The sequence below is a fragment of the Shewanella sp. 10N.286.52.E4 genome (assembly GCF_041468785.1).
In the GTDB taxonomy this organism is placed as follows: Bacteria; Pseudomonadota; Gammaproteobacteria; order Enterobacterales; family Shewanellaceae; genus Shewanella; species Shewanella electrodiphila.
In genome coordinates this window covers 57,672-111,712 of record NZ_JBFRJJ010000007.1, presented here as the reverse complement: position 1 = coordinate 111,712, position 54,041 = coordinate 57,672, and the positions used below count along the sequence as shown (strand labels likewise).

The window sequence follows — 54,041 nt, the reverse complement described above, 5'->3', positions numbered from 1 at the left end:
CAAAAAGTTCAGGCAAAAAGCTCATGAAAAAGACGCATAAAAAAGGCACTTTGATAAAAGTGCCTTTTGTTTCATGAACAAGCGAATTAGTCTCTGACTAACTCTAACTCATCCATTAAGTTTTGTGCGTTATCAACCTTATCCATCATCCAAAGGATATAGCGGAAGTCGACATGGACTGCGCGGGTTATCGTTGGATTGAAGAACCAATCTTTAGTAATTGCTTCGTAAGTTGAATCAAAGTTCAAACCAACTAACTCACCTTTACTGTTGAATACCGGCGAACCTGAGTTGCCACCTGTAGTATCAACACTTGATAAGAAGTTAACCGGCACAGAGTTAAACTCTTCTGGTTTATCAAGACACGAGAACAAGCTGCAAATCCATGAGCGAGGATCTTGATAGACAGACGCAATAGTATGGTTGCCATAGTCATTAGTCGCGATTGCATCTAATAACTTCTTCGGCGCGTTATAAGGCGCTTCACCAGTGTGCTTACCTACAATGCCTTCTAAGCGCGTAAACGGCTGCTTGTAAAGGGCATCTCTTGATTGGTAACCATCTACCATGCCGTATGTGATACGTAAGGTACGGTTTGCATCTGGATACACAGGCCAATCATTGGCTTTGTAGTAAGCAATAATGGCTTCCATATATTCTGGGCGTGCAGTAGACAACTCACCTTTTAATGTGTTTTCTGCTTTCTCTTGCGCCATATTGGTGTCGTGCAGTGCAACAGCTAAACGGATAAATGGATCAGAGCTGGTTTCAAATGCTTGTGCATCTTGTTCCATCCAAGCAAGTCGTTGCTCTTTATCAGTAAGATCTGTTAAAGCGTAGTAGCCATCTAACTTCGCTGATAGTGCCTCTGCATCAGAGATTTTATTCAGTGCATCATCTAAAATTGCCACGCGCTGGCTTTGTGCCATGTATGCATTTAAATCTTGAAGCCAAAGCGTTTTATCAACAGATACATCAAAACTGCGTTCTAAGCGTGTTAAGTTAGCGGCGAACATTTTCATGTCTCGCTCTTGAAAGCCTTGTTCACGTTTTGCGTCAGGGAGCTGTTTTTCTTTCGCTAAACGATACAGTTTTTTCGCTGCTGACAATAACGAACTTGATTGCGCATTATTGAAAAAGTAATCCGTTTGAACTTGAGTTTGCTGCTTGGCAAGCAGAGCTTCTAATTCAGTGATTAAGTTCTGGTTTGCTTGAGTGTCTTTTTTCAACCAAGCTAAGAAATCATTCTCACGATCTTGCTTAATGCCGACAATATCAGTGGCTTTAAAGCCATCTAACAAGCCGTTAAGTTTCTTCATACGGTTAGCCATTGACGCAAGGCTGCCAGCATATTTTATCGCGATAGTATTATTATCTGCCGCCATTTGATTAATGGTGTCGATTTGTAGCTGATAGCGCTTGGCGTATGTTGGATACATCCAATCACTGGCAAACTCTAATTCACTGGTTAGGCGATAACGACTGGTAGAACCTGGGTAACCTGCAGCAAAGACCCCGTCACCTGCTTTAACGCCGTCAGCATTAATTTTTAAAAAGCTCTTAGGCTCAAACGGTACGTTGTCTTCAGCATAGCTTGCTGGTTTACCGTCTTTGCCAACGTAAGCACGTAAGAAAGTAAAGTCGCCTGAGTGGCGAGGGTATTCGTAATTATCGATGTCACCGCCAAAAGCGCCGACGCTTTCTGGTGGTGCATAGACTAGGCGAACATCCCGAATAATCAGCTGTTTAATTAAGTAGTACTCTAAACCGTTATGGAAACTACTAACCGAACAGCGGTAGTTTTCATCGGTTTCACATTCTTTAATGAGTGCTTTGCGGTTTGACTGAATATCTTCGTAACGTGCTAGCGGCTCGCTACTTAAATTGGCATTTACTTGTTTAGTGACATCCGTTACGGCTTCAGTAATGTATAATCGCTCGTTTGGACCAGCTGAAGGTTCTTCGGCTTTAGTATTGGCAAGAAAGCCATCGGCCAAGTAATTATGTTCTGTTTTACTGTTATATTGTATTGCTCGGTAGGCACAATGATGATTGGTAACAACTAGACCTTGGGGCGAAACGAAACTGGCGGTACAATAGCCGAGGCCGACAACCGCATTCATTGGGTATTGGGTTAGATCTGCAAGTTGTTTTGCAGGAATTTCGATGCCACGTTGTGCTAATTTATCTGCGATAGAAGGCATTTGATAGGGTTGCCATTGGCCTTCATCGGCATGGGCTAGCCCGGAAGACAGCACAAGGGCTGCAACGAGTGCAATACGCATGTTCTTTCCTTAAATATTATTATTGTTAGTCCGCATGAGCGGTAATGTTGCACATTTTAAGGTGCAACATGTTTGCATGACCTCGGTGTTATACCATATTTTACAAACAGGTTGGGAATTGGGAGTTTTAATGTCACAAAAAGGTCCTTTTAAGGCTAAAGAAAGGTTAAGAGATGCACAAGTTGATGCGCTCAAATTACCGCCTCACTCTATTGAAGCTGAACAGTCTGTTTTAGGTGGCTTGATGCTCGATGCTGAAGCTTGGGACAGAGTCTCAGAGGCTATCGTGGCAGATGATTTCTACTCTCGCTCTCACCGAATGATTTATGCGGCGATGAGCCGTCTTGTTGAAACCGGCCAACCTATCGATTTGATTACGGTATCTGAGCGACTTGAAGTTGAAGATCAACTTGAAGATGCCGGTGGTTTTGCCTATTTAGGTGAGATTGCTAAAAACACCCCGAGTGCAGGTAATATTTTATCGTATGCCGATATCGTACGTGAGCGCGCGGTTGTGCGTGACATGATCGGTGTCGCCCATGAGATTGCCGACGCAGGTTATAACCCAGAAGGACGTAATTCAGGTGACTTACTCGATTTAGCTGAAACTAAAGTCTTTAAAATTGCAGAATCGCGAGCGAATGCCAATGAAGGCCCTGAAGGGATTAAATCGATTCTTGAAAAGACTGTCGATAAAATTGAGCAGTTATACAATAACCCACATAACGGTGTAACTGGGGTTTCGAGTGGCTTTAGTGACCTAGATAAAATGACCGCTGGTTTTCAGTCTGGCGATTTGGTCATTGTGGCAGCGCGTCCATCGATGGGTAAAACTACCTTTGCGATGAACCTGTGTGAACAAGCTGCGATGAATGAGGATAAGCCGGTGCTTATTTTCAGTTTAGAGATGCCGTCAGAACAAATTATGATGCGTATGTTGGCGTCTTTAGGCCGAGTGGATCAAACTAAAATTCGTACCGGTCAGCTCGATGATGAAGATTGGGCTCGTGTGTCATCGACCATGGGTATCATGCTCGAGCAAGGCAAGATGTACATTGATGATGGCTCTGGTTTAACCCCAACAGAAGTACGCAGTCGTGCTCGACGGATTGCCCGTGAGTATGGCGGTTTATCGATGATCATGATCGATTACCTGCAGTTAATGCAAGTGCCTTCATTAAAAGATAACCGTACCTTAGAAATTGCAGAAATTTCTCGCTCACTGAAGTCTCTGGCCAAAGAACTCGAGATTCCAGTTATTGCACTTTCACAGCTTAACCGCTCGCTAGAGCAACGTGCTGATAAGCGACCTGTTAACTCGGATTTACGTGAATCTGGTTCGATTGAGCAAGATGCGGATTTGATCATGTTTATTTATCGTGATGAAGTGTATAACGATGATTCTGAACAAAAAGGTGTCGCGGAAATTATTATTGGTAAACAGCGTAACGGCCCGATTGGTCGAGTGCCTTTGACCTTCCAAGGCCAGTTCTCGCGCTTTGATAATTACTCAGGAACGCAAATATTTGATGAAGATTAATCCTGTTTCATAAATCAGTATTGTGTCTATAAATTGCTATTATCAAACAAGCCTCTGTTAATGAAACAGAGGCTCAATTTTTTGTTTTCATGGTGAAGAACACCTGAATATATTCGTCATTTAAGGTTAATTATTTGAAACCGTTTCCCCGTGCTGAAATTAGTCGCCAGGCTTTGCAGGATAACCTTGTCAGGCTGAGAGAGATTGCTCCTAACAGTAAAGTCATGGCAGTGGTTAAAGCCAATGGTTACGGTCATGGCTTATTGAATGTTGCACAGTGTGTGGATAATGCCGATGGATTTGGTTTAGCAAGGCTTGAGGAGGCGCTGCAATTGCGTGAAGGTGGGGTGAAAGCGAAACTGCTATTACTTGAAGGTTGCTTTCGTCAGACAGATCTCCCGTTATTAGTACAGCATCAAATCGACACAGTAGTTCATCATGAATCTCAGCTTGAGATGCTAGAGAACTCGACATTATCAGCTCCTATCACTGTGTGGCTCAAAGTGGATTCAGGTATGCATCGACTGGGTTTTGGCTTAGGACAGTTCGATGATGTATACCAGCGTTTAATTGATTGCCCAAACGTGAAAAAACCGGTTCATTTAATGACACACTTTGCCTGTGCTGATGAGCCTGACAATAATCTCACTCAGCAACAAATGGATGCGTTTACTCAACTCATATCTGACCTTCCTGGTGACCGCACTTTAGCAAACTCAGCGGGTACCTTATTTTGGCCTCAAAGCCAATGTGATTGGATAAGACCTGGTATTGCTTTATATGGGGTTTCTCCTGTATTTGGGGACAAGGGGACCCATCACGGTTTGCAACCTGCGATGGAGTTAGTATCTAATTTGATTGCTGTACGTGAGCATAAAGCGGGTCAAAGTGTGGGTTATGGTGCGCATTGGACTGCCGATAAAGACACTAAATTAGGTGTGGTCGCGATTGGTTATGGTGATGGTTATCCCCGTAATGCACCTGAAGGAACGCCTGTTTGGTTAAATGGTCGTAGAGTGCCGATTGTTGGCCGCGTATCGATGGACATGCTAACGGTTGATTTAGGCGCAGAAGCGACAGATCAAGTTGGTGATCTTGTACAGTTATGGGGACAAGCACTAGCCGTTGAAGAGGTCGCTGAACATATTGGTACCATCGCTTACGAACTCGTGACCAAACTCACCCCACGAGTGGTTGTCGATTTACAAGAATAAAGCCCTTAGGGGCATCTAGATGTTGCAAGGCTACACACGTTTAACAGTGCCTTGTATTAGAAGGAAGATTGAGTGCAGTTGTATAAAACCGCGCTAGTGACTTACTGCGTTATTTATAGTGGTTGGGCCTTTGCTCAAACACAGCCCATTCAAAGCCTTATGTCAGAAGATACTATTGTATCTGTTGACATTGCGGGCGACGATAAGCAAACAACATCAACGTCAGTTGAGTTAGAAAAGAATAAACAAGCCAAGAATTCAGCCGACAGTTATGATGCTGAATTTGTTGCTGTGCCCATTATATTTTCAACTGAAACGTTGAGTACAACAATTGGTGGTGCAGGTGTCATAAAGCATGCTGGACAAGCTCAAGCCGTTGCACTGGGTATAGGTTTATATTCAGCCAATGACAGCTGGCTAAGTTATGCTGGATTCTACAATTATCAAATTCCCAAACTCGATCAATGGTTATTCAGCGCGGAGTTATTTCGTGGCCATTATGAGCAAGGCATATACTATCTCCCGCAAGCAAACACCGAGACTGAAACTGAACGCATAATCAGTGTAGGCGATGAAGGCTTTTCAAAATTACATATTAAATATGTTTTGTCGATGGCTGGCGGGGCAAACGGCGCTGCAGCGTCTCTAGCCAGAAAGAAAAATGCAATAAGCTGGAATCCACTAGAGTCAGGTGTCACATCGATAAGTTTGACGCCCTTTAATAAGTATCGCGAACTTGAAACGCTGGAATATTTACCTGATGAAGCAAATGGCATAGAGCTGGCTTTAGATTGGGATAATCGTGACTCAATGAATAACAGTTCAGAGGGCGGACAAACCAATCTGACATTAACGTTTGGCAGTGAAGTAAGCGATAACCCAAGTTGGTTTATGTGGGAATTTGAACAAAGTGCTTTTATGTCACTGGGAAGTAATGACTGGTTTGAAGAACAAGTACTCGCCGCCAACGTCTATATTGCCGATACACCAAGTTGGAATAGCTTTGATGGCGATAGCCAAAGTTACCAGCGTCCCCCAACCTTTGCAGGCGTTTCACTCGGTGGGTTTGATAGGTTAAGAGGTTATGACTCGAAGCAGTTTACTGGACGAAGTGCGGTCAATTATGCGCTAGAATATCGTATGACTCCTCGTTGGCAGCCACTACAAAATTTACCAGTGTTTAATTTATATGATGTGCCTTGGTGGCAGTGGGCATTATTGATTGAAGCGGGAAATGTGACCGACGAGTTTAGCCTTGATGACTTACACAAAGACATGAAAACCTCTTATGGTGTGAGTGTCCGTTTTGAAGTTGAAGATATTGTTATCAGAAGTGATTTTGTCACTGGTGGTGATGAAAGTCAGTTTTGGGTAATGGTTAATCAGCCTTTTTAATGTAAAGGCTATTTATTACTGCGCTCAGATAGCAGATTAGATATTCATCATTAACAATATTAATTGAAAGCCGCATAGTGATATAATGTGCGGCTGAAATTTTGACTGGTATTAGATTGCACTATGCCGCTTAAACTCAAAATCAATAAGTCGCTGATATTCATCTAAAAGGTACATCTCTTGGCTGCAACAACACTTAACAGATCGCTTTCAATCGCTCCAATGCTTGATTGGACAGATAGACATTACCGTTATTTTGCAAGACTGATGTCGGCACATACTGTGCTGTATACCGAGATGGTGACGACTGGTGCGATTATTCATGGTCAAGGTGATTACTTAGCTTATAACCAAGAAGAACATCCTGTTGCATTGCAGTTAGGTGGCTCGAATCCAAAAGATTTAGCGACGTGTGCCAAATTGGCATTTGAGCGTGGCTATGATGAGATTAACCTTAATGTCGGTTGTCCGTCTGATCGAGTGCAGAATGGGCGTTTTGGTGCCTGTTTAATGGGTGAGCCTGCGTTAGTGGCTGAATGTGTTGATGCGATGAAACAAGCGGCCGATATTCCCGTAACAGTTAAAACACGAATCGGTATTGATGAGCAAGACAGCTACGAGTTTTTGACTGATTTTGTTGATACTGTTAAGGCTGTTGGTTGCGATACGTTCATTGTGCATGCCCGTAAGGCATGGCTACAGGGCTTAAGCCCGAAAGAAAACCGCGAAATACCTGAACTTAACTATGAGCGCGTTTATCAATTAAAGCGTGATTATGCTGATTTGAACATTAGTATTAATGGCGGTGTTAAAACCTTAGAGGACTCACTGAGTCATTTACAACAACTTGATGGTGTGATGATCGGTCGTGAGGCTTATCAGAACCCGTATTTATTGGCTAAAGTGGATCAGTTGATATACGGCGAAGAAAAGCCGGTTATCACCCGTGAACAAGTGATTGAGCAAATGATGCCTTACATTGAGCAGCATTTAAAAGACGGTGGCAGGTTAAACCATATTACTCGTCACATGATTGGCTTATTCCAGGGGTTACCTGGTTCAAGAGGCTGGCGCAGACATTTAAGTGAGAACGCCCATAAAGCGGGCGCGGGTGTTTCAGTTATATGGGATGCCGTAGCAAGAATGGAGCAGAGTCGTCCGCCAGCGGATGTGACTTTTTACCCTAATAATAATGTGTAAAAGCATCGCAAGATAATTGTTTAAGAAGACCCTTAAACGAGATTTAAAGCGCCAATCATTGGCGCTTTTTTTATGCCGTTAATTTGGCTAATTAAGTTTTAGCTAATTTCACTATTATAGTGGTGAGAATTACTAATTGTTTAATTGTTGCTCACTTTTATTTTTGGCTAAAAATAGCAATTATAATAAAAGCTCTTTAAATTCAGGTGTTAATGAATAATTTAAAACTTGGCACGTAGCTTGTAATAACCATGGTGTACCCAACAATTGAAAAGGAAGACATCATGTTTAACTCAACTACTAATACAAATGGTTTAATCTCTACAACTAATACTAACGCAAACTCATCAGCAAAAAGTGTATTGAAAAAAGTCGCTTTAGTCGCGTTAATTGCAACTGCAAGTATGAGCGCTCAGGCTAACGATTTAAACAGTCAAGATATGATTGATGTGTTAGAAACGCGTTTAAGTGAAACGGCTTCTGAAATGTTGCAATCAGCAAAACAAGAAATCGTACTTTCGCTTCATAGTCAAATTGCAGAGCAAGCATTTGAGTTAAACAGTTCACTAGAATTAGCTGAAACAGCATCGGATACAGTATCAGAAACAACTACAGATTCTGTATTAGCGAGCAATGAGGATTAATTCATGGATTTAATGATGATTTTTCATTTAGCAGATCCATTAATTTCATTACTTCTGCTTCCCGTGATTAGTTTTATTATTTGTTCGTTACTGATATGTGGGTTGCAGTGGTATCAATTTAAAAGTGTCGATGCAATTTCTGAAGAAATAATCAATTTAGAATTTGCTGGAGAAACAAAATGAACATGTCCGATGTAGAAACGTTTTTAAAGTCAGATAAAAGCATTATATGCGGTGCAGTAAACTCGCTTTCAAAGCAGTTTGGTTGGTCTGTAATGTGGTCTCGTGTGTTAACATTGATTGCTATATTTTTAAGCCCAACGATGGGACTGATTGCTTACTTTGTTACCGCTATTGTCGTAAGCCAGCAAAAAACAAAATATTAATGTTAGGGATGAATTTACCATAACATCAATTTGCGCTAGTCACGCAGCACAGGAAGAGGTCGTTTTATCACTATCGTACCATCACGATAAAAGTGTTCTTTATTCCTTCCAAGTGCCGCAGTCACCATTTTCAAACAGCGCTTACGAGTCTTGTAAAAGTATTCAACTAACGTTAGCAAATAGCTGTCTGGCTCATTAGCGAGTGACACTTAACTCTATCTTTTTAAGAAAGCTTGGAAGCGTGCTTTTGCTTCATCACTTTTTAGTCTTTCGCTAAATACTTCTAACTCAGCTAGCATTTGCTGCTTAACGTCAGCTTGGTTATAGCGCAGAAGCTTTTTAGATGCTTGCAGTGATAATGGCGGTTGATTCGCGAGTTTTTTGGCTTGTTCAAAAACAAAATCGTTTAATTCTGATGACTCAATCACCCGATTGATAATATTTAGTTCGCAAGCCGTTTCTGCCGTAAAGCTTTCGCCTAATAGAATTAATTCAGCTGCTTTTTGTTGGCCAACAATAAGTGGTAACAATAAACTTGAAGCTGCTTCAGGCACCAGGGCTAGATTTACGAAAGGTAATTGAAACTTGGAGCTGTTGTCAGCATAAACTAGGTCGCAATGGAGTAGCATTGTTGTGCCGATGCCTACAGCTGCACCAGATACTGCTGCTACGATGGGCTTTTTAAGATTAAGCAGACAATGTAAGAATTGTACTGTCGGATGAGACTCGTTAAGTTCGCCACTGGCGAGGAAATCAGCAATATCATTACCTGAGGTGAAGCAGTTCCCTTCACCGCGTAACATAAAGGTACGAATGTCGTTGTCGCTCTCACCTTGGATCAGGTATTCTGTAAGCTGTTGGTACATTTTAAGATTAAATGCATTACGTTTCTCAGGGCGATTGAAACTGATAATACGTACGCCTTGATCATCCTTAACCTGAATCTGACTCATTCGTTGTTTTCCTTATGGACACGAGTAGGGTGTAAATGGAGTTTATGACATTGAAAGCAATATTCAAACAACTGTTTAGTTTTTTAGCGTTAACCGTATTTTCTTTCTCAGCATCAGCAGGGATAATGCTCAGTGAAGGACATGTAAGAGCGATGCCCGCCAGTGTGCCTAATACAGCAGCATATTTGACATTAATGAACCACTCAGATGATGCTGTAACATTAGTTTCTGTGACAACACCAGTGGCTAAAGAAGCGCAATTACACACTTTGGTTGAAGAGAATGGCATGGTAAAAATGCGTCAAGTTGACGGCTTTGACATTCCATCTCATGGCACCTTAACGCTACAACCATCGGGTGACCATATTATGCTGCTATCATTAACGACGCCGCTAGCGATAGGGGATACAGTTCCTTTAGTGCTGACGTTTAAGGATGGCAAAACATTGGCAATCGAACTGGCGGTAGAAAAAAGGGCGAGTAATGATAAGCAAGAAAGCCATCACCACCATCATCACTAAGGAGTTGTATTGATGCAAATGACAAGGAATAAAGTATTTGGCGTTGTAGGAATAATCTTATTAATTGGTTATTTCATTGCGGTTTGGTGGAGTGTTGAGCCTGATATTCTTGAGCCAGAAGTACTGCAAAATGAACGTGGTGAAGACATTGTTGGTTATGCGACAACTTCTTCGTTAATTTCTACCATGGAAACCCTATTGGACAAACCAGGTGGCTGGCTATCAAATGATATTATGCCTCCCTCTGTGATCATGGATAACATGCCAGCATTCGAGTTTGGGGCACTAGAGCAATCACGTGATCTAGCATTGATTATGCGTAAAGAGTTCAGTCGTTCTCAGTCGCAATCAACAGCTGATGCAGACTTACTTGCCGCGCACTCAAAGCTCAATATTGAGCACACTAGCTGGTTAGTGCCAAGTGCAGAAGGCGAATATCGTGAAGCAATCAAATTACTGAAACTTTATCGCGCTAAAATTAGTGATACAGAAAACAGTAATGCACAGTTTTATGCTCGTGCAGATAACCTAAATGAATGGCTAAAAGAAGTGCAGAAACGTTTAGGCAGTATGTCGCAACGCTTATCTGCCAGTGTTGGTCAAGATCGTTTAAATACCGATTTAGCAGGCGACAGCACAGCAAGACAGTCAACACCGTCTTTAGCCAGTAACGAAATTAAAACAAGCTGGTGGAAAATTGATGATGTGCTTTATGAAAGCCGAGGTTCAGCTTGGGCATTATTAAATTTCATGAAAGCTATCGAAGTTGATTTTGCCGATGTGCTAGAAAAGAAAAATGCTGAAGTGAGTTTACGTCAAATTATTCGTGAACTTGAAGCAACTCAGCAAACTGTTTGGAGCCCAATGGTTTTAAATGGTGATGGTTTTGGATTAGTGGCTAACCACTCGTTAGTGATGGCCAACTATATATCGCGTGCAAATGCCGCGGTAATTGATTTAACTAACTTACTCTCTCAGGGATAATGATGAAAAAGACACTTCTTGCTACGGCCGCTGTAGGCATGTTAAGCATATCTTCTGCACAAGCTTCAACGCTTGTGGGCTTCAAAGTTGGTGGTGATTACTGGGATGCTGATACCAGTGGCTCATTTAACAGTGATGATGGTGTGGCGCAAACCTATAATTATGAGTCTAAAGCTCAAGGTAGCGTTTGGATTGCCATTGAGCATCCAATTCCATTAGTACCTAATATCAAAATTCGTGAGAACCGTTTAGAAGGTAAAGGCAGCCAAGTTGGCTCTAACTTTATGTTCAATGGTCATCAATTTGATAGTGATACCACGGTATACAACGATTTAAGTAACACTGATTTTGTTCTTTATTATGAAATCTTAGACAATGATTTAGTCGCCTTAGATTTAGGTGCTGCTTACAAGCAAATGCATGGCTCACTACGCGTTCAAGATCCTGGACATCCAGAAGAAGTGGACGTAGATAGCGGCATCGTTATGGTTTATGCGAACGCTGAAGTGGGCATTCCTGGACTTGGCTTATATGCTTTTGCTGATGTCATGTTAGGTGTTGATGAAACCAGTGTGTACGATTACAACGCAGGTCTAGGTTGGAAGTTTGATGGTGTTGCACTAGATACTGCCATTCGCGTTGGTTACCGTGAGTTTAACTTCGACGTTGATGACTTTTCTGACACTACGCAGAATATGACGTTTAAAGGCGCATTTGCAGGTGTTGAATTGACGTTCTAATCGACTCAGTTTACAGACATTAAAAAACCGCCAATTGGCGGTTTTTTTGTCTCTTATTTTCAATCGTTTGTTTTGAATAACAGCGGTAAGTGTTTTAGCTTACCGCCAGCTAATCATTATTGTGCGATTAAACCATTGTTAATAGAGATAATGTCGTCTTCACTCAATGTACCAGCGGCTTGCTTAAGCGCCAAGATAGAGTTGATGTAACCATAACGAGCATCAGATAGTTGACGCTTTGAATCATATAAATCACGGGTACGGTTTAATACGTCAACGATAGTACGTGTACCTACTTCAAAACCGGCTTGAGTGGCTTTTAGTGCACTTTCAGATGAAATCACTGATTGCTCATAAGCGCGGATTGAACTGATTGATGCACCGACGTTGTTAAAGTTATTACGTACATCTTTAACGACACCACGATGAACTTGTTCCAGTTTTTCGCTAGCTTCAACATATTGGAACTGCGCTTGCTTAACTTGCGAAGTCACTTTAAAACCTTCAAAAATCGGTACACTCAAAGTCAATGCAATGTTGGCATTATCATAATCAGCTGAACCGGTTTGCTTTACACCTTTAGTGTAACCAGCGCCAAAGTTAAGTGAAGGCATGTGACCAGCTTTATAAAGCGAAATGGTTTCACTAGCGATATCACGACCGATACGCTGAGTCATTAAATCAATACTGTTAGTTTCAGCAATTTTTAACCACTCAGATGACGTTGTTGGGTTTGCTGCACCAGCTGAGAAACGATTAGTATCAAGTGTATTGATTGACTTGTGATCAATTCCGGTGATTTCACGTAATGCTTCATAACTGTTTGCTAGCGTATTTTCTGCCAGAATTTCGGTTGCCGAAGCTAAATCGTATTGTGCTTGTGCTTCATGCACGTCAGTAATCGCAGTAAGACCGACAGCAAAACGTTGTTTAGTTTGCTCTAGTTGACGCTCAATCGCGCGTTTTTCTGCACCTTGGAATTCAAAGTTGTCTTTTGCAGTCAATACATCAAAATATGCTGTGGTTACACGAATGATTAATGCTTGAAGCGCAGAGGCATAAGCTGAATCAGCTTGTGATGCTGCCATTTCGGCTAAGTCTAAGCCAACCCATGCACTGTGGTCATAAATAACTTGGTTTAATGACAAGCCGCCAGTGAAACCATCAGGTTTAGAAGTAGCAGAGCCGTCATCAATGTCATTCCATGCTTTAGCATATCCAACATTCGCGCTGATAGTAGGTAGTAAGGGAGCACGATTTTCTTCAATTGTCTCATACAGTGCATCACGCTGAGATTGTGCTTGAAGTACGATAGTATCGCTAGTTAGCGCTTGCTGATAGATTTGCAGTAAATCATCAGCATTTGCTGCAGGTGCAGCAACGGCTAGTGTTAGCGCTGCGTATAAAGAACGTATTTTAAATTTCATTTGCTGCCCTTTTAGACATAGTCTCCACTTGGGAGGTAAGATAATCTCGTTTGTTCACATTTTATATTGATAAGCAAGATTGCTTTAGCATATTGTGAACTCGCTAAAACTTTGTGCAATCCCGCTATGTATCTAGTGTGTATGATAAAAAGACTATCATCTTTAAGCTAAATATCAACTTTCAAGTTGTAACAGACTTTTTTAAACTCACATGCTTAAATGCTTAACTAACATAATAGTGCATTAAATATTTCAAAGGGCTTACAAACTGTAAGAAAAAATATGAAAGATAGTGAATTAATAGAACAATTTAACGCAAAAAGCGATATTGAAGTCATTTCCACTAAAACCTTGTACAAAGGCTTCTTCCAATTAGATGAATATAAATTCAAACATAAATTGTTTTCAGGTGGTTGGAGCGAGGTCGTCACCAGGGAAGTTTTTGAACGTGGTAATGCCGTGGTTGTTTTGCCTTATGATCCCATCACTCATCAAGTCGTATTAATTGAACAAATCAGGTTACCTGCATTAGCAACGACTAATTCAGTTTGGCTTCTTGAGCTTGTGGCAGGTATGATTGCAGCCGATGAAATTCCAGCTGAAGTCGCGGAGCGTGAATTAATGGAAGAAACCGGCTTAAAAGCCAGCGAAGTCCATTTAGTGAATAGTTATTTAGCAACACCAGGCGGTTCATCGGAACGTTTTCATTTTTATTGGGCCAAAGTCGATGCAAGCAAAGCCGAAGGCATCCATGGTCTCGATTATGAGCATGAAGATATCAAAGTCCATGTTGTAGACTTTGATGCGGCTATGGCTATGGTTAATTCAGGTCGAATAGATAATGCATCTACTGTTATTGGCTTACAATGGTTAGCGTTAAACCTAGATTCAGTAAGACAAGCATAGCTTAATGGATTTATCGTCCAAGATTTGAAATAAAGAAGCAAAAAGTAAGTGAGTTAATTTTGAAGCAACAAACTGCGAAAGATAAATATCAGCCTAACGTGAGTGCTTTTCTAGCACTGTGCGGGCGAAATTATGCGTTGATTTTAAAGTGGTTGCCAGATGTTGCAGAAGTCAATGAGTCTTGGACTGTTGAAGGGCAGTTTGGATTATTAGATGTCACAATTATTGAGAACACAAAGTATACTCAATTAATTGAAATAACACGCCATTTACCCAATAACGATTTCCTTATCACACCTAAAGCCTGTGTGCGAGTCTATCATGATGCCCAATTGGCAGAAGTGTTAACTAGTCAACAGATCTACCGGTTAAAAGCAGTGTATGATTATCCAAATGTACATATGCATCAAACGGATGAGAAGTATCAAGTTAATGCATTTCTTGAAGAGCTGTTAAAGATTGGATGTCGCCCTGCGAAAATCTGTTCTTCTTCAGTCTAAACATTGAATTAATTTATTTTGGGATTAATTAGTGCTTAAAGAGCCTGTGTCTTATTCAATTGCTGATACGGATGTCGTGCGACTTATTCAAGTTACTGACCCGCATTTGTTTGCTGATCCTGAAGCGAAGCTATTAGGTGTGAATACGGCTGCCAGTTTTCAGGCCGTTTTAGATACATTCCTTGCAACTGAATATCCTGCCGACATGGCTCTAGCTACGGGTGATATCAGCCAAGATTATTCACCGCAGTCTTATCAACACTTTTCATCGACCATTGCCAAACTAGACCTTCCATGCCATTACTTACCGGGTAATCATGATGACCCTCGGTTAATGAGTTTGCATATGCAGGGTCATCATTTATTTGGTCAGCAGCGCATCATAGCGGGTGAGTGGCAAATTTTGATGTTGGACTCTACAGTGCGTGGTAAGCCAGGTGGTTATATGGCTGAACAACAAATGGCACTTATTGACGCAGCAATTGCTGCTGAGCCCAATAAGCATGTTCTACTTGTTATGCATCATAACCCTATATTAGTTGAATGTAGTTGGCTTGATCAGCATTGCATGGCTAATGGTGAAGATTTCTTAAAGCGTGTAAGTCGGTACCCACAAGTAAAAGGTGCGCTATGGGGACACGTTCATCAAACCATTGATAGCCAGTATTCTACTGCAGAAGGTGGGATTCATTTAATGGCGACGCCATCTACTTGTATACAATTTAAGCCAAAATCATCCTATTTTGCGTTAGATGGACTTCAACCTGGCTATCGTTTGCTGGAGTTAGCTAGCAATGGTAGCATTCAAACTAATGTTTATCGGGTGCCTGGTGAAAAATTCTCTCCAGACAATGATGCCAGCGGTTATTAAACGCTAACTATTCATGTGTAGGCCTGATTATAATCGCTGTTTAAGCATTCAGGTTAATTAACGCGAGAGGAAGTATGCTTCTCTATATACATGGATTTAATAGTTCCCCTCAGTCAGATAAAGCAACCGAAACGGCGCAGTATATTCAACACCGTTTTCCGAATTTACCCTTCATTCAACCTCAATTACCCTCATCGCCTAAAGAAGCGATGGCATTATTATGTGGTATTGTAGAGCGCGCTAAAGTGCAAGGTGAGCCTTTAACATACATAGGCTCCTCGTTAGGTGGGTATTTTGCAAGTTATCTCGCTGAAACTTATGGTGGAAAAGCCGTTTTAGTTAACCCAGCGGTAAAACCATTTGAATTGTTTGATGAATTTTTAGGGCCTCAACATAACCCTTATACTGACGAGCATTACCAAGTGTTGCCACAACATAAGTTTGATGTGGCTGAATTCAACACTGAGGTGATATATCGTCCCGACCGTTTCTTAGTATTTTTGCAAACTGGCGATGAAGTGTTAGATTATCGTCAAGCGTTATCCAAATATCACTGTTGTGAGCTTCATTTAGAACCCAATGGTGACCACAGTTTTATTGGCTATAAAAATCAGCTAGATAAGATTTGTGAGTTTTTACAGCTTTCTTAATCAGTTTTCATAATGGCCCAATAATGTGGGCTAACAATTGACCAAATGTGTGGACTATGACCAATCAATACACTTCTGACGCCATCGAGGTTCTCAACGGACTCGACCCTGTAAAACGCCGTCCAGGTATGTACACCGATACCACTCGACCTAACCATTTAGGTCAAGAGGTCATCGATAACAGTGTCGATGAAGCTTTAGCCGGTCATGCGACTAAAATTGATGTCGTTCTTCATACGGATAACTCACTAGAAGTGACCGATGATGGTCGTGGTATGCCTGTGGATATTCACCCTGAAGAAGGGATCCCAGGTGTCGAATTAATCCTGACCAAACTACATGCTGGTGGTAAGTTTTCAAATGATAGTTACCAATTTTCTGGTGGTTTACATGGTGTAGGGATTTCGGTCGTCAACGCCTTGTCGAAGCGGGTTGAGATCAGCGTTCGTCGTGATGCGCAAGTTTACGAGATAGCATTTGAGAATGGCGATAAAGTTGAAGACCTAAAAGTAACAGGCACCTGTGGCAGACGTAATACAGGTACTCGTGTGCATTTCTGGCCAGATGCGAGCTACTTTGACTCTGGCAATTTCTCAATCACTAAGCTGTTGTATCAATTACGCGCTAAAGCCGTGTTGTGTCCAGGTTTACGTATTAAGTTCACTAATAAGCAAAATGGTGAGGTTAATGAATGGTTTTACGAAAGTGGTTTAACAGATTATTTGAAAGAAGCAGTGAAGGGATCCGTTCTATTACCAGAAGAACCTTTCATTGGTGAGTTTTCGGGTAAAACCGATGCTGCCGAATGGGCCATTACTTGGCTGCCAGAAGGCGGAAACAGTATTTATGAAAGCTACGTAAACTTGATCCCAACGCCACTAGGTGGAACCCATGTAAATGGTTTCAGACAAGGCTTGTTGGAATCAATGCGTGAGTTTTGTGAATTCAGGAATTTGGTTCCACGAGGCATTAAATTATCTCCTGAAGATATTTGGGATAAAGCATCGTTTATTTTATCAATTAAAATGCAAGACCCTCAGTTCTCTGGTCAAACTAAAGAGAAACTATCAAGCCGTCAAAGTTCTGCGTTTGTTTCTGGCATTGTCCGTGATGCATTTTCACTTTGGTTAAACTCAAATACTGAGCAGGCTGAACAACTTGCAGAACTGTGCATTAGTAATGCGCAGCGCCGCCTAAAAGCAGCGAAAAAAGTCGCCCGTAAAAAAGTCACTTCAGGTCCCGCTTTACCGGGTAAATTAACTGACTGTAGCGGGCAAGACCCTATGCGAGGCGAGTTATTTTTAGTGGAAGGTGACTCTGCTGGTGGCAGTGCAAAACAGGCTCGAGACCGAGAGTTTCAAGCGATTATGCCGCTACGTGGTAAAATCTTAAACACCTGGGAAGTCGATGCATCTCAAGTGCTAGCATCGCAAGAAGTCCATGATATTTCAGTCGCAATAGGCTGTGATCCTGATAGCGAAGACATTTCAGAGTTACGTTACGGTAAAGTCTGTATTTTAGCCGATGCCGATTCTGATGGTCTTCACATTGCTACACTGTTGTGCGCCTTGTTTATGAAGCACTATCGCATTTTAGTTGAGAAAGGCCATGTTTATATCGCGATGCCGCCTTTATTCCGTATCGATTTAGGCAAAGAAGTATTTTATGCCTTAGATGAAGGTGAAAAAAACGGTATATTAGATAGAATTGTTGCAGAAAAGAAAAAAGGCAAAGTGCAGGTCACTCGATTCAAAGGATTGGGTGAGATGAACCCACTGCAGTTACGTGAAACCACTATGGATCCTAATACTCGTCGATTGGTACAACTTACCATTGATGATAATGACGATACGATGGCATTGATGGATATGTTATTAGCTAAAAAGCGCTCACCAGACCGAAAAGTTTGGTTAGAGTCGAAAGGCGACTTAGCAGAGATCTAACACGTTACTAGGGTACGTATTAAGCAGTTGCGCATTGCCACAAAAGATAAAGGCAAAGAATAAATATAATGTCGAGAATAATAATTAAAATGGATATCAAGCAAATTTCAACAGCGTTAAAAACACTGTCTGTCATCGCTTTAGCTCAGTTCGCTGTAGTTAAAGCATTTGCTGCTGATCCTATGATGATTACTGTTACAAAAGGATTTGGACTCACTTTATATGCTTCTGATTTGGGCGACTCCAAGCAGATGGCTATAGGCAGTAAAGGCACCTTGTTTGTTGGTTCAAGAAAGAGTGGCACCATATACGCTTTGGTTGATTCCGATAATGATGGTCAAGTAAATAAACGATATTTGATTGGCAAAGGTTTAGATTATCCAGAGGCGATTGCGTTTCATAATGGTGATTTATACGTTGCTGAAGATGACCGAATCTTACGATATCAAGATATTGAAAATCGTCTTCGCCGTCCGGGTAGGCCCAAAGAGGTGTATTCAGGTTTACCCAGCATAGAGCGAAAACACGCTCGAGGTATGGAGTTTGGTCCTGATGGCCGTTTATATTTATCAATAGGCTCACCTTGTAATGTCTGTGAGGCACCTGCGCCTTTTGGTAGCTTGCTGGCCATTGATATTGAATCAGGAGATACCGAACAAGTCGCTTCAGGGCTTCGCCGTGTGATTGGTTTTGATTGGTCACCGACCACAGATAAGCTCTGGTTTGCAGATCAAGGTCGAAACTGGATGGGTGATAATATGCCCGCTGATGAAATCAATCGGATTGACATCAAAGGCAGTCATTTTGGCTTCCCATATATTCATGGCACTGATGTTGCTGAGCCCGCATTTAAAAAGCCTGATACCCTCAATATTACCGCTCCAGCATTTGAGCTTCCTGCTCACGTGAAGCCGACAAGTTTACTGTTCTATGAAGGTAAATTATTTCCCGAGCGTTACCATAATCAACTCTTTGTTGCCGAAAATGGCTCTTGGAACCGTTCTAGTAAGATTGGATACCAGGTTGTCATGCTAAGTCTTGACGATGGCCAAGTTACTAAACGTGAAAGAGTGGTAAGCTTTTTAGACGGCGAGTTTCCCGTCGCTAGACCTTATGACCTGATAAATGCACCTGATGGGGCAATGTTCATCTCTGATGACTTAAAAGGCAATATATACCGCTTGTATTACAAAGCGACAGAACAATCACAGGATATTAAATAATGAGTGATGCGATTGAATTAAGCCTTGATGGTGTTGAGCAAATGCCTCTGCGCCGTTTTACTGAAGAGGCTTATTTAAACTATTCAATGTACGTGATTATGGACCGTGCATTGCCACATATTGGCGATGGTTTAAAACCCGTTCAACGTCGTATTATTTATGCAATGAGTGAGCTTGGTTTATCGGCTCAATCTAAACATAAAAAATCTGCTCGTACAGTTGGTGACGTGTTAGGTAAATATCACCCACACGGTGATAGCGCGTGTTATGAAGCAATGGTATTAATGGCACAACCATTTTCATACCGTTACCCGTTAGTTGACGGTCAAGGCAACTGGGGTGCACCTGACGATCCTAAATCGTTTGCTGCAATGCGTTACACCGAAGCTAAACTATCTAAATTTTCAGAAGTACTCCTGTCAGAGTTAGGGCAAGGCACCGTCGATTGGGGCGTCAACTTTGACGGCACCATGAAAGAGCCAAAATCGCTACCTGCTCGTTTACCACATATTTTATTGAATGGTATTACTGGTATTGCTGTTGGTATGGCGACTGACATTCCGCCGCATAACGTGCGTGAATTGGTGTCAGCTTGTGTTGAATTACTGGAAAATCCAAAGGCCGATTTAGAGCGCCTAATGGAATTTGTTCCGGGCCCAGACTATCCGACTTATGCTGAAATTATTACCCCTAGCAAAGATATTGCTAAGATTTATGACACCGGCCGCGGCTCAATTAAAATGCGAGCGGTTTATGATATCGATAATGGTGAAGTAGTCATTTCAGCTTTGCCACACCAAGCGGGCAGCGGCAAGATTTTAGAGCAAATCGCTAATCAAATGCAGGCAAAAAAACTGCCTATGGTTGCGGATTTACGCGACGAATCAGACCACGAAAACCCAGTGCGTTTAGTGATTGTCCCGCGTTCGAATAGAGTGGATTGCGATCAGTTGATGGCGCATTTGTTTGCGACAACTGATTTGGAAAAGAGTTTTAGAGTTAACTTAAACGTCTTGGGTTTGGATGGTCGTCCAAAAGTTAAAGGTTTAAAAGAGCTATTAACGGAATGGCTGACCTATCGTATCTCAACAGTGACACGTCGTTTACAGTTCCGTTTAGATAAAGTGTTGGCAAGACTTCATATCCTTGATGCATTAATGATTGCATTCTTGAATATCGATGAAGTCATTGAAATCATCAGATTTCACGATGAACCTAAAGCAGAGTTAATGGCTCGTTTTGAGTTATCCGAAAAGCAAGCTGAAGCCATTTTAGATTTAAAACTACGTCATTTAGCTAAGCTTGAAGAATTTAAAATTAAAGGCGAGCAAGAAGAGCTTGCAGCTGAACGCGATAAGCTGGAATTAATTTTAGGTTCAGAGCGTCGTTTAAAAACTTTAGTGAAAAAAGAGTTAATTCAAGACGGTGAAACCTTTGGTGATGACAGACGTTCACCGATTATTGAACGTTTAGAATCTAAAGCACTCACTGAGCAAGAACTGACCCCAGCTGAATCAGTTACCGTAGTGTTATCGGATAAAGGCTGGGTACGTTGTGCTAAAGGCCATGATGTCGATGGTGAAGGCTTAAATTATAAAGCGGGTGATGCGTTCCTGTGCAGTGCCAGTGGTAAGAGTAATCAACCGACGGTATTTATTGACTCAACAGGGCGGGCGTTTGCAACTGACACCCATACCTTGCCTTCTGCAAGAAGCCAGGGTGAGCCAATAACAACACGCTTTAACCTGTCTCCAGGTGCGGTGATGCGACATGTGCTACTGGGAGTTGATAGCCAATGCTATCTACTCGCCAGTGATGCTGGTTATGGTTTTATTGGTTCTTACGCCGATATGATAAGCCGTAATAAGGCGGGTAAAGCGTTATTGAGTTTACCAGCTAATGCACAGTCGCTAATGCCAAAATTGGTGAATAAAGGGGTGACACAATCGATTATTGCCATCACTAACGAAGGTCGGATGTTGATATTTGATGTCGATGCTCTGCCGCAATTATCCAAAGGTAAAGGCAACAAAATAATTGGCATTCCAACGGATCGCGCTAAGAGCCGTGAAGAGCTATTAATCCACTTAGATATTATCCCTGAGGACGCATCAGTGACCTTATGGGCGGGTAAACGTAAGTTGACCTTGAAACCATCTGACTTAGAACACTATCGCGGTGAAAGGGGACGTCGAGGCGCTAAACTGCCAAGAGGTTTACAGCGTGTTGACAGTGTTCAAATTGAGCAGGGTTCACAAGTTGTTGAAGATGGAACTGAAGAACCGAGCGAGTAATATGCTCAGAGGTTTTTCCTGCATAAAAAATGCTGCCTAAGGGCAGCATTTTTTATGAATACGATTTGAAGTTAACGCTTATATTTTTGAGAAATGAAGGACTGAAAATATAATAGAAATTATGCGACTTCGTAGAAGTTAGGTTCGACATCGACTTGTGCTTTAATGATGTTGGTCGCCATACGAGAACATTTACCACACTGATCAGCAACACCTAAGCGTTTTTTAACGTCAGCTAAAGAGCTGTCGCCATGTTTGCTTACTGCTTCTCTGATTTGGGTATCAGTAATTCCGTGACAAAGACAAACGTACATAAAGCCTCTTCGTAAAGTCTGATGACATATTTATTCTTGGTAATAGTAAATATGCTAGCTAATCAACAATAATGTAATTGTAAATGAAAACAGTTCTCATTGCTAATAACTTTTTGAACAAATCTGACTTTTATCGAAAAGTAATAGTTATTACAAACTGCAAACTGGCTCACGAAATTTGTAATAACGAGTCATAAGTAAGGCTTTATGGCGAGTGCTAATAGCCTTTGATGAAATCAACTTGATGATTGAGAGGTTGCTGCTGACACCATAAGTGGAAGTTCTCAACAAAGACTTCTACTACTTGCTCAGGAAAACTCGGCGCGGCAATGTGAGGGGTAATAATAGCATTAGGGCATTGCCAAATAGCGTGTTCGCTAGGCAAAGGTTCTTGATTGAACACATCTAACACTGCATGTTGCAGTGGTTGAATTTGCAGCTGGCTTGCTAGCGCATCCAAATCTAATACGTTACCTCTACCTAGGTTAAATAATACTGATTCAGCAGGTAATAATGCCAACATGGATTTATTGAGTATGTTTTCAGTATCCAAAGTATTGGGCAATATACTCGCAACAGCATGTGCATTGGGTAAATGTTCAGCTAAGTGTTCAATGGTATCGACATGATCAAAGTAAGGTTTTACAGTCCCTGTTTTACTTAGCCCAGTGACTTTCATACCGAAATGCTTTGCTGTTTGAGCAATATGTTGCGCAATTGAACCTGTGCCTAACAATAATAATTGTTGCCCTTGAAGAGTACGGTAGCTTCCTGGTGCCCAATGTTGTTGCAGTTGCTGCTGTTTATATTTTGCATGCTCTCGTTGATGAGCGAGTAAGTAGCCGAATAAGTACTCACTCATTAAAGGCCCGAAAATCCCTTTAATATTGGTTAAGCTGTAATCGTGGCGTTGTCTTGAACCCGTTATTTTATCGACACCAGCAAATGTTGATTGTAACCACTGTAACTCAGAGCCTAAATTTAACAGAGGTGCGGCCAGTTGTGGCTCTGCAAACCAAATATTTGCTTCACAAATACTGCTTGGATCATCCCCTAAAATAATCAAATCTGGTAAGTTATAGTCAGTTAATAACTTTCGATATTTGTCATTTTCTTGGGTTAATAGCAGTAATTTATGCGCCATAAATATTCCCTGATAGTCTTAATTAAAGAGGTAGGTTAATGAATCAAATCATAGCATTTTTTTCTAAAATTGGCGCTATGTTGCATCCGTGGATGAGTGAGATTGCGACTGCATTAGTGGCCTGTACGATTGTTATTTTCGCCACAGATATCAATCGGGCATTAAGGCGGTCATTGTCAGGCAGTGGCTTCATTATTAGAACCTCAGCATTTGTTCTGGTCAATGCTTTTGGTTACGGTCTGGCTATTGTGAGTATCAGTCCATGGCTAGCGAGTCAACTTAGAGGAATGCCATCACAGTGGATGTTACTGGTTGTGATTGGGGTGTTTATTGGAATAGGCGCATGGGCTCAGCGAAACAGGCAAGTGTAAACGCGTTATTTACGCTGAATCCATTTGTTATTTAGTGAAAAATTAACCAAACCATTTTTCATGACTTGTTGTATGGGAGTTGTCATGGCTGTAATTGGCTAACACGATAGCGGCTTTATCAGGATAATTACTAAAAATGCCATCGACGCCAAGTCCTTTTAAGGCATGAATATCTTCAGGGTTATCTACGGTATAAACATAAATTTTGGCACCACGTTGATGGGCATCTTGAACCATTTCGTGGGTAACAAAATGAAGATCAACATGAATAGAATACGCATCTAGTGCTGTGACAGATTCAGCATAGTGCAATGGTACGCCAGCTAAAATGGGTGCGACCCTCGCGTGGGGTAAATGCTGTTTTACCACAGATAAATAGGGCTGATTGAATGATGAAATCAGTAATTGCTCAGCAGTGAAGTTTAGCTCACTGATAAGTTTGGGGTAAACAGCAACTAATGGCTCAGCAGTGTGGTAGCCTTTAAGTTCAATGTTGACGATACAACGGCCACGAATTAACGTCATCACTTGCCACAACGTTGGAATTGAGTGCTGTTGAATGGTCACTTTACTGAGTTCATCTTTTGAAGCAAGGTGAGTCACCCCGCAACCCGTTGTTTTTGTTTCTAATCGACGATCATGAAACACAAACAGCTCGCCTTCAATATTATATACGTCCAGTTCAATGGCTTGGACATTAATTGACAGTGCTTTTTCCATAGCAGCTAAGGTGTTCTCAACCTCGTAACCGCTGGCACCGCGATGTGCAAAAATCAGCATTTACCTAACCTTTTATAATTTGATGTAAATCACGAGATTGACCATTGTGGATATGAATTTCCATTTGTGGATATGCCAGCTCAACATGATTCTCTTTCAGCTTTTTACAGATACGCTTGTGCAAATTATGTCTTAACGGCCAACGATCGTTCATGTCTTTTGCATAAGATCTGACTTCGTAATCTTGTGTGTGCTGGCCAAAACCTGCAAACCAAACCTCAGGCTCAGGGAAGCTCAATGATAAATCACATTCTCTTACCGCTTGATGAAGTAACGCTTCAACTTTTGAAGGGTCTGCATCACGTTGTACTGACACGCTAACAATCACCCGGGTAATAGGATCTGATAGTGACCAGTTGACTAATTGTTCTGTGATAAAGGCTTTATTCGGCACAATGATTTCTTTTCTGTCCCAATCCACAATTGTCGTGGCGCGAATTTCGATTTTAGTGACTGTACCAGTTAAATCGCGAATGGTGACGGTATCACCTATGCGGATGGGTTTTTCAAACAGAATAATTAAACCAGAAATGAAGTTAGCAAAAATCTCTTGTAAACCAAAACCTAAACCAACAGATAACGCTGCCACTAACCATTGTAATTTAGACCACTCAACCCCAATGGTTGAGAAACCAACGAGTAAGCCTAAAAATATGACTAGATAGCTGCTCACCGTGGTTATCGCAAAGCCTGTACCTGGGGTTAATTCCAATCGTTGCAAGATGGTTAACTCTAATAAACCAGGAAGGTTTTTGGCTATCATGGCCGAAAAGCCGACAACGATGAATGAGAATAGAATAGACTTTAAGGTAATGGGAATTTGCTGCTCTATGCCATTGATAACCGAGTGAGTATTCCACATCGTAATGCCATCTAAAAATGAGAATAAGGCGGTATGGGTTTGTGATACTAAAGCCAACAAACTGCCAAAAAAGGCTAGAATCAATAACGAGCGTACAAGGCCTAATGACTGACTTGCGATAGTCTCAAGGTCAACAATAGGTTCTTCATAGTTATCATTCACATCAGCAGCATTATTGAGTTCACCGCGTTCACGTTGGGCTAAGCGTTCTGCTCGGCGAGCTTTTGCGCGATCAAAGGCAATCAGTCGTCTTTCAATTAACATCCAGCGTTTAATTAATTGATACAGTAACAAGAAACCTAAACCTAATAGCAAGGAAAGCTGCAGCTGTAATAACACTTGGAATGCACTGAAATAGTAACCAATTGAGGCTAATACGATACAGCAGCAAGGTACTGCGATTAAAAAGATCCAAGTAATTTTATTAAATAACTTCATGTTTTTGCCATCATTCGCATTGGCACGAAAATCATTAATAAATGCATACATATCGCGGTAAAGGATAAGTAGCGTAATGGTGAAAACCAGAAATGCGCCACGACCAATACTATTGCGGATTAAGGAAGTATCAATGGCTTCGCTGAACCCCATGATACCGATCAGTGGCCAACTGATGAAAATAAAGCGTAAGGTCTTTTGCTGTAGTCGTTTCACTAGCGGTTGTGGCCGCCTGAAATGGCTGATGAGGATGCCATTGTCTAATGACAGAAGGGCAAAAAATCGATATACCCAATAGCTACAGCCAATAGAAAGTACACCAACCCCAATCGCGTGGACAAAATTAAACTCTGATGAAAAGAAAATTAACCCGCCCAGTAACAAGGGCATAGGTTTTAATAGCGAGTAAAATAGCGTTAAGCCGAGGGTTTTCGCGGTATAGATAAACTTATCTTGGGTTACGTTACCGACATTTTGACCGTAATGTTCAATGGCTTTGTTGAACCTTGGAGTTAATAAATCCTGAGCCATTAAGCAAAGGATGAGAATAATGACCCACCAAGCCCAGTAAATATTCTGTGACTGCCATGCTTGTTTTAACTTTTCCCTTTGAGGCGCCTGAGTGAGCCAAACAGTGGCATTCTTTAAATCGATGAACCATAAACCTGAAATTCTGGCTGCATTCGGTACCCAAAATAAATGTTCGTTCAGGGTGTTTTTCAGACGCAAGTATATTCGATTGAGTTGCTCGTAACTGTTTCTCAGCTTTGCCTGCTCATTCAGATATACATCGTAATTCTGCACCAATTGTTCAATCAAGCTTTGTTGTGATTCTAGTAACTTTATTTGAGTGTGATTGAGAAAATCTTCAGTATTGAGCTGTTGCTTGTTTAACGCTTGCTGCTGTTCAGCCTGATAGCGTTTCAAACGAGAGTCAGCAATTTCAGCCAGTAATACATCTTGGTTTGGCGGTTTAGGCAGCGATTGCAGCATTTGTAAGAATCGGTCGCCAAAAGCTGAGTTGGTTTCCACCCAGGTTATTTGTTCTTCAACGTTGGTTAATTGCAAAGCATGAGATTGATATTGCTTCTCAGCTTTTTCCTGTTGAGTAATGACTTGAGTAATGCCATTAGTGATGCGAATTAACTCTTGAGCATATTGCTGGTTTTTTTGGCTTATCTCTTGAGAAATCGTATCGGCAAGCTGCTGCTGATCGATAATATTATTGGCAATGGTATTGGCTGCTTGTTGCTGGCGATATTGATTATTTTGTTTATTTAACGATTCGATCAACTTCTCTTGCTGTGCATGTTCAATACGCAATAACTGTAATTGTAATTGGGCGATTTGTTTTTGCTTAGGGCTGCTAGAGAGTTCAGCCGTTAAGGTTTCAATATGTTGCTCAAGCAATTGACCTTGGAGTAAATGCAACTGGCCCAATGGCGTATCTACGGGAGCTAGCTGGGTTCTTTTATGTTGATTCGAGGCATCCTTTGCCTGTCTGATTAAGCTTGGTAATTGCTGCTGCCTTTTTGAAAGGCGCACTAATTGTTCGCTTAAATCATTTTCAGATTGTTTGAGTTCAGATAAATGGTAATAAGCCATCGAGGCTTGCTGACCCATGTCAATATCGGCACTGATGTTAATGTCAGTTATTGGTTGATTAATCTCTGCTGAAATCTTTTGAGTAATAACGTCGCTGTTTTGCTCAAGCTCCAAGTAACCGTTCTGTTCATTACTCAGTTTTGTGATGCTGGTTTTGACGTTTTCTATTTGAGTGGGTAGGTCAACGACTTGCGATGAGTTGTTGCTTTGAGAAAATCCCAAGCGTTTATCCAGTTGCAGGGGAGAATTAGCCGATGCAACAAAGGAGATAAAGCTGAGTATAAAAAACGCAATACGTAACATAGGGAATGATTGCTAGTGAGAGACTAATACAATGGTAACAAAAACCTGAGTTTACGCTTTATTTTTTTTATGATTTTGCTGAGTTTCGAATATCGCTGTGAGCAAGATAATCAATCCACCAATAATGGTATTAAGGTTAACCTGTTCGTTCAGCAGTAAGAAGGCTAAAACTGTGCCGTAAAAAGGCTGTAAGCAAGACACTAAACTTGCGGTTTTAGCGCTTAGTTGACGCAGTGAGGAGGCAAATAACGCATGGGGCGCAGCAGTAAAGAATACGCCTAAAATGGCTATGGTTAACCATATATCTAGCGTAATTGAGGTGAGTTCGACTTCTAAAAAAGGAGACAAGATTATCACAGCGACTAATGTTTGATAGAACATTGCTTGTGGCCCGCTGTATTGTGAGAAGTATTTTTTGTGCAATAAATTACGTGCAGTAAATAAAGCAGCCGAGAGTACACCTACAGTAATACCTAAAGTGACATCATTATCAAAGTTAGGTTCAGGAATAAGCATAATTACTCCTGTGAGTACTGCGATGCCTGAGAGTAAGTCTATAAACCTTAAGCGAGTTCTATTGACGAGAGGTTCAACTAAGACAGTCATGACAGGGTAGGTAAAAAAAGCAATCATTCCGATGGCGACAGAAGATAACTGCATTGCAGCAAAGTAGGTTACCCAATGTAAACTCACCAAAATACCTAATCCAAGGGCAATTAAATAATGCTTGGGCTGAGATAACAGCAATGCTTGACGAGAAATTTTGACAATACATCCCAGAACGAAAAATGCGACGGTACACCGAAGAACGGTAATATCTAATGCATTAAGGGGAAGTATTTTTGAAAATAATGCAGTAATACCAAATAGCAGTACTGCAATATGTAACTGAATTAGCCCTGAAGCATTTGATACTTCAGGGCGCTGCGCTTTTATCATGCCGATAGGCATATTTAATATTTTACTTTAAGTGAGCGAATGCTTGACCCATACGAGTCGTTTCAGTCGGCTCTACACCTTCTGCAAAGGTATCAATGGCATCTTGACCAAATAACATCACCACTGTTGAGCCTAACTTGAAACGACCCATTTCTGCGCCTTTCTCAAGTGTAAGTGCTTCAGCACCTTCAGTTGGGTAATCCCAAGTAAACACTTGCTTACCACACGGCGGTGTAACTGTTCCTGCCCAAATGGTTTCAATGCTAGCAACAATGGTCGCTCCAACTAATACCATAGCCATTGGGCCCACTTCAGTTTCAAAAATAGCAACAACACGCTCGTTTCGAGCAAATAAACCCGGCACGTTTTGCGCAGTTAATGGGTTAACTGAAAATAGCTCACCAGGTACATATGTCATTTTTGACAAGGTACCAGTGATAGGCATGTGAATACGATGATAATCTTTAGGCGCTAAGTAAATCGTGGCAAAGTCACCACCATTAAAGCGCTCAGCATCTTTTTGCTGTCCGCCAAGTAATGCAAGCGTCGTGTAATCATGGTTTTTAGCTTGGACAATTTTGCCAGCTTCAATAGGGCCACATTGACTGACTGCACCATCAACAGGGTGAGCCATGATTTTGTCGTCTGCAACAATAGGGCGAAGGCCAGGTTTTAAAGAACGGGTAAAAAATGCATTAAAGGTTTTGTATGCTTCAGGCTCACTTTGTGCCGCTTCTGACATATCAATTTTATATTGCTTGATAAACCATTTAATACCTGCGGTAGTAATCGCTCCCGCTTCCGCAGCTGCAAGCTTACCCACAAGACGTGATAGTAAATGTTTAGGTAAGAGATATTGCAAAGCAATTTTAACAGAATCCAATTGAGTACCCTTTTTAGTTATTTATGTCGTGCTAATCTTGAGAATTGTAAACCAGATTAATGAGTTTACTCATCTATTGCTCTGAAGTGTCGAGCATGACGCTGTTCATCAAGGCTGGCAATAATTCGGTGATAATTGTTAAATCTATCTTGAGTTATTTTCCCATCCGCGAGAGCCTCTTGCAAGGCGCAACCCGGATCATTACCGTGTTTACAATCTCTGAATTTACATGTGCCGATGTATTCTCGAAATTCAACAAAGCACTCACCGACGCGAGGTGCGGGTAGATGCCATAAAGCAAACTCGCGAACACCGGGCGAGTCAATTAAGTCTCCACCACTTTCAAAGTGCAATAATTTTGCGGTAGTGGTGGTGTGTTGGCCTAAGCCAGAGTTTCCAGATACATCACCAATGAGAAGATCCGCTTCTGGCATGAGTGCATTGATTAGTGATGACTTACCCACACCAGATTGACCTGCAAACACACTGATTTTATCTGATAACAGTGATTTTATTTGTTCGACTCCCTCACCGGTGTGACTACTCACCATATAAACAGGGTAACCAATTTGGCGATAACGGGCTAAAGCGACTTCAACTTCTTCACGATTGTCATTGGTTAGTAAATCCATTTTATTAAGGATAATGACAGGTGGAATTTCAGTGTCTTCTGCAGCCACTAAATATCGGTCGATAATTTGTGTGGTGAAGCTAGGTAAAATTGAAGAGACAATTAATATCTGATCAATATTGGCTGCGATAATTTTTACGCCGTCATATAAATCTGGACGGGTAAGGGAAGATGTTCGTGGATGAACTGCTTCAACGATCCCGCCAATACCACGATCTGTTTCAGTGGCTAAGCGCACAAGCACTTTGTCGCCAGTGACAAGGCTGGTGATATTTCGACGGAGATTACAACGTGCAACAATACCATCTTCGGTTTCAATATCAGCGTGCTGACCGAAGCGTGAAATGACGATACCCTGTTGTTCTGGTCCAAGTAGACTATCCTGTAGATCGGTTGTCTGATCAGGATTATCTTTACGCTTTAAACGTTTACTTTGGTTGTCGCGCATTCTGCGCTTTTGACCTTGGCTAAGTGGTTTCTTTTTACTCACAGGCAAATCTTCATTAATTAGTGGTTTTTTTGTCGTATAAAAAAACAGTATGATACACCCTCTTTAATAAAAAAGCCTGAATTTAGGGCTTTTGACAGAATAAGGCAGATATTATGGCTGTAAACTCGAGCAATCTGATTTGGGTTGATTTAGAAATGACTGGTTTAGAGCCCAGTGTCGATCGTATTATTGAAATTGCGACGATTGTGACTGACCAAGAATTAAATATTATTGCCCAAGGGCCAGTTATGGCGGTTCATCAGTCTGATGAAGTGTTAAATGGCATGGATGATTGGAATCAAAAGCATCATGGTGAGTCTGGATTAATTGATCGCGTTAAGAGCAGTAAATATTCTGAAGAAGACGTTATTAGAGCAACGATTGAATTTTTAGAGCAATATGTCCCTAAAGGTGCTTCGCCTATGTGTGGAAATAGCATTGGCCAAGATCGCCGTTTTTTGAACAAATACATGCTTGAGCTAGAAGACTTCTTCCATTATCGCAATATTGATGTCAGCACCATAAAAGAGCTAACAAATCGATGGAAGCCAGAAGTTATGAAAGGCTTTAGCAAAAATAATACCCACCAAGCACTAGAAGACATCAAGGAATCTATTGCTGAATTGCAGTTTTATCGCCAAGAAGTATTTAAAATTTAAGCAATCAAACCTTTTTTTTGAATTAGGGGTTGCAGTGTAGTGAATATTACATATAATGCGGCCTCAACTTTTTACAGCGAGCCACTTGCTATTTGAAGTTGTAATTTGAAGATTTGCTGCATTAGCTCAGTTGGTTTTGGTTCAAACGATACCTTGCCAAATGTGTTCTTAAAGCAAAAAGAGATGCGACATTAGCTCAGTTGGCTTTGAATCAGACGATACCTTGCCAAGTGTTTTAATAAAGCAACAAGATGCGACATTAGCTCAGTTGGTAGAGCGATACCTTGCCAAGGTATAGGTCATCAGTTCGAACCTGATATGTCGCTCCAAATCTTCAAACTAAAAATTGATTAAGATGTGACATTAGCTCAGTTGATAAGGTTGAAACGATACCTTGCCAAATGTTTTAATAAAGCAACAAGATGCGACATTAGCTCAGTTGGTAGAGCGATACCTTGCCAAGGTATAGGTCATCAGTTCGAACCTGATATGTCGCTCCAATTTTTAAAAATTGAAATATAGATGCGAGATTAGCTCAGTTGGCTTTGAATCAGACGATACCTTGCCAAATGTTTTAATAAAGCAACAAGATGCGACATTAGCTCAGTTGGTAGAGCGATACCTTGCCAAGGTATAGGTCATCAGTTCGAACCTGATATGTCGCTCCAATTTCAATACCAAGTTTTGTAATGCGACATTAGCTCAGTTGGTAGAGCGATACCTTGCCAAGGTATAGGTCATCAGTTCGAACCTGATATGTCGCTCCAAACTTCTTTCAGTAATACCTCTTGCAAGAAACCCTCCTTATTTAATAATTAGCTCAGTTGCGTTTTTAGCATAGTGATACCTTGCCAAGGTATAGGTCATCAGTTCGAACCACTCTTTTTAACCATATTAGGTCGCTCCAAACTACCTACCTGTTTTACCTCAAGTAAACTTTCAAATTAACAATTAGCTCAGTTGCGTTTTTAGCATAGTGATACCTTTATTTTGCCGAGGTATAGGTCATCAGTTCGAACCACTCTTTTTGAAAATCAGGTCGCTCCAAACTTCCCAAAAAGTAAATCAACTATATCTTTTCTGGATATGCCATCAGTTCGAACCACTCTTTTGAAAATATAAGATCGCTGCAAACTTCTTTCAGTAATATCTCTTGCAAGAAACCCTCCTTATTTAACAATTAGCTCAGTTGCGTTTTTAGCATAGTGATACCTTTATTTTTCCAAGGTATAGGTCATCAGTTCGAACCACGCTTGTTGAAAATATCAGGTCGCTGCAAAATTCCTTCAGTTATACCCCGAATTAAAATTTTCTTTAGATTTAATGAACACGTAGGCTGGATTTAACAGGTTTAATGTCTGTTTATTTCATATTTGCTAATTTACCTGTCTTTTATATGTAAAATATGAGCTTGCTCAAATATTCCTTGTGATTTTTCAACCATAATAAATACAAGCTTTTACAAACTAATTTATTAGCTGCATGAGAATGCAGATACCGTGGAGTGTTTATGATACGTATCCAACAACTAAGTGAGTTACTTGAGTTTATTGCTAAGTCACGTTTAGACATGAAACAACTCTATAGCCGATTACAGCGCAATGCTGATTCGACTCGAGTAAAAATGATGTTGGAGTATTTGCAACAACATCAACAACATGTGCATGACAGTATTGAAGATTACATTGATGAAGCACCAACGCGGATGCTGGATACTTGGTACAAAGATATCACTTTCGAAGACTTTAAAAAGCGTTGCGATGACTCAACTCTAGCTGCCAACATGAATGAAGATGATGTACTCGAACTGCATCTTGATTTAGAAAATAGATTAATTGGACTGATAGAAAAGACTGCTAACAGTACTGCAGTTACAGAGATTAAAGAGGCTTTACTAGACTTGGTAAGAGTTGAACGAACTCAACAAAAAAGACTCGTGCATAGTGCATTAAGAATGGAAGATATTTAACAGATATTTTGCCCATTTCTATTTTATGTTAATATTTCCAAATAGAGTCAGCTATTAAGCTGGCTCTATTTTTTTCAGCTGTTTAAATCGGGTAATATTACAGTTAAGCGTATTTAATCTCTGTGAAATGATACTTTTTATATGATTAATCCCTCAAGTGCTGGTAAGTTAACATGACTTCTATAACAAAAAATCTTCAAGACGAACAAGCTACAATTGAATTAGGCATTGATTTGTCGCTCTGGGTTTCAGCGCCTTTGGTGATATATTTAACCGGTGACTTAGGTGCGGGTAAAACGACGTTAAGTCGTGGCCTAATTCAAAGTTTAGGTCACGAAGGTAATGTAAAGAGTCCGACTTATACTCTGGTTGAGCCTTATGAGTTAAAAGATATGGAAGTATTTCACTTTGACTTATATCGTTTACTCGATCCTGAAGAGCTTGAGTACATGGGGATCCGTGATTATTTTACTGAAAAAAGCATCAGTATCGTAGAGTGGCCTGATAGAGGGCATGGTTTACTGCCAGCAGCTGATCTTGCGATTCATTTGAGTTATCAAGGTGAGCAGAGGCAAGTTGAAATTACTGGACTGACACCTTCAGGGCAGTTCATCGTCAATAAATTAAAATAATAATGACTTAAGACTTAAGATAAAATGACTCGATTTTTTGCGTTTATATTGTTGCTTAGCTTCTCATATACAGTTGATGCAGCTAATAAATTAGATAGCATCCGCATTTGGGATGCCCCAAATTCTACCCGGGTCGTTTTTGATTTATCGAAAGCGCCATCATATAGTCATTTCTCGCTAACAAACCCTCAGCGTTTGGTTATCGATCTCAAAGATGCTTCCACAAAAGTGAAATTTGATAATTTAGCCAAAGATAGCAAGCTGATTAATAAAGTTCGACTCAGTTCTCCGCCTAAAAAAGGCACCCTACGTTTGGTTTTAGAGTTGGCGTCTCCGGTTAAGGCGAGTTTATTTTCTTTGACACCAACAGCGCCTTACGGCAATCGATTAGTGGTCGATTTAGATAATTCTGCTAACCAGCCAGCAGCTAAAAAGCAAGTGGTGCAAACGAGTAAGCGATCAACTGATGTGATTGTTGCCATTGACGCTGGCCATGGTGGTGAAGATCCTGGCTCTATTGGTCCTAAAGGGACCTTTGAGAAACAAGTCGTATTAGCTATTTCAAAAAGACTCGAACGCAAGATTAATGAAACGCCCGGTATGAAAGCGGTAATGACCCGAAGTGGTGACTACTTTGTTAACTTGAACCAACGCTCCGAGTTAGCAAGAAATAGCCGAGCGGATTTATTGTTATCTATTCATGCAGACGCATTTACGACACCTCACCCTAAAGGTGCTTCAGTTTGGGTATTGTCTAAACGCCGTGCAAATACTGAAATTGGTCGTGTGTTTGAAGATAAAGAAAAACACTCGGAGCTGTTAGGTGGAGTGGGCGACATTATTCAAAACACTGATAGTGAACAGTACCTTGTGATGACCTTGATTGATATGTCGATGGATCACTCAATGGCGGAAAGCCACAGTATTGCGACTGATATTTTATCAGGCTTAGGTAAAGTGACTAAGCTGCATAAAAATAAACCTGAATCAGCAAGTTTTGCAGTATTAAAATCAACAGATATTCCTTCAATTTTGATTGAAACCGGCTTTATTTCTAATCCAAAAGAAGAGAAACAGTTACTAAATGGCAATCACCAGCAGAAATTAGCCAATGCGATTCACAAGGGGGTGGTGAACTATTTTGAGGCCAACCCGCCTGCAGGTACTGCATTCGCTAAGACAAGTAATGTGAAGCATACGGTAAGAAGCGGTGAATCATTATCTGTGATTGCCCAGCGTTATAAAGTCAGTGTCGCCAGCATCAAAAAAAGTAATAACTTAAAGTCCGATGTATTACGAATAGGCCAAAAGCTGGTCATTCCGAGGGCATAAACTATGGCAATTCAAATTCTACCACCGCAACTTGCCAACCAAATTGCAGCAGGTGAAGTCGTTGAAAGACCAGCATCAGTCGTTAAAGAGCTCGTCGAAAACAGCTTAGATGCTGGAGCGACGCGCGTCGATATCGAGATTGATAAAGGCGGCAGTAAATTAATCCGTATTCGAGATAATGGTAAAGGCATTGCAAAAGATGAACTTGCATTAGCTTTATCACGTCACGCGACATCCAAAGTTCACTCGCTAGATGATCTAGAAGCGATTTTAAGTTTTGGTTTTCGTGGTGAGGCGCTAGCGAGTATTAGCTCTGTTGCGCGCCTGAGTTTAACTTCAAAGCCTGCAGAACAATCAGAAGCTTGGCAGGCAAACGCTGCAGGCTCGCAAATGGATGTAAAAATTACTCCAGCTGCACACCCAAAAGGCTCAACCATCGACGTGGTGGATTTATTTTTTAATACCCCCGCTAGAAGACGTTTTTTAAAAAGTGATAAGACTGAGTTTACCCATATTGATGAGTGGCTTAAACGGATTGCGATTGCTAGAACCGATGTGCATTTTACCCTAACGCATAATGGTAAATTGGTGCGCCAATATCGACCTGCCAATACCGAAATCCAGTATAAGCAACGCTTGGGGCAAATTTGTGGGCGCGGATTTGCTGAGCAAGCGCTGCACTTATCGTGTGAGCATGATGGTCTGACACTATCAGGTTATTTACAGTCTCCAAGTGATACGCATGTTACCGATAGCTGCTACTTTTATGTCAATGGCAGACTAGTGCGAGATAGACTAGTTAACCATGCGGTTAAACAAGCTTTTGGTCGTTTTAATATTCAGCATCAACCTGGGTATGTGTTGATGCTTGAGATTGACCCGCATCAAGTTGACGTTAATGTTCACCCAGCAAAACATGAAGTCAGGTTTCATCAAAACCGTTTAGTTCATGATTTTATACTTCAGGCTTTGCAGTCGGTACTTGAGCAGATTTCTGAATTGGCGATCGATCCTGAAGGTCACTTTTCAGATAGTGTGAATGTAAATGGGCAAAGTATTACAACTACCGACTCCCATGAATCGTCACATGCTCAGGCAAATAATCCACATCAGAATGGGCGTCATCAGGGTGATTTGTATCGTGGTGAAGGAACTCAAGCGAGTGCATATTTAACCCAAATAGGTGCCAACCATACCGATAGTGATAAGGAATATCAGCCTAGAGAGGTGAGTAATAATCGCTTTGGTAGCATGTCGATACCGGCACAAGGTCATCAATATGGTGGTTCTCAAGGTGGTAATGCCAGGGCCATTGACTCTGCAGAAGTGACACCCACTGCGATAGCAAATTATGGTCAATTACTACAAACCAATAAAGAAAATGCATCGTTAACACAAATTAATGAAGTTAATACTTCAGTTGTTAATACCATGCCGCCTTTATTAGATGGTCAATATTGGGTGATGGCCAAAGAAAGCCAATTACTCTTGCTCGATATATCGCAAGTGTCAGTTATTGTTACAAAAAATGAAATACTTTCTAAAATTAACACTGGTTTAGTGGGGCAGCCTTTGCTGATGCCTGTGTCAATTCAAGCTGATGTGGATTGGAAAGCATTACTGGAAGAGCGAGATATATTACTGCGCAGACTAGGATTAACCCTATCAATTCGCTACCAACAGTTGATAATAAAGAATGTGCCCCCATATCTGAGAGACAGCCAGTTAGCTGTATTAATTCCAGAACTATTAAACTGGATTAAATTAGAAACTCCTTCAGATGAAGCATTATCACTGTGGATTGCAAAACATCAAACGCAATCATTTACAGCAGCATCAGAGATTTGGTTTAAATACAGTCAATTAGATAACGAACAGAAATTGAGCCTTGAGTCACAAGCAAAGTCGTTACCATGGAAAACCTGGTTAGAAGAGAATTAATGTGAACCAAGCTAAACAACCTAAAGTAATGTTTTTGATGGGGCCAACAGCCTCAGGCAAGACATCTTTAGCCATTGAAATGGCGCAAAAGCATAACTGTGAAATTATTTCAGTTGATTCTGCGCTGATATATCGTCAAATGGACATTGGTTCAGCTAAACCTAATGCTGATGAGTTAGCATTAGCACCGCATCGTTTAATTGATATATTAGATCCGAGTGAAAGCTATTCGGCTGCTGATTTTAGACGTGATGCACTGATTGAAATAGAACAAATTATTGCTCGTGGTAAGACCCCATTACTTGTTGGTGGCACCATGATGTACTTTAAAGCACTACTTGAAGGGTTATCTCCGCTTCCTGCGGCTGATGACGTTATTAGAGCTGAAATAATTAAAGAAGCAGAAGAGTTTGGTTGGGATGTGTTACACCAGCAACTTTGCGAGGTTGACCCTGTAGCGGGTGAGCGAATTCACCCTAATGATCCGCAGCGACTTTCTCGTGCTTTAGAAGTTTTTAGAATAACAGGTAAGACAATGACTGAGTTGACAGCAACTAAGTCAGAGGCGTTACCATATGATGTGGTTCAATTTGCTATTGCACCACTTGATAGAAAAGTATTACATGAATTAATCGCGAAAAGATTTAAACTGATGATGGAACAGGGTTTTATCGAAGAAGTTGAGCGATTAAAATCCCGAGGCGATTTGCATTTAGACATGCCTTCTATGCGCTGCGTTGGTTATAGGCAGTGTTGGCAGTATTTAGATGAAGAATTTGACTATGATACTTTGATAGAAAAAGCCACTGCAGCTACTAGGCAATTAGCTAAACGTCAATTAACATGGTTGAGAAGTTGGCCAGACTTAAATTGGCTTGAAAGTGGAGCCGAAGGAAATTTAGTTACACTTATACGACATTCGAGCTAGATTATTCGCCGTTGCTGTATAATACTCAAACTAAACAATAAAACATTATTCAAAAAATTTATTTTGAAAATAAAAAAAAGGAAATCGAAATGGCTAAGGGGCAATCTTTACAAGACCCATTTTTGAACGCACTGCGTCGTGAACGTGTACCAGTTTCAATCTATTTAGTGAATGGTATTAAGTTGCAAGGACAAGTTGAGTCATTCGACCAATTCGTTATTTTGTTAAAAAATACAGTAAGCCAAATGGTTTACAAACATGCTATTTCGACTGTAGTACCTGCGCGTCCATTTAATGTGACAGCTCAAAGTACTCATACACAGCATGATGAAGCACCTGCATCAGAATAATATTTAAGGAGTTTGCTACTTGTTTGATCGCTATGAAGCGGGTGAAACCGCAGTTCTTGTACATATTGACTTTTCTGATGACGACCGAAGAGAAGACATAACTGAGTTACAATTATTAGTTGAATCAGCAGGAGCTCGCTCTGTTGGTGTTATTACCGGAAGCCGTCGTTCACCTGATCGAAAGTTTTTTGTTGGTACAGGTAAAGTTGAAGAGTTAGCCGCAATGGTGGCAGCTACTGAAGCAAATGTGGTGATTTTTAATCACGCGTTAAGTCCTGCACAAGAAAGAAATTTAGAGCAAATTTGTGAATGCCGAGTATTAGATCGGACAGCACTGATTTTAGATATTTTTGCTCAACGAGCGAGAACGCACGAAGGTAAGTTACAAGTGGAGCTAGCGCAATTGCGCCACATGTCGACTCGCCTTATTCGTGGTTGGACTCACTTGGAGAGACAGAAAGGTGGTATTGGTATGCGAGGACCTGGGGAAACCCAGCTCGAAACCGATAGACGTTTGTTGCGTGGGCGTATTAAGAGTATTAATCGTCGACTTGATAAAGTAGACAAGCAACGTGAACAAAGCCGCCGATCGCGTAAACGCAGTGACTTATCAACTGTGTCATTGGTGGGTTACACCAATGCGGGTAAGTCAACTTTGTTTAATGCGTTAACCGCTTCAGAAGTCTATGCAGCGGATCAGTTATTCGCCACGTTGGATCCAACGTTGCGTAAACTAAATTTACCTGATGGTGCCGTCATTTTAGCGGATACCGTTGGGTTTATTCGTCATTTACCTCATGATTTAGTCGCAGCCTTCAAAGCTACATTGCAAGAAACTCGTCAAGCTGACTTGTTATTGCATGCCATAGACTGTGCAGATGAAAATATGACGGAAAATTTCGAACAAGTGCAAAATGTACTTGAAGAAATTGACGCAGATACTATTCCTCAACTGGTCGTTTGTAATAAAATCGACTTATTGGAAGACTTTGTACCTCGAATCGATTACGACGATGAGGGGATGCCTGAACGAGTTTGGGTATCTGCACAAAAACAAATTGGATTTGAATTGCTATTACAGGCTATCAACGAGTTAATCGGTGAAGTGATTGTAGAGCAAACATTGAAAATACCAGCGACGGCTGGGCATTATCTTGGTCAGTTTTATGGACTGGACGCGATACAGCAGAAAGAGTATGACGATCTGGGGAACTGTATTTTGTCTGTTCGTTTGTCGGAAGCCAATTGGCGCCGATTAACAAAACAGAGTCAAGGCGAATTAGAGACGTTTATCTCTGAATCTTCACTTGAAGATTCAGCAGTAGACGTTACTTGCTAATAACATTTATTTCATCCACTTATGGAGTGCTAAATGGCTTGGAATGAGCCCGGTAACAAGGGAAAAGATAAAGACCCTTGGGGAAACAAAAACGGTAACGATAAAGGCCCACCAGATTTAGACGAAGTATTTCGTAATCTTTCAAAGCGCTTTGGCGGTGGTAAAGGTGGTTCAGGTGGATCGTCAAGTCCTTCATTTAACTCAACCAGCATTATTGTTGTTTTAGTTATTGGTTTGTTGGTTTGGGGGGCTTCAGGTTTTTATACCATTAAAGAAGCTGAACGTGGGGTGACCTTACGTTTCGGTCAACATTCTGGCGAAGTTGGACCTGGTTTACATTGGAAAGCGACTTTTATTGATGAAGTTTTCCCTGTGAACATCAAAGCAGTTCGATCAATTCCATCTTCTGGCAGCATGCTAACATCTGATGAAAACTTGGTTAAAGTTGAATTAGATGTTCAATACCGCGTAGATGATGCTTATTTGTATTTGTTCAGCGCTGTTGATGCCAATGCAAGTTTAAGAGAAGCGACAGATAGTGCTTTACGTTATGTGATTGGACATAACACTATGGATGACATCTTGACCACTGGTCGTGATGCTATTCGTCGTGATACTTGGTCTGAACTAGAACGTATTCTTGAACCATATAAATTAGGTTTATCAATTCAAGACGTCAACTTTTTGCCTGCGCGTCCGCCTGAAGAAGTAAAAGATGCCTTTGATGATGCGATTTCTGCACAAGAGGATGAGCAACGATTCATTCGTGAAGCTGAAGCTTACGCACGTGAAATTGAACCTAAAGCTCGTGGTCAAGTAGAACGTATGGCTCAAGATGCTAGCGCTTATAAACAGCGTGAAGTGTTAGAAGCTCAAGGTAAAGTAGCGCGTTTTGAACAGTTATTGCCTGAGTATGAAATGGCACCAGAAGTGACTCGTAAGCGTCTTTATTTAGATGCGATGCAAGCAGTCATGGCTGATACGAATAAAGTACTTATTGATACCAAAAACAGTGGTAACTTAATGTATTTGCCTTTAGATAAAATGATGGATAATCAAACTAAACGTGAAGTGGTTGAGCCTGTAGCGGAAACGCATATCAATACTCCTTCAAATAATTCGTTTGGTTCTTCAATGCCGCTTGATGGCCGTCAAACTCGCGAAGCTCGTTCTCGCCAAGGGAGGGACTAACTCATGGGTAGATTTGGACTGATTATTTTAGTCATCCTTTTAGGGATTGGTTTTTCATCTTTGATGGTCGTAAATGAAGGCGAACGTGCCATTGTTTCGCGTTTTGGTGAAATTTTAAAAGATGATGTCAACGGCGAAGCTGTTACTCGTGTGCTTGCACCGGGGATCCATTTTAAAATACCTGCTATCGATAAGGTTAAATACCTTGATGCACGTATTCAAACTCTAGATGGCGCAGCTGACCGTTTCGTGACTTCAGAAAAGAAAGATTTGATGGTTGATTCATACGTTAAATGGCGTATTAACGACTTTGAAACCTTCTACCTTTCAACAGGTGGCGGTAACATCGTAACTGCAGAAGACTTGCTACAACGTAAAATCAACAATGATTTACGTACTGAGTTTGGTCGTCGCACCATTAAAGAAATTGTTTCTGGCAAACGTGATGAACTGCAAAATGATGCTTTAGAAAATGCAGCTGAAAGCTCACAGGATTTGGGTATTGAAGTGGTTGACGTTCGTGTTAAGCAAATCAATTTACCTGCTAACGTGAGTAGCAGTATTTTCCAGCGTATGCGAGCAGAGCGTCAAGCTGTTGCTAAAGAGCATCGTGCACAAGGTAAAGAGCAATCTGAAATCATTCGTGCAACGATTGATGCTGATGTAACAGTTAAAGTTGCAGAAGCTGAACGTAAAGCGTTAACTGTTCGAGGTGAAGGTGATGCACTATCTGCTAAAATTTATGCAGATGCGTATAACAAAGATCCTGAATTTTATGGTTTTTTACGTAGCTTAGAAGCCTACAAAGAAAGTTTTGCTGGCAACAGTGATGTGATGGTTCTAGAACCTGATAGTGACTTCTTTAAATACATGAAATCAATTGATGGTAAGTAAATTGTCATTTAGTTGATTAAAAACCCGGTTATTACCGGGTTTTTTTATGTCTGCGACTTTTTATATAAACAAATTGAATTTTTTGCACTTTGGCTTAATTAATCAGCTATGACTAATTTAGAAGCAAAGTATTTCATTAAATTTTATTAATTAACAGTAAGTTATAAAATTCACTTCTGCATATATTCTCTAAAAAGTATCAAAATGCTTGGTTGTTTTTTGTGCGGCTTAAAAAAAACATACAATTCCCGCAACTTAGTTGTGTGTTTTACTATGATCTGGTTCTAATTTTTCGCTATAATGAGCCCCGCCTCAAAGTATAGATTTAGCGATTAGTGATTCTAATGTTGCTAAGTTATTAAAATATAAGAATTCCAACACCCTCTGGGAGATAAGTGGATGAGCAATGCGCCAGTCGATACCGGACGCCGCAGATTCCTGACAGCCGCAACCGCCGTAGTTGGTGGAGCTGGTGCCGTCGCTGTAGCGGTGCCTTTTATCAAGTCATGGAATCCGAGCGCTAAAGCGAAAGCTGCAGGTGCACCGGTTGAAGTTAATATTAGTAAAGTAGAACCAGGTCAATTAATTCGTGTTGAATGGCGTGGCAAACCTGTATGGGTTGTACGTCGTACAGATGCAATTCTAAGTGAACTGCCAAAATTAGATGGTCAATTACGCGATCCTGCCTCTGAAGAATTACAACAGCCTGAATATGCAGCTAACCCTGCTCGTTCAATTAAGCCTGAGTTTTTCATTGCTGTAGGTATTTGTACTCACCTAGGTTGTTCACCAACTTATTTGCCTGATTCATTTGGCGAGCAAGTCGAAGGTGTTACGGCTGGATTCTTCTGCCCATGTCATGGTTCTAAGTTTGATATGGCTGGTCGTGTATTCCAAGGTGTACCTGCGCCATTAAACCTTGTTGTACCACCACATCAATATGTTGATGACGGCACGGTACTCATCGGTGTAGACACAGGAGCTGCATAATGGTTAAGAATATCGTTGATTGGATTGATGCTCGCATCCCAATGACGGCGACTTATAATCGTCACGTTGGTCAATATCCAACTCCAAAGAACTTTAACTTCTGGTATTTCTTTGGTTCATTAGCTCTACTTGTTTTAGTTAACCAACTACTGACTGGTATTTGGTTAACCATGAATTACGTGCCAACAGCTGAAGGCGCGTTTGCTTCTGTTGAATACATCATGCGTGATGTTGAATACGGTTGGTTACTTCGTTATATGCACTCCACTGGGGCCTCGGCGTTCTTTGTGGTGGTTTATCTGCATATGTTCCGTGGTCTTATCTACGGTTCTTACCAAAAGCCAAGAGAACTACTTTGGTTATTCGGTATGTTGATTTTCCTAGTGTTAATGGCTGAAGCCTTTATGGGTTACTTGCTTCCTTGGGGACAAATGTCTTACTGGGGCGCACAGGTAATTATCTCTTTGTTTGGTGCAATACCGTTTATTGGTGATGACTTAACATTGTGGATCCGTGGTGACTATGTTGTTTCTGGTGCTACGCTAAACCGCTTCTTCGCATTGCATGTTATTGCTTTGCCATTAGTACTTGTTGTACTTGTTTTCCTTCACTTAATTGCATTACACGAAGTGGGCTCAAACAACCCAGACGGTGTTGAAGTTAAGAAGAATAAAGATGAAAACGGATGGCCAGTAGACGCTATTCCTTTCCATCCTTATTACACAGTAAAAGACATTATGGGCGTGGCCGGTTTCTTAATCGTGTTCTGTTACGTATTGTTCTTTATGCCTGAAGGTGGCGGTTACTTCCTTGAAAAGCCAAATTTCGAAGCGGCTAACCCAATGAAGACTCCTGAACATATTGCTCCGGTTTGGTATTTCACTCCGTTCTACGCAATCTTACGTGCGATCCCAGACAAGCTGTTAGGTGTTGTCGGTATGGGTCTTGCGATTGCGGTATTGTTTGTTCTACCTTGGCTAGATCGCTGTAAAGTGAAGTCTATTCGTTACCGTGGTCTAATCCACAAGATTAACATTGCACAATTTACTGTGTCTTTCTTAATCCTTGGTTACTTAGGTGCTGTACCAGCAACACCAACGTTAACTATTGCAGCTCGTATCTTTACACTTACTTATTTTGGCTTCTTCGTTGCACTGTGGGTTTACAGTAAAAATGAAAAGACAAAACCGGTTCCTACGAGGGTGACGCACTAATGAAAAAGTTATTAATTGCATTAGTTACATTGTTACCATCACTTGCTATCGCAGCAGGTGGCAGCAATGTTCATTTAGAAAGTGCCAATGTGGACTTACATGATAAAGAGTCGTTAGAACGTGGTTTGAATTTATTTCAGCAATACTGTTCTGGCTGTCACAGTACTCAATATCAACGTTATGGTCGTGTAGCTGAAGATTTAGGTATTTCAGTTGATGACATGCGTACAAAGTACATGTTTACCGATGCTAAAGTTGGTGAGTTGATGGAAAACGCGATTCCACCTGCAGATGCTGCAAAGTGGTTTGGTGGAGCGGCTCCTGACTTAACGCTAGTTGCACGTGTTCGTGGTCAAGACTGGGTTTATTCATACCTTAAAGGTTTTTATAAAGATGAAAGCCGTCCATTTGGTGTGAACAATACAGTATTCCCATTAGTGGGCATGCCTCACGTTCTTGAAGATTTACAGGGTATCCCTGTTAAGCAAGAAGATGGCACTGTTGTGACGACTGGCGGTTCTATGAACGCTGAAGAGTATGACCAAGCTGTTCGCGATATCACTGGTTTCCTTGCATATTCTGCAGATCCAGTGAAATTAGAACGCGAAGCTTTAGGCTGGTGGGTACTCGGATTCTTGTTTATTTTCTTCATCGTTGCTTATTTGTTGAAGAAAGAATACTGGAAAGATGTGCACTAGACACGAATAACGGGTAAAATACATTATTCGCATACTTTAAACGAGGGGCTTTGCCCCTCGTTTGTTTTGTTTTTTCCGTTTTACTGGAGGGTAACAATGGCTGTAGCTGCCAACAAACGCTCTATCATGACACTTTTTTCTGGTGCCGATGATTTATATAGCCACCAAGTACGTATCGTCTTGGCTGAAAAAGGTGTAACTGTTGATGTATTGCAGGTTGAACCTAGTGAGAAACCTCAAGAGTTATTGGATGTTAATCCATACAACTCAGTACCGACTCTAGTTGATCGTGAATTAGTGCTGTATGAATCTCGTATCATTATGGAATATTTAGATGAGCGTTTCCCTCATCCTCCATTGATGCCTGTATACCCGGTTGCTCGTGGCCAAAGCCGTCTAATGATGCACCGTATTGATACAGACTGGTATGTACTCGTTGATCGTATCCGTAAAGGTGAAAAAGCTGACGCAGCTCGTAAAGAGTTAACTGAAAGCTTAGTTGCTTTAGCGCCAGTATTTGCTGAAATGCCTTACTTCATGAGTGAAGAATTTGGCTTAGCTGATTGTTACTTAGGTCCGTTATTATGGCGTTTACCTGAGTTAGGTATCAACTTAGATGTTCGTACATCTAAAGATATCCATGCTTACATGACACGCATTTTTGAGCGTGAATCATTTAAAGCATCGTTAACTGAGGTTGAGCGCGAAATGCGCATGGGTATGTAATGAAAGCGATTACACCTAACCGTCCATATTTGTTGCGGGCTTACTACGAGTGGTTGATGGATAACCACTTTACCCCACATGTTGTTGTGGATGCATTTGTAAAGGGCACTCAGGTACCTCAAGAGTTTGTTAAGGACGGTCAAATCGTGCTTAATATTGCTGGCGGTGCAGTGGGCAACTTACAAATGACCAATGAATTTGTTGAGTTTAATGCTCGATTTGGTGGTGTGCCTCAGCAAGTTGTTTTACCTATGGCTGCAATCGTTGCGATTTATGCGCGCGAAAACGGTGCTGGGACTGTGTTTGATATGGAAGATGCTTATATGCCTGAAGATGAATCGGAAGATTTAGCTCCAGCACCACGCTCTTTCTCTGCAGTTGAAACAACGGATAAAGCTGACGTTACAGAAGAAAAGCCTACAAGCAATTCTGAAAAACCAAAAGGACGTGCACATTTAACTGTCGTCAAGTAACGATGTAATGTGTCAGTTCGGTTCATAAGAAAACCAGTCGCAAATGAGTGACTGGTTTTTTCATTTCTGTCTCACTAAAAATGATTGTTGAAGTAAACCATTAATTTAGTCGAGATAAGCTTTTGCCAACCGAGTCAATTTAAACGCGACTTTTAAGCTGCGGTTCTCTAGATTGTCATTGTCAGTTTCTAATTGATAACGTGCGACTATGGCCAAATAGGCACAAAGTTGTTCAGAATCTTGAGCGAGTGCAAGCAAAGCAATTGGTTCGATTAATTGACGATAAGCATGATGATTATGCATGTGTTGTTTTAGATCTAATGGATCCCAATCTGCGCAGATGCAATCAGCCACATGTGATTTTAATTGCTCTGATTTTGTGTGACTGATTTCAGTTTTTGGCAATAATTCCACTAAGCCTGCTAGCAAATTTTCAACTCCGTCAGCAATATGTTCTTCTGCTGAGGGCTGATCGATGAAACAAAACTCACCTAAACTTAATTTAGCACTCTCAGAGGCGCTTACCTCAATCGACTTTTTACGGCCTTGATGCCAAGCAAAGCTAACTAACGGATAATCGCCTACCGCTGCGTTGTAGTTAACACAAACTAAATGCTCATTTTGAATGTCAGGGAAACTGTCTTGAGGGTAATGGCCAATTACGACAGGTGTCGATAATTGATGGTGTGGATGGTGTTCAATTAATTCCAGAACAGTATAGTTGAGACACGAAGTCATCATTGCTGATAACGGATGTGTCTCATCAAATGCAGCAGGCCAAAACTGTTGAGACAAAGCATTTTTACTGCCTTTTTCTGAATCAGTGTTTACGGTAGATGTAGACTCTTGAGTTAATAAACATAGATAAGGGTTAAGTTGGCTTATAACGGATTCGTCCCAACATGCATGTATTGCCCGAATATGATCAAAATCGAGATAAATCGGTAATGCCATAAACCAGTCAATCCACTGGAACAACTGCTCATCACCTTGAGCGAATTCTTTTAAGAATAGCGGTGTTAACTTATTGGTTTCAGTAGAACCATTAGGTAAGTAGGGCGTATCCGTAATGGGGTGATGCTTACTCCATCCTATTGCTTCAAATTCGTTGCTACCCAGCAAGCAAAAAGCATGGCCTTTATCTACTAACTCTTTTACAAATGACAATAATGCAATGTGCTCTATATTTTCAGCTTCATTTGCAGCAATTAAGTTTCCACAAAACACCAGTTTCACGAATTGAATGCTTGATTCAGGATCTTCAATATCAAAATCAATTTCAGTGAGTAAGTCATTCAATTTATCTAAGCGGCCATAGACATCACCTATGAAATATAAGCTGGTATTGTCGATTTGTTGTTTGTGGCTGTGCATGTTGAAACCCAGAAGACAAATAAAGTAAATTGAGCCGTATTATACCCTAGCAACGAAACGTTACAGCTGAAATAAATCATACAGAGTGCTAAAAATTTAAGTGGGCTACTAAGCTATGATATTATCCGCGGCTTGTACCCTTTGGTTGGTCATCTACAGAGTGACTGTTGATTATTAATCAACTTTATAATGGTTTGAGTTTGGAATCTTTTGCAAACCGATGAGTTCACAAGACCACACACGTGCAAATTTCACCTTGAAGTTGGGATGTTTAATGCTGTTAATGATTGATAATTATGATTCATTTACCTTTAACTTAGTGCAGTATTTTCAGCGCTTAGGTTATGAAGTCGTGGTTAAAAGAAATGATCAAATTACTCTCAGCGAAATTGAAGCGCTTAATCCAAGTCATCTGGTTATTTCGCCTGGTCCGTGTTCTCCAGATGAGTCGGGTATATCACTTGCTGCCATTGCGCATTTTGCGGGTAAAGTACCATTATTGGGCGTGTGCTTAGGTCACCAAGCGATTGCACAGGTATTTGGGGCTAACGTGATAAAAGCGCAACGGGTCATGCATGGTAAAACGAGCGCAATAACCCATAACGAATTAGGTTTATTTCAGCAATTAAATCAGCCATTAACTGTCACGCGTTACCATTCTCTGCTAGTTGAATCTTTGCCTGAAGCGTTTCAATTAGATGCCTGGTTTGATGATCCCATTCATGGACGAGAAATCATGGCAATGAGTCATAAAACTCTGCCAATTTATGGTGTGCAATTTCATCCAGAAGCGATATTGACTGAGCAAGGTCATGAACTATTGAATAATTTTCTGACTCGATGCTAACTTCTGTTACAACTTAAGCGATAAATCCCCACAAACATTGTCATTATTTGTGATATAAAAGGCCAATAATAAAAGTACTTGCCAAACTTTTTAACGTTTAGGCGAGAATATATCATTCATCTTTGATGACAAGGGATTTAATATGACCAGGCTACTGCGAAATGCCGCATTGAGTGCGCTTTCTCTCGCAATAATTTCAGGTTGCAGCGCTACAGCAAGCAACAATGACTCTCCAACCGTATCTAATCAATCAGCCAGTGTGGTAGTGCCATTCGCTATGCCACCGCAAGCTGAGCAAGCATTGACCTTGAATCAAATTATGGCTAATCCTGATTGGATGGGATTGTTAGCTAAGAATGCTTATTGGTCTGACGATAGCCAGTCAGTTTATTTTAGTCGCCAAGAGCATCAATCTGCGATTGCGGATGTATACCAACAAGGCATCAATCAGTCTCAAGCTACGATTCTTAAACTTAACCAGTTGCATTTAGCAGATCAAAAACGTGGCGTGTTTAATACTGACAAGTCTCAAAAAGCCTATATTTACAAAGGCAATATCTTTGTTAAACAACTTAACTCCGGTGAGATTAAACAATTAACTCGTCAAAATAATGCGATTGATGACGTTAAGTTTTTAAACTCAGGCGATCTTGCTTATATGCAAGGTAACAGTGTGTTCAAATTACATTTAGACACAGGTATGACTGAGCAACTTGTTGATATTCAAATGGCTAAAGCGCCTGCGGACGTTAAAGATCCTGAGTCATATATTGCTAAACAGCAACACCGCCTAATTGCTTATGTTGCACTACAGCATGACAAGAATAAATCTCGAGCAGAATACGCAGAAGAATTAGCAGCACAAGATCCGACGTTTGCACCTAAAACCTGGTACTTAGGTGACAGTGAAACTGTCGATGAAATGAGTTTATCTGCTGATGGTCGTTATCTTGTTGTCGCTTTATCAGATAAAAATTATAGCTGGCGAGCTGAACATGACATCATGCCTAACTACCTAGGCAAAGATGGTTATGTAGACGCTGTACCTGCAAGAGCAAGAGTGGCAGAAGACAACTATCCAGGCGAAAGGTTAGTATTACTCGACTTAGTTGAGCATGTAAAAAAAGATATCACGATTGAAGGTTTAACTGGCTTTGATGAAGATGTATTGGCATCAGTTAAAGCAGAAAATGCTAAAGCCAAAGGCGAAAGTTACACAAGTAAGCCTGAGCCGCGTGTTCTGCAGTTAATGCAAGACTGGGGCTGGGGTCAAAGTGCCATTCAATGGCATGACACTGACAATAAATTGCTTGTAATGATGGAAGCCCATGATAACAAAGATCGTTGGATCGCAAGTGTCGATCTACAGTCTGGCAAGCTTGAGACTGAACATCGTTTACATGATGATGCTTGGATTAACTATACTTTTAACCAGTTTGGTTGGGTGACCGGTGAAGATAAGTTTTATTACTTGTCTGAAGAATCTGGATTCTCTCAGTTATATGTCAAAGCAGATGGTAAAACTACTGCTTTAACTAAAGGCGAGTATGTCGTTGATCAAGTAACATTATCACCAGATGCAAGCCATTTATATTACCGTGCGAATAAAGACCATCCTGGCACCTATAATGTCTACCGTGTAGAGATTGCAACTGGTAAGACTGAACAATTAACCGAGTGGACAGGCACTTTAGATTACAAACTAAGCCCTGACGGTCAATCATTGTTACTGACAGCTTCTACAGCTGTAAACCCAGATGAGCTATACATACAGCCAATAGGTGGCGAGCTTAAACAATTAACTCAATACACCAGCAAAGCGTTTAGCCAATACGCATGGCAAGCGCCGCAAGTTGTAAAAGTTCCTTCAACTCATGGTGCTAAAGATATTTATGCCAGAGTGTATTTGCCTCAAGGGTACGATGCTGCTAATGCTGATAAATACCCTGCGGTCATCTTTAATCATGGCGCAGGTTATTTACAAAATGCCCATAATGGTTTCTCTGGTTACTTCCGTGAGTTTATGTTCCATAACCTGCTGACACAGCAAGGTTATGTGGTAATGGACATGGATTATCGTGGTTCTAAGGGTTACGGGCGTGACTGGCGCACCGCTGTGTACCGTAATATGGGACACCCTGAAGTTGAAGATTTAAAAGACGGTGTTAGCTGGATGGCAAAACACACCAATGTCGATACTGCTAAAGTGGGTACCTATGGTGGTTCTTACGGCGGGTTCTTAACCTTCATGGCATTATTTAATGAGCCAGAGTTATTCCAAGCTGGCGCAGCATTACGTCCAGTGACGGACTGGGCACATTATAATGCGCCTTACACTTCGAATATTCTTAATACGCCAGATGTCGACCCTATCGCTTATGAGCGTAGCTCGCCAATTGAGCATGCTCAAGGTTTAGAAAAGCCGCTGCTGATCATGAGTGGTGTGCTGGATGATAATGTTTTCTTCCAAGACAGTGTACGTTTAGTACAACGTTTAATTGAACTTGAAAAACCAATGTTTGAGACGGCGATTTACCCAGTTGAACCGCATGGCTTTAGACAGCCATCAAGCTGGTTAGATGAATACCGTCGTATATACAAACTATTTGAGCAAGAGCTTAAGTAAATATTGGAAATTAGCACTTTATGCCATGCATGAAGCGCTTCACCTTAAAAGGGCTTCCTATTGGAAGCCTTTTTTATGTCTTTCTTTTTTGATTATTACGCTCAATTGATACATAAAGCGGCCGATATCCTTTATTATCACCAACATGTATCAAGGTTAAAGGTTTGCAGTAGTGGCAGTGTCGGTAGCAGGTGGAGTCAGACCAGGAAAAGTCATCGAAGTTGAAAATCGATTATATAAACAACTTATTGTAGGGAAAGAAAAGCTGACCCAGCAGTTTGATGATCGCGATAAACAGCTTGAGGATGATGCCAATAAATTAGAAGTCGAGCGTAAAGCCATTAAGGCGCGCATGGAAGAGCAAGCAAAAGCTCAGCATGTGCTTAAGCGTATTTCTGAGCAGCTGACCATCACAGTGATGAATGCCCTAGAGCATCAAATTAGCTCACCTAAACAAATGCTGGAACAATCTGGTCTAGCTGAGTCACAAGTCTTACTACTTGATTTACTATTGAATAAAGACCCTGATCTTCGTCGTATCCGCCCCTTAGTCGAAAACATCTCCTGGTTGTATACCGATTTAGTCAATTTAATTAATAGCCCAGCATCAAGCCATAGAAGACCTCAGCGCTCGGAAGTTAAAGTCACTGATATTAAGTTAGTCCTTAATTATATTGGCATTGAAAACTTACAAGCGGTAATACCTTACTTTTGCCTACGTAACTGGTTGCCTTCTGGTAATGCCAATCTAGTTTGGACCACCAGAAAGCTATGGCGATATAGCATGATGACTGCAATTGCAGCCAAAGCCCTAGCAGTATTGCATGAGAAAGATGCGGCGTTGGTTTACAGCGCGTCGCTCATGAAGCAATTAGGCAGTGCGACTATCTTGAATGCTAGCGCAAGGCAGTTTGAGAAAACCTGGGGCACTTGGCTGCGAGAAACGAGTGCTAAAGGAGATAAGAATCTCTACGATGCTGTGATGGCATCTGAGTTTCCTGCTAATGAAGTCTTTAGCAAGGTAATGTCTCATGGTGAGCAGTTAAATTGGCAAATGCTGGATTTACTTGAATTTGAAAACAGTAAGCTGACAAAAATACTAAAAGAGCTCGATTTTAATTACCACTTTAGCGAGTTCTCTGCTGAAAGTGCCATCGTCGCGAAAGCGAGCTGCTTCGCGAAAGTGTTATTGTTAGAAGAATCTCGCCTAATTGAACCCCAAGAAAAGCGTGTGATGTTTGATTATTATGAATTTACTGAGCAGGAACTTATCAGGCTGAAAGGGCAAAACTACCGTAAATTGGATTTAGTGTAATCACAGTAATGGGACTGTGATTGACTAAATTGACTTGTCTAATTATGCATATTTGATGAATAGCTAAGTAAATCGAGTTCAAATAACTTTTTTTATGACTATTTATGCTCAAATTTAGCAATATAAGTACTTTGTATGCGCATTTTTATCACTCTTTATTCACTAATCATTTCAGTAATGAATAGTTAACAGCTAAAAACTGGTATTTTGATCACATTTTAGCTAATAATGACCTTCAAGTTAGACAAGCAACCGCTGCGATACTAAACCAAAACCAATACAGACAGCGGACTAGAGTGATTTTTAAATCACTTAATAACCAAAGGACGAAAAGTAATGAGCGTTGAAATGAACTTAACACGTGCCCAATTTGATGAAGTTATGGTGCCTAATTATGCGCCTGCAGCAGTAATTCCTGTTCGCGGTGAAGGTAGCCGAGTTTGGGATCAACAAGGTAACGAGTTTATTGACTTTGCTGGTGGTATTGCAGTGAACTGTTTAGGTCATTGTCATCCTGCTCTAGTTGGCGCGCTTAAAGAACAAGGCGAAAAACTTTGGCATCTTTCAAATGTAATGACTAACGAACCAGCACTAGAGTTGGCGACTAAGTTAGTTAATGCCACTTTTGCTGAACGTGTTTATTTTGCTAACTCGGGCGCAGAAGCTAACGAAGCTGCGCTGAAACTAGCTCGTCGTTACGCACTAGAAAATCACGGTCCACAAAAAGATCAAATCATTGCATTTGATAAAGCCTTCCACGGTCGTACTTTCTTTACTGTTACTGTTGGTGGCCAAGCGGCTTATTCTGATGGTTTCGGTCCTAAGCCACAAAGTGTTACTCACGTACCATTCAATGATATTGCTGCACTTGAAGCTGTCATCTCAGATAATACATGTGCCATTATGCTTGAGCCGCTTCAAGGTGAAGGCGGAATTATCAATGGTGACCCAGAATTCCTTAAAGCGGTTCGTGCTTTAGCTGATAAGCATGACGCATTAGTTATTTTTGATGAAGTACAAACAGGTGTTGGCCGTACTGGTGAGCTATTCGCATACATGGGCACAGATATCGTACCTGATATTTTAACCAGTGCTAAAGCATTAGGTGGCGGTTTCCCAATCGCAGCAATGCTGACTACTGCTAAAATTGCAGCACATTTAAAAATTGGTACTCACGGTTCTACTTATGGTGGTAACCCACTAGCGTGTGCTATTGGTAACGCTGTAATGGATGTCGTTAATACACCTGAAGTACTTAACGGTGTTAAGCATCGCGAGCAATTATTCCGTGATGGTTTAGCGGCAATTAATGCTAAATATAATGTATTTGAAGAAGTACGCGGCCAAGGCATGTTATTAGGTGCTGTACTGAATGAACAATACGCTGGTCGTAGTCGTGACTTCCTTGTTGCGTCAGTTGCAGAAGGTTTAATGAGCCTGATTGCTGGTGCTAACGTAGTGCGTTTTGCTCCTTCTCTTGTGATCCCAGAAGCCGATATTGCTGAAGGTTTAGCGCGTTTTGAACGTGCTGTAGCTAAAGTAGTTGCAGGTTAATTGATAAAATTGCGCAACCATTGGGTTGCGCTTTTTTGTTTGGGTAACCAATGAGGTTAAGTATTTAAGCCTGAAGGCATAAATACTGACTTTATAGGTGTTATTTTAGGAGAGTTTGATGCTAATCATTCGACCAATTCGCGCCAGTGATTACGATGCTCTATACAAGGTAGCTGTTGAGTCAGGACATGGGTTTACATCTCTGCCTGTCAACGAAGAGCTATTGCGATCGAAAATCGCTCGTGCAGAAGCCTCTTTTTCCAAGCAAGTTGAAAAGCCTTTTGATGAAGGTTATTTGATGGTGCTTGAAGATCTGAAAACCAATGAAGTTGTCGGTACCTGTGGTATCGAAGCCGCTGTTGGAATGGAAGATGCTTTTTATCATTACCGTTTAGGTACTGAAGTTTATCATTCAAAACAAATCTCAGTTCGTAATGAAGTTGAAACCCTGACCTTGTGCCATGACTACACTGGTGCGGCAGAGTTGTGTACTTTATTTTTGAATAAAGATTATCGTCGTGGCTATAACGGCCGCATGCTGTCACGTTCACGC

50 protein-coding genes and 4 tRNA genes (1 of these 54 only partly in view) are annotated in these 54,041 nt (G+C 41.0%); 42 read left to right on the top strand and 12 right to left on the bottom strand.

The genetic code is table 11. The annotated features are described in order from the left end of the window. Nucleotides 1-86: 86 nt before the first annotated feature. Nucleotides 87-2,285, bottom strand: coding sequence for a S46 family peptidase (locus tag AB4153_RS04360; RefSeq protein WP_371996493.1), 2,199 nt, complete (start codon nt 2,283-2,285; stop codon nt 87-89). Nucleotides 2,286-2,415: 130 nt separating this feature from the next. Between AB4153_RS04360 and dnaB the strand changes: the two genes are divergently transcribed. The 7 genes from dnaB (at nt 2,416) to AB4153_RS04325 (ending at nt 8,664) form a co-directional block, all read left to right on the top strand. Continuing rightward, nucleotides 2,416-3,825: a replicative DNA helicase gene (gene dnaB, locus AB4153_RS04355; RefSeq protein ID WP_102528049.1), complete on the top strand. Its 1,410-nt coding sequence runs from the start codon at nt 2,416-2,418 to the stop codon at nt 3,823-3,825. A 134-nt stretch (nt 3,826-3,959) separates the two neighbouring features. Next, nucleotides 3,960-5,039, top strand: coding sequence for an alanine racemase (alr, locus tag AB4153_RS04350; RefSeq protein ID WP_371996492.1), 1,080 nt, complete (start codon nt 3,960-3,962; stop codon nt 5,037-5,039). A gap of 72 nt (nt 5,040-5,111) precedes the next feature. Then, the gene (locus AB4153_RS04345) at nt 5,112-6,434 is read left to right on the top strand and encodes a hypothetical protein (RefSeq protein WP_371996490.1); all 1,323 of its coding nucleotides are present in this window, start codon (nt 5,112-5,114) and stop codon (nt 6,432-6,434) included. A 180-nt stretch (nt 6,435-6,614) separates the two neighbouring features. Further along, nucleotides 6,615-7,634, top strand: a complete 1,020-nt coding sequence (dusA, locus tag AB4153_RS04340; RefSeq protein WP_371996488.1) for a tRNA dihydrouridine(20/20a) synthase DusA — start codon at nt 6,615-6,617, stop codon at nt 7,632-7,634. Nucleotides 7,635-7,918: 284 nt separating this feature from the next. Then, the gene (locus AB4153_RS04335; RefSeq protein WP_102527995.1) at nt 7,919-8,278 is read left to right on the top strand and encodes a hypothetical protein; all 360 of its coding nucleotides are present in this window, start codon (nt 7,919-7,921) and stop codon (nt 8,276-8,278) included. 3 nt (nt 8,279-8,281) lie between these two features. Beyond that, nucleotides 8,282-8,461 carry a hypothetical protein gene (locus AB4153_RS04330; RefSeq protein ID WP_229371105.1) on the top strand — a complete coding sequence of 60 codons (180 nt, stop codon included), beginning with the start codon at nt 8,282-8,284 and terminating at the stop codon, nt 8,459-8,461. Further along, nucleotides 8,458-8,664 carry a PspC domain-containing protein gene (locus AB4153_RS04325; RefSeq protein WP_102527993.1) on the top strand — a complete coding sequence of 69 codons (207 nt, stop codon included), beginning with the start codon at nt 8,458-8,460 and terminating at the stop codon, nt 8,662-8,664. Before AB4153_RS04330 ends, AB4153_RS04325 begins: the two co-directional genes overlap by 4 nt. 35 nt (nt 8,665-8,699) lie before the next feature. Here AB4153_RS04325 and AB4153_RS04320 read toward each other — a convergent pair whose 3' ends face one another. Further along, a complete protein-coding gene (locus AB4153_RS04320) occupies nt 8,700-8,873 on the bottom strand; it encodes a hypothetical protein (protein ID WP_371996487.1) in 174 nt (57 codons plus the stop codon). 6 nt (nt 8,874-8,879) lie between these two features. Beyond that, nucleotides 8,880-9,617 (bottom strand): enoyl-CoA hydratase, encoded by a 738-nt coding sequence (locus AB4153_RS04315; RefSeq protein ID WP_371996486.1) that lies wholly within the window; start codon nt 9,615-9,617, stop codon nt 8,880-8,882. Between the two features lie 35 nt (nt 9,618-9,652). On the opposite strand from AB4153_RS04315, the gene AB4153_RS04310 reads away from it, so the two are divergent. From AB4153_RS04310 to AB4153_RS04300, 3 genes are read left to right on the top strand one after another with little or no spacing between them, the layout of a single operon-like run. After that, complete coding sequence (locus AB4153_RS04310) at nt 9,653-10,138, top strand: copper chaperone PCu(A)C (RefSeq protein ID WP_102527991.1); 486 nt, start codon at nt 9,653-9,655, stop codon at nt 10,136-10,138. Between the two features lie 12 nt (nt 10,139-10,150). Next, a complete protein-coding gene (locus AB4153_RS04305) occupies nt 10,151-11,122 on the top strand; it encodes a DUF2333 family protein (protein WP_102527990.1) in 972 nt (323 codons plus the stop codon). A gap of 2 nt (nt 11,123-11,124) precedes the next feature. Next, nucleotides 11,125-11,862, top strand: a complete 738-nt coding sequence (locus AB4153_RS04300) for a TIGR04219 family outer membrane beta-barrel protein (RefSeq protein WP_371996485.1) — start codon at nt 11,125-11,127, stop codon at nt 11,860-11,862. 116 nt (nt 11,863-11,978) lie between these two features. Here AB4153_RS04300 and tolC read toward each other — a convergent pair whose 3' ends face one another. After that, complete coding sequence (gene tolC / locus AB4153_RS04295; RefSeq protein ID WP_102527988.1) at nt 11,979-13,289, bottom strand: outer membrane channel protein TolC; 1,311 nt, start codon at nt 13,287-13,289, stop codon at nt 11,979-11,981. 282 nt (nt 13,290-13,571) lie between these two features. Between tolC and nudF the strand changes: the two genes are divergently transcribed. The 7 genes from nudF to parC all read left to right on the top strand — a co-directional run bounded on the left by nudF (nt 13,572) and on the right by parC (nt 21,676). After that, on the top strand, nt 13,572-14,195 hold the full coding sequence (gene nudF / locus AB4153_RS04290) for an ADP-ribose diphosphatase (protein WP_371996484.1): 624 nt from the start codon (nt 13,572-13,574) through the stop codon (nt 14,193-14,195). Nucleotides 14,196-14,254: 59 nt separating this feature from the next. Beyond that, complete coding sequence (locus AB4153_RS04285) at nt 14,255-14,695, top strand: DUF1249 domain-containing protein (RefSeq protein WP_102527986.1); 441 nt, start codon at nt 14,255-14,257, stop codon at nt 14,693-14,695. Between the two features lie 31 nt (nt 14,696-14,726). After that, nucleotides 14,727-15,566, top strand: coding sequence for a 3',5'-cyclic-AMP phosphodiesterase (gene cpdA / locus AB4153_RS04280; protein ID WP_371996483.1), 840 nt, complete (start codon nt 14,727-14,729; stop codon nt 15,564-15,566). Nucleotides 15,567-15,640: 74 nt separating this feature from the next. Then, nucleotides 15,641-16,216: a YqiA/YcfP family alpha/beta fold hydrolase gene (locus tag AB4153_RS04275; protein WP_102527984.1), complete on the top strand. Its 576-nt coding sequence runs from the start codon at nt 15,641-15,643 to the stop codon at nt 16,214-16,216. A gap of 56 nt (nt 16,217-16,272) precedes the next feature. Further along, nucleotides 16,273-18,159, top strand: a complete 1,887-nt coding sequence (gene parE / locus AB4153_RS04270) for a DNA topoisomerase IV subunit B (protein WP_102527983.1) — start codon at nt 16,273-16,275, stop codon at nt 18,157-18,159. Nucleotides 18,160-18,341: 182 nt separating this feature from the next. Then, nucleotides 18,342-19,382, top strand: coding sequence for a sorbosone dehydrogenase family protein (locus AB4153_RS04265; RefSeq protein WP_241906409.1), 1,041 nt, complete (start codon nt 18,342-18,344; stop codon nt 19,380-19,382). Next, nucleotides 19,382-21,676 carry a DNA topoisomerase IV subunit A gene (gene parC, locus AB4153_RS04260; protein ID WP_102527981.1) on the top strand — a complete coding sequence of 765 codons (2,295 nt, stop codon included), beginning with the start codon at nt 19,382-19,384 and terminating at the stop codon, nt 21,674-21,676. Before AB4153_RS04265 ends, parC begins: the two co-directional genes overlap by 1 nt. A 119-nt stretch (nt 21,677-21,795) precedes the next feature. Here parC and AB4153_RS04255 read toward each other — a convergent pair whose 3' ends face one another. After that, nucleotides 21,796-21,990, bottom strand: coding sequence for a bacterioferritin-associated ferredoxin (locus AB4153_RS04255; protein ID WP_055023428.1), 195 nt, complete (start codon nt 21,988-21,990; stop codon nt 21,796-21,798). A gap of 217 nt (nt 21,991-22,207) precedes the next feature. Then, the gene (locus tag AB4153_RS04250) at nt 22,208-23,134 is read right to left on the bottom strand and encodes a D-2-hydroxyacid dehydrogenase (protein WP_371996482.1); all 927 of its coding nucleotides are present in this window, start codon (nt 23,132-23,134) and stop codon (nt 22,208-22,210) included. Between the two features lie 38 nt (nt 23,135-23,172). On the opposite strand from AB4153_RS04250, the gene AB4153_RS04245 reads away from it, so the two are divergent. Beyond that, complete coding sequence (locus tag AB4153_RS04245; protein ID WP_371996481.1) at nt 23,173-23,505, top strand: DUF3392 domain-containing protein; 333 nt, start codon at nt 23,173-23,175, stop codon at nt 23,503-23,505. 42 nt (nt 23,506-23,547) lie between these two features. Here the strand turns inward: AB4153_RS04245 and AB4153_RS04240 are convergent, their stop codons facing one another. The 5 genes from AB4153_RS04240 to rsgA all read right to left on the bottom strand — a co-directional run bounded on the left by AB4153_RS04240 (nt 23,548) and on the right by rsgA (nt 30,436). Continuing rightward, nucleotides 23,548-24,285, bottom strand: a complete 738-nt coding sequence (locus tag AB4153_RS04240; protein WP_371996480.1) for a glycerophosphodiester phosphodiesterase — start codon at nt 24,283-24,285, stop codon at nt 23,548-23,550. Nucleotides 24,286-24,289: 4 nt separating this feature from the next. Beyond that, nucleotides 24,290-27,493, bottom strand: a complete 3,204-nt coding sequence (locus tag AB4153_RS04235; RefSeq protein WP_371996479.1) for a mechanosensitive ion channel domain-containing protein — start codon at nt 27,491-27,493, stop codon at nt 24,290-24,292. Between the two features lie 51 nt (nt 27,494-27,544). Then, nucleotides 27,545-28,444, bottom strand: coding sequence for a DMT family transporter (locus tag AB4153_RS04230; protein WP_241906408.1), 900 nt, complete (start codon nt 28,442-28,444; stop codon nt 27,545-27,547). A 10-nt stretch (nt 28,445-28,454) separates the two neighbouring features. Next, nucleotides 28,455-29,315 carry an archaetidylserine decarboxylase gene (gene asd / locus AB4153_RS04225; RefSeq protein ID WP_371996478.1) on the bottom strand — a complete coding sequence of 287 codons (861 nt, stop codon included), beginning with the start codon at nt 29,313-29,315 and terminating at the stop codon, nt 28,455-28,457. Nucleotides 29,316-29,380: 65 nt separating this feature from the next. Next, a complete protein-coding gene (gene rsgA, locus AB4153_RS04220) occupies nt 29,381-30,436 on the bottom strand; it encodes a small ribosomal subunit biogenesis GTPase RsgA (protein WP_371996477.1) in 1,056 nt (351 codons plus the stop codon). 113 nt (nt 30,437-30,549) lie between these two features. Between rsgA and orn the strand changes: the two genes are divergently transcribed. The 19 genes from orn to AB4153_RS04125 all read left to right on the top strand — a co-directional run bounded on the left by orn (nt 30,550) and on the right by AB4153_RS04125 (nt 45,772). Continuing rightward, the gene (orn, locus tag AB4153_RS04215; protein WP_303517714.1) at nt 30,550-31,095 is read left to right on the top strand and encodes an oligoribonuclease; all 546 of its coding nucleotides are present in this window, start codon (nt 30,550-30,552) and stop codon (nt 31,093-31,095) included. Nucleotides 31,096-31,348: 253 nt separating this feature from the next. Beyond that, nucleotides 31,349-31,424, top strand: a tRNA-Gly gene (locus tag AB4153_RS04210). Between the two features lie 95 nt (nt 31,425-31,519). Continuing rightward, nucleotides 31,520-31,595: transfer RNA gene (locus AB4153_RS04205), tRNA-Gly, on the top strand. A 92-nt stretch (nt 31,596-31,687) separates the two neighbouring features. After that, nucleotides 31,688-31,763: transfer RNA gene (locus tag AB4153_RS04200), tRNA-Gly, on the top strand. A 23-nt stretch (nt 31,764-31,786) separates the two neighbouring features. Beyond that, nucleotides 31,787-31,862: transfer RNA gene (locus AB4153_RS04195), tRNA-Gly, on the top strand. 746 nt (nt 31,863-32,608) lie between these two features. After that, a complete protein-coding gene (locus AB4153_RS04190; protein ID WP_229371226.1) occupies nt 32,609-33,064 on the top strand; it encodes a hypothetical protein in 456 nt (151 codons plus the stop codon). Between the two features lie 173 nt (nt 33,065-33,237). Further along, nucleotides 33,238-33,696, top strand: a complete 459-nt coding sequence (tsaE, locus tag AB4153_RS04185; RefSeq protein WP_303515689.1) for a tRNA (adenosine(37)-N6)-threonylcarbamoyltransferase complex ATPase subunit type 1 TsaE — start codon at nt 33,238-33,240, stop codon at nt 33,694-33,696. Nucleotides 33,697-33,720: 24 nt separating this feature from the next. After that, a complete protein-coding gene (locus AB4153_RS04180; protein ID WP_371996476.1) occupies nt 33,721-35,028 on the top strand; it encodes an N-acetylmuramoyl-L-alanine amidase in 1,308 nt (435 codons plus the stop codon). A 3-nt stretch (nt 35,029-35,031) separates the two neighbouring features. Then, nucleotides 35,032-36,969 carry a DNA mismatch repair endonuclease MutL gene (mutL, locus tag AB4153_RS04175; RefSeq protein ID WP_229371149.1) on the top strand — a complete coding sequence of 646 codons (1,938 nt, stop codon included), beginning with the start codon at nt 35,032-35,034 and terminating at the stop codon, nt 36,967-36,969. Between the two features lies 1 nt (nt 36,970). Beyond that, nucleotides 36,971-37,897 carry a tRNA (adenosine(37)-N6)-dimethylallyltransferase MiaA gene (gene miaA / locus AB4153_RS04170; protein WP_371996475.1) on the top strand — a complete coding sequence of 309 codons (927 nt, stop codon included), beginning with the start codon at nt 36,971-36,973 and terminating at the stop codon, nt 37,895-37,897. Nucleotides 37,898-37,986: 89 nt separating this feature from the next. Continuing rightward, on the top strand, nt 37,987-38,247 hold the full coding sequence (gene hfq / locus AB4153_RS04165; protein ID WP_102529201.1) for an RNA chaperone Hfq: 261 nt from the start codon (nt 37,987-37,989) through the stop codon (nt 38,245-38,247). A 19-nt stretch (nt 38,248-38,266) separates the two neighbouring features. Then, on the top strand, nt 38,267-39,586 hold the full coding sequence (gene hflX / locus AB4153_RS04160) for a ribosome rescue GTPase HflX (protein WP_102529202.1): 1,320 nt from the start codon (nt 38,267-38,269) through the stop codon (nt 39,584-39,586). A gap of 33 nt (nt 39,587-39,619) precedes the next feature. Then, nucleotides 39,620-40,777, top strand: coding sequence for an FtsH protease activity modulator HflK (hflK, locus tag AB4153_RS04155; protein ID WP_102529203.1), 1,158 nt, complete (start codon nt 39,620-39,622; stop codon nt 40,775-40,777). A gap of 3 nt (nt 40,778-40,780) precedes the next feature. Continuing rightward, nucleotides 40,781-41,671: a protease modulator HflC gene (gene hflC, locus AB4153_RS04150; protein ID WP_102529204.1), complete on the top strand. Its 891-nt coding sequence runs from the start codon at nt 40,781-40,783 to the stop codon at nt 41,669-41,671. A 399-nt stretch (nt 41,672-42,070) separates the two neighbouring features. Continuing rightward, nucleotides 42,071-42,661 carry a ubiquinol-cytochrome c reductase iron-sulfur subunit gene (gene petA / locus AB4153_RS04145; protein WP_055024958.1) on the top strand — a complete coding sequence of 197 codons (591 nt, stop codon included), beginning with the start codon at nt 42,071-42,073 and terminating at the stop codon, nt 42,659-42,661. After that, nucleotides 42,661-43,875 carry a cytochrome bc complex cytochrome b subunit gene (locus AB4153_RS04140; protein ID WP_055024957.1) on the top strand — a complete coding sequence of 405 codons (1,215 nt, stop codon included), beginning with the start codon at nt 42,661-42,663 and terminating at the stop codon, nt 43,873-43,875. The genes petA and AB4153_RS04140 overlap by 1 nt, the downstream gene beginning before the upstream one ends. Then, a complete protein-coding gene (locus tag AB4153_RS04135) occupies nt 43,875-44,573 on the top strand; it encodes a cytochrome c1 (RefSeq protein ID WP_303515674.1) in 699 nt (232 codons plus the stop codon). Before AB4153_RS04140 ends, AB4153_RS04135 begins: the two co-directional genes overlap by 1 nt. Nucleotides 44,574-44,669: 96 nt before the next feature. Next, nucleotides 44,670-45,299: a stringent starvation protein SspA gene (gene sspA, locus AB4153_RS04130; protein WP_102529207.1), complete on the top strand. Its 630-nt coding sequence runs from the start codon at nt 44,670-44,672 to the stop codon at nt 45,297-45,299. Beyond that, complete coding sequence (locus tag AB4153_RS04125) at nt 45,299-45,772, top strand: ClpXP protease specificity-enhancing factor (protein WP_102529208.1); 474 nt, start codon at nt 45,299-45,301, stop codon at nt 45,770-45,772. Before sspA ends, AB4153_RS04125 begins: the two co-directional genes overlap by 1 nt. Nucleotides 45,773-45,877: 105 nt before the next feature. Here the strand turns inward: AB4153_RS04125 and AB4153_RS04120 are convergent, their stop codons facing one another. Continuing rightward, on the bottom strand, nt 45,878-47,146 hold the full coding sequence (locus tag AB4153_RS04120) for a hypothetical protein (RefSeq protein WP_371996472.1): 1,269 nt from the start codon (nt 47,144-47,146) through the stop codon (nt 45,878-45,880). A 274-nt stretch (nt 47,147-47,420) separates the two neighbouring features. Here AB4153_RS04120 and AB4153_RS04115 point away from each other — a divergent pair, with 274 nt between their 5' ends. The 5 genes from AB4153_RS04115 to astA all read left to right on the top strand — a co-directional run. Beyond that, nucleotides 47,421-47,993: an aminodeoxychorismate/anthranilate synthase component II gene (locus AB4153_RS04115; protein WP_229371154.1), complete on the top strand. Its 573-nt coding sequence runs from the start codon at nt 47,421-47,423 to the stop codon at nt 47,991-47,993. Between the two features lie 142 nt (nt 47,994-48,135). Continuing rightward, nucleotides 48,136-50,619: a prolyl oligopeptidase family serine peptidase gene (locus tag AB4153_RS04110; protein WP_371996470.1), complete on the top strand. Its 2,484-nt coding sequence runs from the start codon at nt 48,136-48,138 to the stop codon at nt 50,617-50,619. 172 nt (nt 50,620-50,791) lie between these two features. Then, nucleotides 50,792-51,934 (top strand): HDOD domain-containing protein, encoded by a 1,143-nt coding sequence (locus AB4153_RS04105; protein WP_102529212.1) that lies wholly within the window; start codon nt 50,792-50,794, stop codon nt 51,932-51,934. A 336-nt stretch (nt 51,935-52,270) separates the two neighbouring features. Then, nucleotides 52,271-53,488 (top strand): aspartate aminotransferase family protein, encoded by a 1,218-nt coding sequence (locus tag AB4153_RS04100; RefSeq protein ID WP_102529213.1) that lies wholly within the window; start codon nt 52,271-52,273, stop codon nt 53,486-53,488. A gap of 118 nt (nt 53,489-53,606) precedes the next feature. Continuing rightward, nucleotides 53,607-54,041 carry the beginning of an arginine N-succinyltransferase gene (gene astA / locus AB4153_RS04095; RefSeq protein WP_102529214.1) on the top strand. It continues 585 nt past the right edge of the window, so 435 of the gene's 1,020 nt are visible here — the first part of the coding sequence; it begins with the start codon at nt 53,607-53,609; the stop codon falls past the right edge of the window.

What these genes read in the sequence shown, in the direction of transcription:
- AB4153_RS04360 (WP_371996493.1), bottom strand. Translation starts at nt 2,285, where the DNA reads ATGCGTATTGCACTCGTTGCAGCCCTTGTGCTGTCTTCCGGGCTAGCC.
- dnaB (WP_102528049.1), top strand. Translation starts at nt 2,416, where the DNA reads ATGTCACAAAAAGGTCCTTTTAAGGCTAAAGAAAGGTTAAGAGATGCA.
- AB4153_RS04335 (WP_102527995.1), top strand. Translation starts at nt 7,919, where the DNA reads ATGTTTAACTCAACTACTAATACAAATGGTTTAATCTCTACAACTAAT.
- AB4153_RS04330 (WP_229371105.1), top strand. Translation starts at nt 8,282, where the DNA reads ATGGATTTAATGATGATTTTTCATTTAGCAGATCCATTAATTTCATTA.
- AB4153_RS04325 (WP_102527993.1), top strand. Translation starts at nt 8,458, where the DNA reads ATGAACATGTCCGATGTAGAAACGTTTTTAAAGTCAGATAAAAGCATT.
- AB4153_RS04315 (WP_371996486.1), bottom strand. Translation starts at nt 9,617, where the DNA reads ATGAGTCAGATTCAGGTTAAGGATGATCAAGGCGTACGTATTATCAGT.
- AB4153_RS04310 (WP_102527991.1), top strand. Translation starts at nt 9,653, where the DNA reads ATGGAGTTTATGACATTGAAAGCAATATTCAAACAACTGTTTAGTTTT.
- AB4153_RS04305 (WP_102527990.1), top strand. Translation starts at nt 10,151, where the DNA reads ATGCAAATGACAAGGAATAAAGTATTTGGCGTTGTAGGAATAATCTTA.
- AB4153_RS04300 (WP_371996485.1), top strand. Translation starts at nt 11,125, where the DNA reads ATGAAAAAGACACTTCTTGCTACGGCCGCTGTAGGCATGTTAAGCATA.
- tolC (WP_102527988.1), bottom strand. Translation starts at nt 13,289, where the DNA reads ATGAAATTTAAAATACGTTCTTTATACGCAGCGCTAACACTAGCCGTT.
- nudF (WP_371996484.1), top strand. Translation starts at nt 13,572, where the DNA reads ATGAAAGATAGTGAATTAATAGAACAATTTAACGCAAAAAGCGATATT.
- AB4153_RS04275 (WP_102527984.1), top strand. Translation starts at nt 15,641, where the DNA reads ATGCTTCTCTATATACATGGATTTAATAGTTCCCCTCAGTCAGATAAA.
- parE (WP_102527983.1), top strand. Translation starts at nt 16,273, where the DNA reads ATGACCAATCAATACACTTCTGACGCCATCGAGGTTCTCAACGGACTC.
- AB4153_RS04265 (WP_241906409.1), top strand. Translation starts at nt 18,342, where the DNA reads ATGATGATTACTGTTACAAAAGGATTTGGACTCACTTTATATGCTTCT.
- parC (WP_102527981.1), top strand. Translation starts at nt 19,382, where the DNA reads ATGAGTGATGCGATTGAATTAAGCCTTGATGGTGTTGAGCAAATGCCT.
- AB4153_RS04255 (WP_055023428.1), bottom strand. Translation starts at nt 21,990, where the DNA reads ATGTACGTTTGTCTTTGTCACGGAATTACTGATACCCAAATCAGAGAA.
- AB4153_RS04250 (WP_371996482.1), bottom strand. Translation starts at nt 23,134, where the DNA reads ATGGCGCATAAATTACTGCTATTAACCCAAGAAAATGACAAATATCGA.
- AB4153_RS04245 (WP_371996481.1), top strand. Translation starts at nt 23,173, where the DNA reads ATGAATCAAATCATAGCATTTTTTTCTAAAATTGGCGCTATGTTGCAT.
- AB4153_RS04240 (WP_371996480.1), bottom strand. Translation starts at nt 24,285, where the DNA reads ATGCTGATTTTTGCACATCGCGGTGCCAGCGGTTACGAGGTTGAGAAC.
- AB4153_RS04235 (WP_371996479.1), bottom strand. Translation starts at nt 27,493, where the DNA reads ATGTTACGTATTGCGTTTTTTATACTCAGCTTTATCTCCTTTGTTGCA.
- AB4153_RS04230 (WP_241906408.1), bottom strand. Translation starts at nt 28,444, where the DNA reads ATGCCTATCGGCATGATAAAAGCGCAGCGCCCTGAAGTATCAAATGCT.
- orn (WP_303517714.1), top strand. Translation starts at nt 30,550, where the DNA reads ATGGCTGTAAACTCGAGCAATCTGATTTGGGTTGATTTAGAAATGACT.
- tsaE (WP_303515689.1), top strand. Translation starts at nt 33,238, where the DNA reads ATGACTTCTATAACAAAAAATCTTCAAGACGAACAAGCTACAATTGAA.
- AB4153_RS04180 (WP_371996476.1), top strand. Translation starts at nt 33,721, where the DNA reads ATGACTCGATTTTTTGCGTTTATATTGTTGCTTAGCTTCTCATATACA.
- mutL (WP_229371149.1), top strand. Translation starts at nt 35,032, where the DNA reads ATGGCAATTCAAATTCTACCACCGCAACTTGCCAACCAAATTGCAGCA.
- hfq (WP_102529201.1), top strand. Translation starts at nt 37,987, where the DNA reads ATGGCTAAGGGGCAATCTTTACAAGACCCATTTTTGAACGCACTGCGT.
- hflK (WP_102529203.1), top strand. Translation starts at nt 39,620, where the DNA reads ATGGCTTGGAATGAGCCCGGTAACAAGGGAAAAGATAAAGACCCTTGG.
- hflC (WP_102529204.1), top strand. Translation starts at nt 40,781, where the DNA reads ATGGGTAGATTTGGACTGATTATTTTAGTCATCCTTTTAGGGATTGGT.
- petA (WP_055024958.1), top strand. Translation starts at nt 42,071, where the DNA reads ATGAGCAATGCGCCAGTCGATACCGGACGCCGCAGATTCCTGACAGCC.
- AB4153_RS04140 (WP_055024957.1), top strand. Translation starts at nt 42,661, where the DNA reads ATGGTTAAGAATATCGTTGATTGGATTGATGCTCGCATCCCAATGACG.
- AB4153_RS04135 (WP_303515674.1), top strand. Translation starts at nt 43,875, where the DNA reads ATGAAAAAGTTATTAATTGCATTAGTTACATTGTTACCATCACTTGCT.
- sspA (WP_102529207.1), top strand. Translation starts at nt 44,670, where the DNA reads ATGGCTGTAGCTGCCAACAAACGCTCTATCATGACACTTTTTTCTGGT.
- AB4153_RS04125 (WP_102529208.1), top strand. Translation starts at nt 45,299, where the DNA reads ATGAAAGCGATTACACCTAACCGTCCATATTTGTTGCGGGCTTACTAC.
- AB4153_RS04120 (WP_371996472.1), bottom strand. Translation starts at nt 47,146, where the DNA reads ATGCACAGCCACAAACAACAAATCGACAATACCAGCTTATATTTCATA.
- AB4153_RS04115 (WP_229371154.1), top strand. Translation starts at nt 47,421, where the DNA reads ATGCTGTTAATGATTGATAATTATGATTCATTTACCTTTAACTTAGTG.
- AB4153_RS04110 (WP_371996470.1), top strand. Translation starts at nt 48,136, where the DNA reads ATGACCAGGCTACTGCGAAATGCCGCATTGAGTGCGCTTTCTCTCGCA.
- AB4153_RS04100 (WP_102529213.1), top strand. Translation starts at nt 52,271, where the DNA reads ATGAGCGTTGAAATGAACTTAACACGTGCCCAATTTGATGAAGTTATG.